This window comes from Spirosoma spitsbergense DSM 19989 (genome assembly GCF_000374085.1).
GTDB lineage: Bacteria > Bacteroidota > Bacteroidia > Cytophagales > Spirosomataceae > Spirosoma > Spirosoma spitsbergense.
In genome coordinates, this window is sequence record NZ_KB893542.1 from 1 (window position 1) to 57075 (window position 57075).

General features: G+C 48.1%; 58 protein-coding genes (1 of these 58 only partly in view). 10 read left to right on the plus strand and 48 right to left on the minus strand.

Translation table 11 applies throughout. The annotated features are described in order from the left end of the window. Positions 1 to 342: 342 nt before the first annotated feature. Complete coding sequence (locus B157_RS0114070; protein WP_026308694.1) at positions 343 to 2772, minus strand: penicillin acylase family protein; 2430 nt, start codon at positions 2770 to 2772, stop codon at positions 343 to 345. A 262-nt stretch (positions 2773 to 3034) separates the two neighbouring features. Here B157_RS0114070 and B157_RS0114075 point away from each other — a divergent pair, with 262 nt between their 5' ends. Both B157_RS0114075 and B157_RS0114080 read left to right on the plus strand, forming a co-directional pair. Further along, complete coding sequence (locus B157_RS0114075) at positions 3035 to 3898, plus strand: glycerophosphodiester phosphodiesterase family protein (RefSeq protein ID WP_020603949.1); 864 nt, start codon at positions 3035 to 3037, stop codon at positions 3896 to 3898. 70 nt (positions 3899 to 3968) lie between these two features. Further along, positions 3969 to 5501, plus strand: a complete 1533-nt coding sequence (locus B157_RS0114080) for a GH3 auxin-responsive promoter family protein (RefSeq protein ID WP_020603950.1) — start codon at positions 3969 to 3971, stop codon at positions 5499 to 5501. 6 nt (positions 5502 to 5507) lie between these two features. Here B157_RS0114080 and B157_RS39750 read toward each other — a convergent pair whose 3' ends face one another. The 3 genes from B157_RS39750 to B157_RS0114090 form a co-directional block, all read right to left on the minus strand. After that, positions 5508 to 6107 (minus strand): hypothetical protein, encoded by a 600-nt coding sequence (locus B157_RS39750; protein ID WP_245565085.1) that lies wholly within the window; start codon positions 6105 to 6107, stop codon positions 5508 to 5510. Positions 6108 to 6172: 65 nt separating this feature from the next. After that, positions 6173 to 6793 carry a hypothetical protein gene (locus tag B157_RS39755; protein WP_020603952.1) on the minus strand — a complete coding sequence of 207 codons (621 nt, stop codon included), beginning with the start codon at positions 6791 to 6793 and terminating at the stop codon, positions 6173 to 6175. Positions 6794 to 6852: 59 nt separating this feature from the next. Beyond that, positions 6853 to 7344 carry a flavin reductase family protein gene (locus B157_RS0114090; protein ID WP_020603953.1) on the minus strand — a complete coding sequence of 164 codons (492 nt, stop codon included), beginning with the start codon at positions 7342 to 7344 and terminating at the stop codon, positions 6853 to 6855. 134 nt (positions 7345 to 7478) lie between these two features. On the opposite strand from B157_RS0114090, the gene B157_RS0114095 reads away from it, so the two are divergent. Continuing rightward, complete coding sequence (locus B157_RS0114095) at positions 7479 to 8726, plus strand: 4-hydroxy-3-methylbut-2-enyl diphosphate reductase (protein ID WP_020603954.1); 1248 nt, start codon at positions 7479 to 7481, stop codon at positions 8724 to 8726. Here B157_RS0114095 and B157_RS0114100 read toward each other — a convergent pair. Beyond that, positions 8723 to 10444: a glycoside hydrolase family 10-like protein gene (locus B157_RS0114100; RefSeq protein ID WP_020603955.1), complete on the minus strand. Its 1722-nt coding sequence runs from the start codon at positions 10442 to 10444 to the stop codon at positions 8723 to 8725. The two genes, B157_RS0114095 and B157_RS0114100, sit on opposite strands and share 4 nt — an antisense overlap. A gap of 292 nt (positions 10445 to 10736) precedes the next feature. Between B157_RS0114100 and B157_RS0114105 the strand changes: the two genes are divergently transcribed. Together B157_RS0114105 and odhB are read left to right on the plus strand one after the other, a co-directional pair. Beyond that, positions 10737 to 13520, plus strand: coding sequence for a 2-oxoglutarate dehydrogenase E1 component (locus B157_RS0114105; RefSeq protein ID WP_020603956.1), 2784 nt, complete (start codon positions 10737 to 10739; stop codon positions 13518 to 13520). 94 nt (positions 13521 to 13614) lie between these two features. Then, positions 13615 to 15261, plus strand: coding sequence for a 2-oxoglutarate dehydrogenase complex dihydrolipoyllysine-residue succinyltransferase (gene odhB / locus B157_RS0114110; RefSeq protein WP_020603957.1), 1647 nt, complete (start codon positions 13615 to 13617; stop codon positions 15259 to 15261). An 84-nt stretch (positions 15262 to 15345) separates the two neighbouring features. Here odhB and B157_RS0114115 read toward each other — a convergent pair whose 3' ends face one another. From B157_RS0114115 to eno, 8 genes are all read right to left on the minus strand, one after another. Beyond that, complete coding sequence (locus tag B157_RS0114115) at positions 15346 to 16650, minus strand: Gfo/Idh/MocA family oxidoreductase (RefSeq protein ID WP_020603958.1); 1305 nt, start codon at positions 16648 to 16650, stop codon at positions 15346 to 15348. A gap of 70 nt (positions 16651 to 16720) precedes the next feature. Beyond that, positions 16721 to 17506 (minus strand): 3-ketoacyl-ACP reductase, encoded by a 786-nt coding sequence (locus B157_RS0114120; protein ID WP_020603959.1) that lies wholly within the window; start codon positions 17504 to 17506, stop codon positions 16721 to 16723. Beyond that, entirely contained in the window at positions 17503 to 18948 is a 1446-nt protein-coding gene (locus B157_RS0114125; RefSeq protein ID WP_020603960.1) for an oxidoreductase, read from the minus strand. The genes B157_RS0114120 and B157_RS0114125 overlap by 4 nt, the downstream gene beginning before the upstream one ends. Before the next feature lie 14 nt (positions 18949 to 18962). After that, positions 18963 to 20402, minus strand: coding sequence for a glycosyl hydrolase (locus B157_RS0114130; RefSeq protein ID WP_020603961.1), 1440 nt, complete (start codon positions 20400 to 20402; stop codon positions 18963 to 18965). Between the two features lie 126 nt (positions 20403 to 20528). Continuing rightward, complete coding sequence (gene gpmI, locus B157_RS0114135; RefSeq protein ID WP_020603962.1) at positions 20529 to 22106, minus strand: 2,3-bisphosphoglycerate-independent phosphoglycerate mutase; 1578 nt, start codon at positions 22104 to 22106, stop codon at positions 20529 to 20531. Positions 22107 to 22191: 85 nt separating this feature from the next. Next, positions 22192 to 22686 carry a low molecular weight protein-tyrosine-phosphatase gene (locus tag B157_RS0114140; protein WP_020603963.1) on the minus strand — a complete coding sequence of 165 codons (495 nt, stop codon included), beginning with the start codon at positions 22684 to 22686 and terminating at the stop codon, positions 22192 to 22194. A gap of 50 nt (positions 22687 to 22736) precedes the next feature. Continuing rightward, a complete protein-coding gene (locus B157_RS0114145; RefSeq protein WP_020603964.1) occupies positions 22737 to 23051 on the minus strand; it encodes a septum formation initiator in 315 nt (104 codons plus the stop codon). Between the two features lie 92 nt (positions 23052 to 23143). After that, positions 23144 to 24424 (minus strand): phosphopyruvate hydratase, encoded by a 1281-nt coding sequence (gene eno / locus B157_RS0114150; RefSeq protein ID WP_026308696.1) that lies wholly within the window; start codon positions 24422 to 24424, stop codon positions 23144 to 23146. 264 nt (positions 24425 to 24688) lie between these two features. Here eno and B157_RS0114155 point away from each other — a divergent pair, with 264 nt between their 5' ends. Continuing rightward, positions 24689 to 25198: a hypothetical protein gene (locus B157_RS0114155; RefSeq protein WP_020603966.1), complete on the plus strand. Its 510-nt coding sequence runs from the start codon at positions 24689 to 24691 to the stop codon at positions 25196 to 25198. Positions 25199 to 25371: 173 nt separating this feature from the next. After that, complete coding sequence (gene recA / locus B157_RS0114160) at positions 25372 to 26466, plus strand: recombinase RecA (RefSeq protein ID WP_020603967.1); 1095 nt, start codon at positions 25372 to 25374, stop codon at positions 26464 to 26466. A gap of 128 nt (positions 26467 to 26594) precedes the next feature. On the opposite strand, the gene B157_RS0114165 is transcribed toward recA, so the two are convergent. Both B157_RS0114165 and B157_RS0114170 read right to left on the minus strand, forming a co-directional pair. After that, positions 26595 to 27872: a citrate synthase gene (locus tag B157_RS0114165; protein ID WP_020603968.1), complete on the minus strand. Its 1278-nt coding sequence runs from the start codon at positions 27870 to 27872 to the stop codon at positions 26595 to 26597. 175 nt (positions 27873 to 28047) lie between these two features. Then, a complete protein-coding gene (locus tag B157_RS0114170; protein WP_020603969.1) occupies positions 28048 to 29310 on the minus strand; it encodes a metal-dependent hydrolase family protein in 1263 nt (420 codons plus the stop codon). A gap of 308 nt (positions 29311 to 29618) precedes the next feature. Here B157_RS0114170 and lpdA point away from each other — a divergent pair, with 308 nt between their 5' ends. Further along, the gene (gene lpdA, locus B157_RS0114175; protein WP_020603970.1) at positions 29619 to 31019 is read left to right on the plus strand and encodes a dihydrolipoyl dehydrogenase; all 1401 of its coding nucleotides are present in this window, start codon (positions 29619 to 29621) and stop codon (positions 31017 to 31019) included. Positions 31020 to 31089: 70 nt separating this feature from the next. Here the strand turns inward: lpdA and B157_RS0114180 are convergent, their stop codons facing one another. Then, positions 31090 to 31830 (minus strand): glycosyltransferase family 2 protein, encoded by a 741-nt coding sequence (locus B157_RS0114180; protein WP_020603971.1) that lies wholly within the window; start codon positions 31828 to 31830, stop codon positions 31090 to 31092. Between the two features lie 143 nt (positions 31831 to 31973). Here B157_RS0114180 and B157_RS0114185 point away from each other — a divergent pair, with 143 nt between their 5' ends. Together B157_RS0114185 and B157_RS0114190 are read left to right on the plus strand one after the other, a co-directional pair. After that, complete coding sequence (locus tag B157_RS0114185) at positions 31974 to 33029, plus strand: TerC/Alx family metal homeostasis membrane protein (RefSeq protein ID WP_020603972.1); 1056 nt, start codon at positions 31974 to 31976, stop codon at positions 33027 to 33029. Positions 33030 to 33212: 183 nt separating this feature from the next. Continuing rightward, positions 33213 to 37085 carry an AAA domain-containing protein gene (locus B157_RS0114190; RefSeq protein WP_020603973.1) on the plus strand — a complete coding sequence of 1291 codons (3873 nt, stop codon included), beginning with the start codon at positions 33213 to 33215 and terminating at the stop codon, positions 37083 to 37085. Between the two features lie 61 nt (positions 37086 to 37146). Here B157_RS0114190 and carA read toward each other — a convergent pair whose 3' ends face one another. The 32 genes from carA to B157_RS0114350 all read right to left on the minus strand — a co-directional run. Beyond that, positions 37147 to 38250 carry a glutamine-hydrolyzing carbamoyl-phosphate synthase small subunit gene (carA, locus tag B157_RS0114195; protein ID WP_020603974.1) on the minus strand — a complete coding sequence of 368 codons (1104 nt, stop codon included), beginning with the start codon at positions 38248 to 38250 and terminating at the stop codon, positions 37147 to 37149. 89 nt (positions 38251 to 38339) lie between these two features. Next, a complete protein-coding gene (gene rplQ, locus B157_RS0114200) occupies positions 38340 to 39158 on the minus strand; it encodes a 50S ribosomal protein L17 (protein WP_026308697.1) in 819 nt (272 codons plus the stop codon). Between the two features lie 92 nt (positions 39159 to 39250). Beyond that, a complete protein-coding gene (locus tag B157_RS0114205) occupies positions 39251 to 40240 on the minus strand; it encodes a DNA-directed RNA polymerase subunit alpha (RefSeq protein ID WP_026308698.1) in 990 nt (329 codons plus the stop codon). A gap of 185 nt (positions 40241 to 40425) precedes the next feature. Further along, positions 40426 to 41031 carry a 30S ribosomal protein S4 gene (gene rpsD / locus B157_RS0114210; RefSeq protein WP_020603977.1) on the minus strand — a complete coding sequence of 202 codons (606 nt, stop codon included), beginning with the start codon at positions 41029 to 41031 and terminating at the stop codon, positions 40426 to 40428. A gap of 78 nt (positions 41032 to 41109) precedes the next feature. Then, positions 41110 to 41505 carry a 30S ribosomal protein S11 gene (gene rpsK, locus B157_RS0114215; RefSeq protein WP_018618721.1) on the minus strand — a complete coding sequence of 132 codons (396 nt, stop codon included), beginning with the start codon at positions 41503 to 41505 and terminating at the stop codon, positions 41110 to 41112. Positions 41506 to 41605: 100 nt separating this feature from the next. Next, positions 41606 to 41983 carry a 30S ribosomal protein S13 gene (gene rpsM / locus B157_RS0114220; RefSeq protein WP_020603978.1) on the minus strand — a complete coding sequence of 126 codons (378 nt, stop codon included), beginning with the start codon at positions 41981 to 41983 and terminating at the stop codon, positions 41606 to 41608. A gap of 2 nt (positions 41984 to 41985) precedes the next feature. Further along, positions 41986 to 42102: a type B 50S ribosomal protein L36 gene (gene ykgO, locus B157_RS0114225; protein WP_018618719.1), complete on the minus strand. Its 117-nt coding sequence runs from the start codon at positions 42100 to 42102 to the stop codon at positions 41986 to 41988. An 86-nt stretch (positions 42103 to 42188) separates the two neighbouring features. Further along, the gene (gene infA / locus B157_RS0114230) at positions 42189 to 42407 is read right to left on the minus strand and encodes a translation initiation factor IF-1 (protein ID WP_018618718.1); all 219 of its coding nucleotides are present in this window, start codon (positions 42405 to 42407) and stop codon (positions 42189 to 42191) included. Between the two features lie 7 nt (positions 42408 to 42414). Next, on the minus strand, positions 42415 to 43254 hold the full coding sequence (map, locus tag B157_RS0114235; RefSeq protein WP_020603979.1) for a type I methionyl aminopeptidase: 840 nt from the start codon (positions 43252 to 43254) through the stop codon (positions 42415 to 42417). 5 nt (positions 43255 to 43259) lie between these two features. Further along, entirely contained in the window at positions 43260 to 44579 is a 1320-nt protein-coding gene (gene secY, locus B157_RS0114240; protein ID WP_020603980.1) for a preprotein translocase subunit SecY, read from the minus strand. 32 nt (positions 44580 to 44611) lie between these two features. Beyond that, positions 44612 to 45088, minus strand: a complete 477-nt coding sequence (gene rplO, locus B157_RS0114245; RefSeq protein ID WP_020603981.1) for a 50S ribosomal protein L15 — start codon at positions 45086 to 45088, stop codon at positions 44612 to 44614. Positions 45089 to 45183: 95 nt separating this feature from the next. Next, on the minus strand, positions 45184 to 45363 hold the full coding sequence (gene rpmD, locus B157_RS0114250) for a 50S ribosomal protein L30 (RefSeq protein ID WP_018618714.1): 180 nt from the start codon (positions 45361 to 45363) through the stop codon (positions 45184 to 45186). Positions 45364 to 45380: 17 nt separating this feature from the next. Continuing rightward, complete coding sequence (rpsE, locus tag B157_RS0114255; protein ID WP_020603982.1) at positions 45381 to 45899, minus strand: 30S ribosomal protein S5; 519 nt, start codon at positions 45897 to 45899, stop codon at positions 45381 to 45383. Positions 45900 to 45916: 17 nt separating this feature from the next. After that, positions 45917 to 46270 carry a 50S ribosomal protein L18 gene (gene rplR / locus B157_RS0114260; RefSeq protein WP_020603983.1) on the minus strand — a complete coding sequence of 118 codons (354 nt, stop codon included), beginning with the start codon at positions 46268 to 46270 and terminating at the stop codon, positions 45917 to 45919. Between the two features lie 101 nt (positions 46271 to 46371). Next, the gene (rplF, locus tag B157_RS0114265) at positions 46372 to 46929 is read right to left on the minus strand and encodes a 50S ribosomal protein L6 (RefSeq protein ID WP_018618711.1); all 558 of its coding nucleotides are present in this window, start codon (positions 46927 to 46929) and stop codon (positions 46372 to 46374) included. Positions 46930 to 46942: 13 nt separating this feature from the next. Next, the gene (gene rpsH, locus B157_RS0114270; RefSeq protein WP_018618710.1) at positions 46943 to 47341 is read right to left on the minus strand and encodes a 30S ribosomal protein S8; all 399 of its coding nucleotides are present in this window, start codon (positions 47339 to 47341) and stop codon (positions 46943 to 46945) included. Between the two features lie 90 nt (positions 47342 to 47431). Beyond that, positions 47432 to 47701, minus strand: coding sequence for a 30S ribosomal protein S14 (rpsN, locus tag B157_RS0114275; protein WP_018618709.1), 270 nt, complete (start codon positions 47699 to 47701; stop codon positions 47432 to 47434). Between the two features lie 23 nt (positions 47702 to 47724). Further along, positions 47725 to 48279 (minus strand): 50S ribosomal protein L5, encoded by a 555-nt coding sequence (rplE, locus tag B157_RS0114280; RefSeq protein ID WP_020603984.1) that lies wholly within the window; start codon positions 48277 to 48279, stop codon positions 47725 to 47727. A gap of 15 nt (positions 48280 to 48294) precedes the next feature. Continuing rightward, the gene (rplX, locus tag B157_RS0114285) at positions 48295 to 48666 is read right to left on the minus strand and encodes a 50S ribosomal protein L24 (RefSeq protein WP_020603985.1); all 372 of its coding nucleotides are present in this window, start codon (positions 48664 to 48666) and stop codon (positions 48295 to 48297) included. Between the two features lie 3 nt (positions 48667 to 48669). Continuing rightward, the gene (gene rplN / locus B157_RS0114290) at positions 48670 to 49038 is read right to left on the minus strand and encodes a 50S ribosomal protein L14 (protein ID WP_018618706.1); all 369 of its coding nucleotides are present in this window, start codon (positions 49036 to 49038) and stop codon (positions 48670 to 48672) included. Between the two features lie 3 nt (positions 49039 to 49041). Next, positions 49042 to 49269, minus strand: a complete 228-nt coding sequence (rpsQ, locus tag B157_RS0114295; protein WP_281168467.1) for a 30S ribosomal protein S17 — start codon at positions 49267 to 49269, stop codon at positions 49042 to 49044. Between the two features lie 192 nt (positions 49270 to 49461). Next, positions 49462 to 49656, minus strand: a complete 195-nt coding sequence (gene rpmC / locus B157_RS0114300) for a 50S ribosomal protein L29 (protein ID WP_020603987.1) — start codon at positions 49654 to 49656, stop codon at positions 49462 to 49464. Positions 49657 to 49677: 21 nt separating this feature from the next. Next, complete coding sequence (gene rplP / locus B157_RS0114305; protein ID WP_018618703.1) at positions 49678 to 50109, minus strand: 50S ribosomal protein L16; 432 nt, start codon at positions 50107 to 50109, stop codon at positions 49678 to 49680. A 115-nt stretch (positions 50110 to 50224) separates the two neighbouring features. Further along, positions 50225 to 51103 (minus strand): 30S ribosomal protein S3, encoded by an 879-nt coding sequence (rpsC, locus tag B157_RS0114310; RefSeq protein ID WP_020603989.1) that lies wholly within the window; start codon positions 51101 to 51103, stop codon positions 50225 to 50227. Between the two features lie 3 nt (positions 51104 to 51106). Then, positions 51107 to 51499 (minus strand): 50S ribosomal protein L22, encoded by a 393-nt coding sequence (gene rplV, locus B157_RS0114315; protein ID WP_018618701.1) that lies wholly within the window; start codon positions 51497 to 51499, stop codon positions 51107 to 51109. A gap of 70 nt (positions 51500 to 51569) precedes the next feature. Continuing rightward, entirely contained in the window at positions 51570 to 51848 is a 279-nt protein-coding gene (rpsS, locus tag B157_RS0114320; RefSeq protein ID WP_018618700.1) for a 30S ribosomal protein S19, read from the minus strand. 9 nt (positions 51849 to 51857) lie between these two features. Further along, positions 51858 to 52682: a 50S ribosomal protein L2 gene (gene rplB, locus B157_RS0114325; protein WP_026308700.1), complete on the minus strand. Its 825-nt coding sequence runs from the start codon at positions 52680 to 52682 to the stop codon at positions 51858 to 51860. Positions 52683 to 52712: 30 nt separating this feature from the next. Beyond that, on the minus strand, positions 52713 to 53000 hold the full coding sequence (rplW, locus tag B157_RS0114330; protein WP_018618698.1) for a 50S ribosomal protein L23: 288 nt from the start codon (positions 52998 to 53000) through the stop codon (positions 52713 to 52715). 3 nt (positions 53001 to 53003) lie between these two features. Beyond that, positions 53004 to 53633: a 50S ribosomal protein L4 gene (gene rplD / locus B157_RS0114335; RefSeq protein ID WP_020603991.1), complete on the minus strand. Its 630-nt coding sequence runs from the start codon at positions 53631 to 53633 to the stop codon at positions 53004 to 53006. 3 nt (positions 53634 to 53636) lie between these two features. Next, complete coding sequence (gene rplC, locus B157_RS0114340) at positions 53637 to 54257, minus strand: 50S ribosomal protein L3 (protein WP_020603992.1); 621 nt, start codon at positions 54255 to 54257, stop codon at positions 53637 to 53639. A gap of 466 nt (positions 54258 to 54723) precedes the next feature. Then, positions 54724 to 55482 (minus strand): succinate dehydrogenase/fumarate reductase iron-sulfur subunit, encoded by a 759-nt coding sequence (locus tag B157_RS0114345; RefSeq protein WP_020603993.1) that lies wholly within the window; start codon positions 55480 to 55482, stop codon positions 54724 to 54726. Positions 55483 to 55577: 95 nt separating this feature from the next. Further along, positions 55578 to 57075 carry the 3' portion of a fumarate reductase/succinate dehydrogenase flavoprotein subunit gene (locus tag B157_RS0114350; RefSeq protein ID WP_020603994.1) on the minus strand. It continues 440 nt past the right edge of the window, so only the last 1498 of its 1938 coding nucleotides appear in the window; the start codon falls outside the window, past its right edge; its stop codon occupies positions 55578 to 55580.

Here is a 57075-nt window from a genome sequence, read left to right on the forward strand (position 1 = left end):
GGGTGGGATTTGGTTCATTAATTCGGGTTGACTGAGTTCGTGATAAGCTTTTCTGAGGGTTCTTTGGGAAATACTCAACAGAAAGCCGATGTATCGTTTGCCGCCATAGCCTATTTTTTGGGCTTCCAGGGCAGCATAATGGCGTTTATCTTTTTCGGCCAGACGGGCATAAAAGTCACGAATGGCTTGTTCGATGGAGGCAGAGNAGTGAGCCATGAGCGGAAATAGAAGCTGCGAGCAAAACTACAAAATTTGTGTCACCTTATTTTATCAGCATTCCTTATAATTTATTACTGGGTACGTAATATCGCGGAGAAATAACACTGAATTAAAAAGTCTGCATCACTTTTTAATGGTGATACGCCGTTTAATAGCCGGGTTTTTATCCTGGGCCGATTGCAGATACAGCAACTCATTTAGTTGCCCGGTTCGCCAGGTTTCCAGCATATTCAGATAGTATGGACTACCCGGATTGCCCGACTGCCCGCCGGGATATACACCATACGCTTTCGGTTGCGGGCCGAGAGCAACGACCATGCGCCAGGAAGGTCCCGTTCGCTCGGTGGTGGCGTTTACAATGCCCGCTCCTCCGCCAATCTGGACGTTGAGGGCACTGAGTGCATCAAGTCGGGCCAGGTGGGCAATACGGGTAGCTTTATGTTTCCCCCATTGCCACGATTCGCCAATGGCCCCGTGCTGTCGGGCGAGTGAATCAACTGCCAGTTGTAGGGTCTGGGTCAATACGTCGCCAATTGTTTCGCGGGCAGGGGTGGTTACGTTATCGAACCAATGGGCAGTGGGGTCCTGCTCGGCCATCTGGAGCGTCCGGTCAAAACTGGGATACCGCAACGTCGTGCTATCGGTAGTGGGAAAATCGTCCCGCCAAACACCATCCATATACTGCCGCATCCATTCGGTAAACAGGGTCGGGCCTATTTCAGCAATGTCGTGGTTGTAATGCCATTTTTTCAGGATATCAACCGCTTTTTTCTGTTCGGCGGTAAGCTTCTGTGTTCGCACATAGGGTAAAAAAACGGGTAGGGCTTGCTGGGCACGCAAATTCAGGTTGTCATTCTGCAACATGCGCAGGCTGTCAGGAGTCGCTTGTTGCATCGCTGTCAGCCGCTGGTTGATGCGCGTGCCACGCTCGGCGGGAGCAAACTGCCAGTTGATATAGTACGGATAAGTTGTATCGGTAGAAGACTGATTGGCCGAACTGACAAACCCCCGGGGTGGATTTTTAACGTGTGGATTTTGTTCGGCCGGAATCCACCCCTGCCAGTCGTGGGCGGGATTTGTGCCATCCAGCAAAAACTTGCCCTGGTCTTTCCACTTCAGCGGAAAACGACCATTTGGCGAGATAGCGATGTCTTTAGCCGCATCGGCAAACACAAAATTTTGTGCCGGGGCACCATAATAGCTCAGGGCCTTACGATAATCGGCGTGGTTAGCGGCCCGGTCGAGCAGGTAGTAGGTTAGGAAATCGTTCGATTCTTCATGACCAATCCAGCGGGCAGCGTACCCCACCGGCACGTTTTTAGCGAAAGGTTTCTGCCCTTCCATGTACATGACCGGCCCATGGTGGGTGTATAATATGGTATCGACTTTGTCTGGTTGCCCTTTAATTTTTATCCGCTCTATCCGGCGGGTAACGGGCTTCCAGCGGTTGTCGTGCCAGTACTCCAGATGGCGGTTGTCCCGAAACTGAATCTGATAAAAATCTAGTACGTCGGCACCGACATTGGTAACACCCCAGGCTACCTGCTTATTGAAGCCGATAATAACGCCCGGTGCGCCCGGCATCGTAGCGCCGTACACGTTCATGGTTGGCGTTACCAACTGCATTTGATACCAGATGGAGGGTAAACTCAGGGTCAAATGCGGGTCATTGGCCAGAATAGGATAGCCAGTGGCTGATTTCTGCGGCCCAACAGCCCAGTTGTTACTACCAATGGCCGGGTCATGCTCTGCCCAGTTCATACTTATCGAGCCAACAGCCGACACCGAAGCGGGTGGAATAGCGGGGATGTGAACCGGCTTGAAATCCCACTTCGTACCAACGGGAATGATTGGGTCTTCCCGAAAGGGATAATCGGGAAACAGGTCGGCCGTTACAATGGGCCCAGCTTTTTGAAGAACATTGCTCATGTTGAGGTCATCGGCCCCAAGCGCCAACACCCCCGACATATATTTCAGGAAGTACGCGCACTTGATGGGTTGCCAGGGTTCCGGAGCGTAACCGAGTAGTTTATACTCTAGTGGGTATTGCGCCGGTTTTAGCTGACTAATCCAGGCGTTGACACCGGCCGTGTACGCTTCAACTGACTCGCGCGAGCGAGGGTCCTGCATCATCGCCTTTACGGATTTCTCCGCCCCGAATCCCATGCCGAGACGTCGGTTGTAACGGTCCAGCTCCAGTGCCCGCTCTCCCACCAGTTCCGACACCCGCCCGGCTGCGGCATGAGTCTGAAACTCCATCTGCCAGAGCCGGTCGCGGGCAGTCAGGTAACCCTGCGCGAAATAGACATCATGGTCATTCTGCGCGAACACGTGTGGAACGGCTTTATCATCAATAATGACTGTAACGGGTGCTTTTGTGCCACTCAGGCTTATTTCTTCGTCCGATGTGTTAACAGACTCCGCATTTTGCCAGAAACCAACGAACGGACTCAGTAGAGGCCCAAAAGCGGGAACGCTGCCCCAGGAGCGGTTTAGTGCCCAAATAAGTAAAAGCGTGAAAACGGGAAGGACAATAGCTTTTGCGTAACGCATAAGGAAATAAAGGGAAGCAGATTTTTCGGTATGCAAGTTTACCATTGCATTCAGCAAATAAAAAGTATTCTTATACCGCCAGAGTAATTCTTTTTGCAAAGTGAATTACTACCGTAGCATTGGATGATAAGCCGTTTATACTGGTTACAATGGATTGTACATTGACGAACAAGCCCGGAGGTAAGCTGAACTTAAAAAGAAAGTGTATTTTTAGGCCCCAATTCCAGTAAGGTATATGCGCTTCAGTCTACTATTACTTTGCATGATTGCTACTGCCTTTGTTTCTTCTGCACCCGTACCGTTCGATATTGAAGGTCACCGGGGGTGCCGGGGGCTGATGCCCGAAAATACCATTCCAGCCTTCCTGAAAGCGTTGGATCTGGGCGTAACAACGCTTGAGATGGATGTGGTTATCAGTAAAGACCGGCAGGTAGTTGTTTCGCATGAGCCGTACTTCAACGCGGCTTTCAGTATCAAACCCGATGGAACGCCAGTCGACAAAAAAGAGCAGAAAGACCTGGTGCTCTACCAGATGAATTATGTCGATATCAAACAATATGATACAGGTTCTAATGGTAACCCAGCCTATCCTGAACAGCAAAAACTAAAAACCTACAAACCACTCCTCGTTGACGTGATTGCACAGGCAGAAGCCTACCGAAAAGCTAAAAACCTGCCTGCCTTTTCGTATAACATCGAGTTGAAAAGTGAACCGTCTGAATACAACAAAAGCCAGCCGGAACCAGCACCTTTCTGTGACCTGGTACGGGCAATCATTGCCAAACAGCTACCGCCCGAGCGGGTAGTGATTCAAAGTTTTGACTTCGCCGTATTAAAACAGTGGAAGAAAGGCGTTCAGGAGGGGAAATACCCCGATGTGCGGCTGTCGGCTCTGGTCGAAAATCTGCGTAGCCCGGAAAAGAACCTGGAGGAGCTGGGTTTCAAACCCGACATCTATAGCCCTTATTTTAAACTGCTTAGTCAGGACAAGATAAACCGGCTACACGAAAAAAACATCAGGGTTATCCCCTGGACGGTGAATCAGCGGGATGATATGATCCGATTGAAGGAGTGGGGTGTTGATGGCCTGATTACTGATTATCCCAACCGGGCCGTTGGATTATAAACCTAAACCATTGGATTGAGTTTTAACAGGTAACCACTTTAATTTAGTTGGTTTATTGTATTTTAGCCCCATGACTGTCCTCAACACCACGCTCAAATGGCTTCTGCAACGGCGACTGCCGCGCATTGAGGCTATGATGCAAAACCCTGGTGCCATACAGCATACCGTTTTTAAACAGCTTATCCGGTCGGGCCGACAGACGGAGTGGGGGAAAAAATATCATTACAAATCCATCCGGTCTATCCACGATTTTCAGCAACAGGTTCCCGTATCGAGTTACGAAGACCTGTTTCCGTATATTGAGCGGGTCATGAAGGGGGAAAATAACCTGCTGTGGCCATCGCCCGTTCGCTGGTTCTCTAAATCTTCCGGGACAACGAACGCCCGCAGTAAATTCATTCCCATTACCACTGAATCACTGGACGAAAGCCATTTCAAAGGGGGTAAGGATATGATGGCCCTCTACATCGCCAATAATCCTGAAAGCCGGGCCTTTGAAGGCAAAGGGCTTTCCATTGGCGGGAGTCTCCACCAAAATCCCTATGGTACAAATAGTGCGGCCGGCGATGTATCGGCCGTGGTAATGAAAAATCTACCCAGTTGGGCCCAGTACATCCGTACACCATCCATCGATATTGCCCTGATGGATGAATGGGAAGCTAAACTGGAACGGATGGCGGAAATCACCTCCCAGGAAAATGTGACCAGTATGTTGGGCACACCTACCTGGGGCATGGTGCTTATTGATAAAATCCTGGCCTACACCGGCAAATCGAATATTCTGGAGGTGTGGCCTAATTTTGAAGTTATGATGCACGGGGCCGTCAATTTTCAGCCCTATCGGGAGTTGTTTCAGCAACAGGTTTTTCCATCGGCAGCGGTTCGATATCAGGAAGTGTATAATGCCTCAGAAGGGTTCTTTGCCATTCAGGACGATCTGAGCCGCGTGGGAGAAATGTTGCTCATGCTCGACTACGGCATCTTTTACGAATTTGTTCCTTTGAAGGATGCGGAACAACCTTTTCCAAAAGCGTACACCATTGATGAAGTTGAGCTGGACAAAAACTATGCGCTGGTTGTCTCAACCAACGGTGGTCTTTGGCGGTATAGAGTGGGTGATACGGTTCGGTTTACGTCATTATACCCGCACCGGCTAAAAGTAAGCGGACGAACCAAACATTTTATCAATGCCTTTGGTGAGGAAGTGATCGTGGAAAATGCCGAAACAGCCATTACCCGCGCCTGTGAAGCAACCGGTGCCATCATTTCAGATTATACGGCTGGTCCGGTCTATATGAGCAATGGAGCAAACGGTTCCCACGAATGGGTGATTGAGTTTACTCAGGAACCTGATGACCAGCAACGATTCAACCGGATTCTGGACGAAACACTCCGGCAAATCAACTCCGATTACGATGCCAAAAGGTACAACGATATAGTGTTAAAACGCCCCCGCATCCACGTTGTGCGGCCTGGAACGTTTTATGCCTGGATGAAGCATCGGGGTAAAATTGGTGGTCAGCACAAAGTACCCCGCTTAGCCAATTCGCGCGAGTATCTGGATGATATTCTCGCCCGATTCTCTGTCGGCAAGTGGTTGTAATTCAGGCTACCGATTAGCTTCCGACAACCAGTGAAACTGCCGTTCAGCCAATTGGAAATGGCGTTTCTGCCGTTTAAGGGCAATCATCGCCGAATTACCACGAATTTTTCCATTCAATACAATGTGATTGGTATCCGGCATAGTATAGTTCAGGGTAAACAGCGGAATTGAATCACGACTAAATTTTTTGAACGCGATCGTGTGCTTCGCAGAATCCAGCGTATAGGCGAAATAACCCCGGCGATAGCGTTGCTGCAGCAGTGTATCGCTGGTTTGAATACTACCTGTTCTGCTGGTCTCGAAAATCACATCTTTCCAGCGCAGACTGTCTACTACGGGAGCCTCGAAATGCTCAACCTCAAATATACCCGTAGTGAGGATTTGGGATTTCATGACTGCCCGAACCTCAGGGCTGTCCAGGCTTTCATAAATCTGGTAGCCCGGTAATACCCCGAACAGAAAGATGAAGGCTGTTTTCAGCGCTATTCGTGTGTGCCGCATCCATCGGGTTGGCAGCGTAATGCGGGCAGCTGGTTGCGTTGGTTTATTCAACAGGAAGAAGTTGATCAACCGTTGCGCATCGCCCAGCAACAGTAGATTGCTCATCAGGAATAGGTGAATAGAAAACAATTTTACAGGAATATCATAACACAAATTCATCATCACTACATTCAGAAAACGCTGGTGGCTACGAATGCACCCAGCGTACTGGTTCGTCGAAAAAACAGCAACAACCCTGCAATGACTTCTACAGACCCCGAAAAAAACTGGTAAGGTGCTGAGTAGCCGATGAAAAACCAGGAGAAGCGCATCGGCAGAAAATCGCCTAGCGGGGTAGCTAACGCACTAAGCGTCGGAAAAATCATTTGCTGTCCAAACAATTTGACGATACCATAACTCAGCGCATAAAGTGCCACATAATAACGGACTCCCAGCAGTAGCCAATAGTAGCCGACAGCATAGTTTCGGCGTTTGTCCAGTATCGTCCAGATTATAGTTCCTACACCGGCGATAGTCAAAAACAGGCATAGTTGCGCATAACCGTATGATGTATCTCCACTTCCGTTGAGCGGTACCAATACCTCCTTGATATGAAAAAGGTATTGGTTTCCCAGATTGACCAGCCAGTTTTCGCCCAGCGCGTAGTATTCGGCAATGGTACCAAACACGGGTAAGCTGCCCAGCCACAACCAGGGCGACATATACAGGACGAGGTAAATGAAGAAGAAGCGAAACAGGAGTTTACGCCACAAAGGCCAATTGGCAACGGCCTGGTTTGGAACGGTTTGCATAGTGTAGTAGAAGGAAGACTGGTGATTATGCAAGATAACAAATGGCCATTATTCGCCAGTTAGCCCCGTACTATTTTTCGGTCGATCAAAAACTGGTTCGTCAGTACGGTTTTATCAGGATTTAAAACAACCTGCTTCAGTACTTTGCAGATAAATAACTCATGGTCGCCGGCATCGGTGGTGTGTAATACCTGACACTGAGCGTAGCCAACGGCTTCGGTCAGGTAAGGACAACCCCGCTCATCCAGTTCATAGGGCAGGTTTTTAAATTTATCCTTCGTCTGGCCCAGTTCAGGGCGGCCCGACTGACGCCCCAACTTCCGAATCAGGCTAGTCTGGTCTGTTGTCAGCAGGTTAACGTTTAGGAGGCCACTTTCCCGAGCAAGTTCAATGGTATAGTCCGGTTTGTACAGAGCCACTACGAGATGAGTACCGCCCATTGCCGTTTGCATCACCCAGGTAGCAATATTGGCATTTTGCCGACAATCAGTCGTTCGGGTGGTGATGCTGTGAACATCGTAATTTTTGTACTTTAACAGTTTCTTGGGCATAACAGTACAGCTGGTCAGTCAGGGAGTCATTGAGTTGGTGGATACGGGATAGTAGCAGTGAACAAAGGTAAAAAAGACATTGTTGCTTATCTGACTGATAAACTCACCGACTAGCCGACTCACCAACTTTATCTATGAAATCGTTCGATATCCCCGAATATTACCGTAGTAGCATCATTACCCCACTGAAAGAGTTTCGCCGGAAGCGGGATAAACTTAAGCGTGACTTTACGCCCACACTGCTTGATTTCGGCCCAATCCGGATATTGATTGCCCGGCACTTCGGTTTTTGCTATGGGGTTGAAAATGCCGTTGAGATTGCGTACAAAGCCATTGCCGAAAATCCTGGCAAGCAAATCTATTTGCTTAGTGAGATGATTCATAATCCCGATGTTAATGCCGATTTACAGGAACGGGGGGTACATTTTATTATGGACACAAAGGGAAACCAACTCATTCCCTGGTCGGTACTGACGGCGGATGATGTTGTGATTATCCCGGCTTTCGGCACAACACTGGAAACTCAGAGTCAACTGTCGGAGCTGGGACTTGATGTGGCCCGGTACGATACTACCTGCCCATTTGTGGAGAAGGTTTGGAATAAAGCCAGCCAGATTGGTCAGAAAAATTACACGGTTATCGTTCACGGAAAGCCCAGTCACGAAGAGACCCGCGCTACCTTCTCGCATAGCAAAGAAGCCGCCCCAACGGTTGTGGTGCGCGACATGGCCCAAACCCAGCGATTAGCCAAATACATCACGGGTGAGCTGCCTGCCACTGATTTTTACACGGAGTTTGCCGGGCAATATTCCGTTGGATTTGACCCGACTCGTGATTTGAAACGGATTGGTGTAGTCAATCAGACAACCATGCTGGCCTCGGATACGCAGGGTATTGCCGATTATTTGAAACAGGTGATGGTCAACAAATACGGTTCAACCGGAGAGATGGACGAAACGCATTTCGCCAATACCCGCGACACTCTTTGCTACGCCACCAACGATAACCAGGACGCTACCTACGCCCTGCTAAAACATCCGGCCGATTTTGCCATTGTAGCGGGTGGGTATAACTCCTCCAATACGTCGCACATTGTTGAACTTTGCGAAGAAAAGCTACCAACCTATTTTATAGAATCAGAACAGAAGATCTTGTCTGATACACTAATTCGCCACTTTGATAGCCACAAGAAGCAGGAAATTGTTACGGAGAACTTCATACCAGCTATCCGGCCCGTTATAATGCTTCTTACCTGTGGTGCTTCTTGTCCTGATATCGTTATTGAGGGTATTCTGCTGAAATTGATTCAGTTTTTTCCTGATGCAGAATCAATAGAGACGGCTATGGGGAAAGTGATGGAGCAAGCTGAATCTCCGGGTTAGCGTTGCGCGTTTACCTTCACTACAACCTCCCGGCTCTCGTTATTCAACCGGTCTAACGCCGTTATCGCGTACACATATTTCTTGGCAGGATCGGCCGTTTTGTCTATGTACCGGGTTGTTTCTTCCCCAATGCAGTGCGCTACAATGCAACGTGGATCATCCAGGCGCAGGCGTGGCCGCTGCCCCTCAAACCGATAGACAAGGTAACCATTTGCCACATCGCCGTCGAGTGCTTCAGCCGCTTGTTGCCAGAACAACTCTATACCTTCGGGGGTCATGGCTGCTTTAAGATCGTGGGGCGGCAGGGGAGGAATACTGTCGAGCCAGGGCATGGTAGGTACCAGGGCTAAGTGGCGGTAGAAATTAGTTTGTAGTGAGTCCCGAATGGCCAGAGGATTGAGTTTTAAATGCCGGGCACTAAACAAAACACTCCCCTGAACAAGCTGCTGATCCCGATTGTAACGAATCTGATTCGGGAACTCCGTCTGTCGCCACCAACCGGGGTCACGTTCAGAACCTCGCCCAACCCGGTAAGCTCCATGCCCAATGTACAACTGGCAGTTGCTATTGGTGCAATTCCGCGTCCACCATTCTACGAGCGATTTGTAGGGTGCCCTGCCAAACTCCGAACTGAAGTAGACCTGGGGAACAATGTAGTCGATCAAACTATCGCGCACCCATTTCCGGGTGTCGGCATAGTTGTCGTAATAGGCCTGCCCGCCATTAGTGGCCGAACCTTCGGGATCATTGCTCTTGTTTTTCCAGATACCGAATGGACTGATGCCGAATTTGACCCAGGGCTTGTTGGCCCGGATAGAGTCCCGGAGTTCGGCAACGAGTCGGTTCACGTTATCCCGTCGCCAGTCGCCTTTGGTCATTCCGGGCAGGAGATTGGGACTTGACTTATACGTGTCATCGTCTTTCAGTGTCTGGCCGGGTTCGGCGTAGGGGTAAAAATAATCGTCGAAATGAATACCATCTACATCGTATTCGCGCACTACGTTGGCCACGATGCCGGCAATGTAGGAGCGAACAGCGGGCACGCCCAGATTGAATAACTTGCGTCCACCGTAGGTCAGTATCCATTCCGGCTTCCGATAAATAATATTGGTGGGTGCTATGCTTGACGATCTGCCAAACGTAGCCCGGTCCAGATTAAACCAGGCGTGAAATTCGAGTCCGCGCTGGTGAGCCTGATCGATCATGAACTCCATTGGGTCGTAAAATGGCTCCGGTGCCAGCCCTTGCTGACCCGTTAACCACTCTGACCAGGGCTCTGAGCTTTTCGCATAAAAAGCATCGGCCGCCGAACGAATCTGAAAAATGACCGCATTGAGCCCCATTCGCTGGTGCATATCGAACATCTCGATAAGCTCGCGCTGCTGGTCGGCAACCGGTAAGCCTTTTTTACTGGGCCAGTCCATATTTTCGACCGTAGCAATCCAGACAGCCCGGAATTCACGCTTGGGCGGAGGTGGTGTAAGGTCGGTTACTTCATCAAACTCAACCGGTTCTACGGGCGTTTCAACGACGGGCGGCACCGGCTTTGGTGGTGGGCGTTTGACAACTACTGGTTTTTGAGGAACCGGTTTGGTGGCGGCAATCGCCGGACGGGCAGGACTAACCGGCGGCCTCTTGGTGGCAACCGGCTTTGCCTGACGACAACCAGCCCATCCTAAAATGAAAATCAGAAGAAAGAGGTAAGTACTTGACCGCATCAATGAAGGAAAGTTAATGGGCAAAAGTAGTGATAGTCTACTACTATACCGGTTTGGAGGGCATTTTTAGCCGCTATTGAGCTGTTTAGGAAACTAACGATGGGTTGGGTGATAACTGTCCGTAGTGAACGAAATTTATCTGACCTAAGTAAATCGAAACGGCCACGTTTTTTGTTATTTCATACAAAAGTGTGCCAACGTAGATTATAGGTTGGATAAAAACAATAATTTTTGGGCTAACTCTGTCAGTGATAAGTTAACTTTGCGGGTCAAAACAACGACGCGCCCCGTCATGGATCAGTACTCATATATTGCCAACTCCGATGCCGCTTACGTAGATCAACTCTATCAGTCTTTTAAGCGAGACCCTCAGACAGTTGACGAAAGCTGGCAACAGTTTTTTAAAGGATTTGAGTTTTCACTCGCTTACGGTGAAAAAACCAATGAAAAAACCAATGAAAAAACGGCTTCAACGGCTCAGAATGGCGTTTCTGCCAACGGAAATGGGCAGGCTACGAAACCGGTAGATGCCACTCATGCAGAGAAGGAAGTATCGGTTGCCAGTTTAATCAAGGCATATCGTTCCCGTGGTCACCTGTTGGCAAAAACTAACCCGCTCAGAGCGCGTAAAGATCGGCAACCTCGCGTCGACCTGCCTGATTACGCGCTGTCAGATGCGGATTTAGATACCGTTTTCGAATCCGGCAAATTACTGGGCATCGGGTCTGCCACGCTCCGTGTTATCATGGAGTCACTACGTAAGATTTACGCGGGCAATATTGGGTTCGAGTACATGTACATCCGCGAACTGGACGTTAAAAACTGGCTTCGGAATAAAATTGAAAAAGAAGCATTGGTTTTCATGCCGTCGCTGGATGAAAAAAAGCGCATTTTTGAGAAACTCAATGAAGCCACCGTTTTCGAAAACTTCCTGGCTACAAAATTCCTGGGGCAAAAACGGTTCTCGCTCGAAGGGGGTGAAGTAACTATTCCTGCACTCGATACCATCATTAGTCAGGCGGCCGATATGGGCGTGGAGGAAGTGATGATCGGTATGGCACACCGGGGGCGACTGAACGTACTGGCCAATATTTTGGGAAAATCCTACGAGTCCATCTTTGATGGATTTGAAGGAAACGTGCCCGATCAGGTTCAGGGCGACGGTGACGTAAAATACCACCTCGGCTATTCAAGCCTGACAAAAACGAAATCGGGTAAAAAGATTAGCGTAAAACTGGCCCCTAACCCTTCCCACCTCGAAGCGGTGAATCCGGTAGTGGAAGGGTTCGTTCGGGCGCAGGCCGATGAAGAATATAAAGGTGATTTCACCAAGATTATGCCCATCCTGATTCATGGCGACGCAGCCGTAGCAGGGCAGGGCATTGTATATGAAGTAACGCAAATGGCGAAACTGGCGGGCTATCAAACCGGTGGCACCGTTCACTTTGTGATTAATAACCAGATTGGCTTCACCACCGATTTTGATGACGCCCGGTCGTCCATCTACTGTTCAGACATTGCTAAGATCATTGACGCGCCAATTTTCCACGTCAACGGCGATGATCCAGAAGCCGTAATTTTCTGTGCTAAACTAGCCGTTGAGTTTCGCGAGAAGTTCAACCGGGATGTGTTTATCGACATGGTTTGTTACCGTCGGTACGGCCACAACGAAGCCGATGAGCCGAAGTTCACGCAGCCAACGATGTACAACATCATCGACAGGCATAAGAACCCCCGCGAAATTTATAAGGAGATTCTAATCAAGCGTGGCGATGTAGACGCTGAGTTGGCGCAGCGCATGGATACGGAATTTAAGCAGCAGTTGCAGGACCGGCTCGACCGGGTGAAGCAAAAGGCTGAAATTCCATACAAACCACTTCGATTGGACCTCGGCTGGGCCGAGCTTCGATTCAGCGAGCCGAAGGATTTTGACCAGTCGCCCGAAACAGGGGTTCCTGCCGAGGTGCTGGAAACGATTGGCAAGGCGCTGGTGAAAATACCGGAAGGGTTTAAGCCGTTAAAGCAGATCGACAAGTTGCTGAAAGACCGGCAAGCCATGCTCACCGATACCAAAATGGTGAACTGGGGTATGGCTGAACTATTGTCATACGGTTCCCTACTGATTGAGGGAAAACCTGTTCGGTTGAGTGGTCAGGATGTACAGCGAGGCACGTTTTCGCACCGCCATTCTGTATTGCACGATTCCGAAACCAATGAATCCTATTCTTCCCTCGATTATATTCAGGAAGGGCAGGAAAAATTTCAGGTGTATAACTCGTTGCTGTCGGAATATGGCGTACTGGGTTTTGAGTACGGGTACGCGATGGCTACACCTAATGCTCTGGTAATCTGGGAAGCGCAGTTTGGCGATTTCTCAAACGGTGCCCAGTTGATTATCGACCAGTTTATCGCTGCTGGCGAATCGAAGTGGGGTATCGGGAATGGGGTTACGATGCTATTGCCGCACGGGTACGAGGGGCAGGGTCCTGAACACTCAAATGCCCGGCCGGAGCGCTATCTGCAACTGTACGCAGAATACAACATGGTGGTAGCGAACATAACCACCCCCGCCAACCTATTCCATATTATGCGTCGGCAGTTGGCCTGGCAATTCCGCAAGCCACTGATCATTATGTCGCCAAAGTCGCTGTTGCGTCATCCAAAATGCGTTTCTCCGCTGGAAGACCTCACAAAAGGCTCTTTTCAGGAAGTATTGGATGATACGTATGCACAAGCGAAAAAGGTGAAGAAAGTCCTGCTGTGTACGGGCAAAATCTATTACGACTTGCTGGAAAAACAGCAGGCTGACAAGCGGGACGATGTTGCCATTGTTCGGCTGGAACAGATTGCGCCGTTGCCCAAGAAACAACTGGATGCGATACTAGCACAATACAAGAAAGCCGAAGTTTTCTGGGTTCAGGAAGAACCGGAGAACATGGGCGCCTGGACGTACCTACTGCGTGTTGGGATGATTTTGCCAATTATTTCCCGTAAGGCTGCGGCTTCACCCGCTACTGGATATCCAAAAATACACGCTCAGGAGCAAGCCGAAATTGTTCGAAGAGCATTTGAATAAAAACAGTTCGACGTTTGTTATTTGACTTTTGTTGTTCCTTAAACGGGGACTAAGAACCTCAAACGACGAACGACAAACCACAAACTATAGCGAAATGGCCGTTGATATGAAAATTCCTCCCGTGGGGGAATCCATTACTGAAGTAACTGTTGGTACCTGGAATAAGCAAGAGGGTGACCACGTAAAGATGGATGACGTTCTGTGTGGACTCGATTCCGATAAAGCAACCTTTGAGTTAACAGCTGAAGCCGACGGCATTCTGCACATTCTGGCGCAGGAAGGCGATGTATTGCCCATTGGAGCCAGCATTTGCACAATTGACGATAATGGTAGTGCGCCTGTTGCTACACCCGCTTCTGAACCGGAAAAGGCAGAAGCACCCAAAGCCAAAGCACTGCAATCAGCCCCGGCTTCGCAACCTGCACCTGCCATGCAGTCCGTTGCTGAGCCAGTACAGGCACCCGTTGCCGCATCGGCTGCCAGCGTCGTTGAGATGAAAGTTCCAGCGGTGGGTGAATCCGTTACTGAAGTAACCATCGCGTCATGGAGTAAGAAAGATGGCGATCAGGTTGCCCTGGATGAGGTACTTTGCGAGCTGGAATCAGATAAAGCAACCTTTGAACTACCAGCCGAAGCCGCCGGAATACTCCGTATCATGGCTCAGGATGGCGAAACACTGCCCATTGGTGCCCTGATTGCTAAAATTGAAACGGGTACTGCCGCATCGGCTCCGACAACACCATCGGCTCCCCAATCGGCAACGTCGGTACCAGACGCCGAGGTGTCGGCTAACGGGCAGAACGGCAGTAGTTATGCCGCACACTACCCGTCACCCGCAGCCGCCAAGATACTGGACGAGAAAGGCGTTGATGCCCAGCAGGTTCAGGGTTCTGGCGTTGGCGGTCGCGTAACGAAAGAGGATGCGATGAAAGCATCGCCCGCCCCGGCTCAGCCTGCTGCCCCGGCCCAGCCAGCTCCAGCACCTAAACCGACTGCTCCAACTGCATCTGCTCCGGCAACGGATGGCCCCGCACCGGGAAGTCGCAACCAGCGCCGGGAGAAAATGACCTCACTGCGCCGGACCATTGCCCGTCGACTGGTAGCCGTGAAAAATGAAACGGCCATGCTGACTACCTTCAACGAGGTAGATATGAAGCCGGTAATGGATTTGCGGAATAAATTCAAAGACAAATTCAAGGAGAAAAACGGTGTAGGGCTTGGTTTCATGTCCTTCTTTACGAAAGCCGTTTGCATTGCGCTCAAGGATTTTCCGGCGGTGAATGGCCAGATTGATGGTGACCAGATGATTTTCAATGACTTCTGCGATATCTCCATTGCTGTTTCAACGGAGCGTGGTCTTGTCGTCCCGGTTATTCGGAATGCCGAGCAACTCAGCTTTGCCGGTATTGAAAAGGAAATTGTCCGGCTGGCTGGTCTTGCCCGCGACAATAAGCTGACCATCGACCAGATGACGGGCGGAACCTTCACGATTACGAATGGCGGTACGTTCGGTTCGATGCTTTCGACTCCTATCATCAACGCTCCTCAATCGGCCATTCTGGGTATGCACAACATCGTTGAGCGGGCCGTCGTCATTAACGGTGAGATTGTGGTTCGGCCTATAATGTATCTGGCTCTGTCCTACGATCACCGTATCATCGACGGGAAAGAATCAGTTAGCTTCCTGGTACGCGTGAAGCAGATTCTGGAAGACCCCACCCGGATTCTTTTCGATATGTAACGGCTATAAAAGGGTATAAAAAGACGGAAGGGACTGTTATTGCAACAGTCCCTTCCGTCTTTTTATACCTTCCAAAAATAAAATCTACACCTTTTCCGGTACTACGAAAGGAGCGCGGTACTTACGGGTAAGCATCTGGTTCGCTTCTTTATCACCTACGAATACTTCATTCTTTGGGTCAAAGTGCAGCGTACGACCCAGCCGGTAAGCAATGTTGCCCAGGTGTGCGATACCTGACGAAAGGTGCGCTGTTTCGACTGGCCCATTTTGCTTCGACTTGTCTCTGGACCGAACGGCTTCGATAAAATTCGCGTAGTGGTCGCCCCCTTCATTGCGGGCCGGACCGGGTGCCCGTTCTTTTCCCAGATAGGTTTTATAATCGGAGTAGCCATTGATAACCATGTAGCCTTTGTCGCCGTAGAAAATATTGCCAATCTCAACGCCATCTTCCTTGTTGGTCATCCAGGGCCGAACCTCAAATTGTATTACCTTACCCTGAGACGGATACTTGTATACAGATGACAACGTTTCTGGCGTTTCCTTGCAGTCTTTCCACAGGAATTTACCACCGGCCGACGTGATTTCTTCAGGAAATCCTACATCAAGTCCCCACATGCACAGGTCCGTTTCGTGAATGCCCTGGTTCCCAATATCACCATTGCCGTAATCCCAGAACCAGTGCCAGTTATAGTGTACGTAATTTTTGCTGAATTCTTTTTCCTGCGCCGGTCCCTGCCACATATTCCAGTTCAGTTCCGTTGGTACGGGCGATGTGCCTTTGTTGCCAATATCGGGCCGCCATTTGTAGACCAGTCCACGGGCCATGTACACGTTGCCAATCAGCCCATCGCGCAGGTGCTTGATGGCTTCCTGGATGGCTACTGAACTCCGTAACTGTACACCATGCTGGACAATGCGATTGTAACGGGTAGCGGCCTCAATCAGTTTACGCCCCTCGTGCAGGTTATGGGCACCGGGTTTCTCAACATAGACATCCTTGCCCGCCTGACAGGCCCAGATAGCTGCCAGTGCATGCCAGTGGTTCGGCGTGGCAATACTTACGGCATCAATATTTTTATCGTCGTAGACCTGCCGAAGGTCGGTCATCGTCAGTACTTTTCGGTTGTATTTCTTCTCGAAGTCTGCCGCCCCTTTTTGTAAAACATCGCTGTCGACATCGCACAGGGTAACTACTTCCACGTCTTTTTGCTTTGAAAGCCCCTGAATATGGTCTTTACCGCGACCATTAATTCCAATGACAGCCATCCGCACGCGGTCGTTAGCGCCAAACGCATGCGCCGGAATGTAGGTGGGCAGGCCAATGGCTGCCAATGAGCCGACAGCACCTGCCTTGAGGACATCGCGCCGGGAAACTTGTTTTAAGTCCATGAGTGTAACTGATTTAGGAACTGCTTGAGGGTTAACGTAATAGTAAAACCAAAAATCCCGACTGAACTACTTATAGCCTGGGTAGGGTCAGGCCGCCATCGACCATAATAACCTGTCCGGTCGAGTAGGGAAAGTCGCCCTTTGCCAGCGATGCTACGGCTTTCCCCACGTCGCTTGGGAAACCCCAGCGTTTTTGTACGCAAAGACCATTTTCGATAAGCGAATCGTATTTAGACGTCACACCAGCTGTCATATCCGTTTTAATTACGCCCGGCCGCACTTCATAAACCGGTATATCATATTCGCCTAACCGAACCGCGAATAGCTGGGTAGCCATGCTCAGACCTGCCTTTGCTACGCAGTATTCGCCCCGGTTCACCGAAGCAACCGTTGCCGAAATTGATGATACATTGATAATGCAACCCCAAAAATCGGCTTGCTCCGCCCGTTGACTAATCATCCAGTTGGCGGCTGCCTGCGTCAGGAAATACGCCCCATGCAGGTTGGTGGATAGCACATATTGAAAACTTTCTTCGGTCGCTTCCAGAATATCTTTTCGCTCTTTGGGAGCTACTCCGGCATTATTCACTAACACATTTAATCGCCCGAAATGAGTCCTGATGGCGGTTACCATGTCATTCCGAGCCGTTGCCAGTGCAATATCACCAGGGCAATACAGCACGTTGCTACCACGATTCCTGAGGGTATCCAATGCCTCCCGAACGGTTTCCTCTGGTCGAACACCGTTGATGGCCAGGTCAAAACCGGCATCTGCTAACTGCTCAGCAATCCCGTACCCAATACCCCGGCTACCGCCCGTTATGAAGGCGACGGGGCGTTCCTCGCCATTTTTCATAAGCTGGTTTTTAATTCTTTAAGCTGCTCAGCTTCGGGTCTTTTCTTGTAAAGCGGGTCTAACGGATAGCAACCCGAAATCAGCCCATTCCGGGGAGCCGTTGTGCAATCGGAAAACGTTCGGCAAATCTGGTTTCGGACTAGTGCCCGACCGGCAATCATATCGGCTGGCATGGTTGGGTACGATAATACCATACGCCCAAAGCCTACACTATTGGCCATGCCTTTCCGCAACACATACTGCGCAACGTTGGGTAGCCATTCCTGCAGATATGAGTAGCCTGACCCAATGATTACCAGTTCAGGGAAAGCCTGTTTCAACTCGTTTGTTACGTCGATTTGCCGCTTTACACCCAGAAGCGGGTCTTCGGGGGGCAGGTAACCATCGGAAGGAGGGAACAGGGCCGGCCGCATCAGGTGTGGATTGTAATAGGGGCTACCGCCGGTAATACATATTAATTGTATGCCGAGCGATTCGGCCAGCGAAAGTAACGCCTTTGTCTCCGTCAGGTCAATACCCAATCCAGTAGAGTTGCCCCCAAAGGCAAAGGGATATTGCTCCGCATTTTCGGGGATACCCGTGCCCGTGGCTCCTTTTTTGAAGGGTAACATATCAAACGCACTCAGGCGAATACCAATTTCCAGCCCTGGTGCTGCCTGCCGGATACCGGCCACGATGTTCCGCAGATACCGGGTTCGATTCTCGAACGAACCTCCGTAGCGTCCCTCCCGATTAATCGCACTCAAAAACTCGTGCCCCAGATAGCCGTGGCAATGTTTTACATCCACAAAATCAAAACCCGCTTTTTGAGCCAGCACAGCCGCATCAACGTACTGTTGAATAATATGGTCAATATCAGCATCCGTAAGCAGCGGGTAGTCGGCAGCCATGCCGAACTTGCTATTCAGAAATGGATGGCTGTACAGAATCTTCGACTCAAAGATCTTATGACTATTGGGCTTGCAAAAACGCCCGGAATGTGTAAGCTGGAGGCCAATTAATAAATCATCCGTTTGCCCAAATGCTTCTTCATGATCGCGTAGAAGCGACTGGCGTAACTCGACAAAATCAGGAAACGTTTCGGTATTTAATACCAACTGGTTTGGGTTGGCTTTGCCCGAATGGCAAACGGCTACCGCTTCACAACCAAACAGGAGCTTGGCTCCGCTGATGGCGAATTTCTTCCAGCGGCTCTTTGTGAACTCACTTGGCCGACCATCGGTAGTACCATCCCATCCTTCCATCGGCAAAATACAAAGGCTATTGCCAATTGTTTTACCTGATTTAAGCGGGATAGGTTGATTAAATGGGCTTTCAGCAGGAGGAAGTAGGGTATCGTCAAACAGCAGGTCAATGTCGTTCTTATCCAGGTATGTTCGCAGGTCAGCAGCCGTTTTTAACTGGGCCATGCGGGGAAATTGGGGCTTATATTTCTCGCTCATTAAGGTAGTTACGGTCAGACGATCGGCGATTCAGTAATTTTTGGTTCGGCAATCCGTGGTGCGGCAATCCGATTGAAGAAGGTGTAATAGGGTTCGTTACGGATAATTCGCTGGAGGTATAGTGCTACCTCACGGGCATGGTAATCACCCCACATGCTCGATTCTCCATTGGCAATTTTGCTACCGGGCGGCACATAATCCCAGCCATTAGGCTGGTGATAAATGGAGTGTAAAATCAGCCCCTGATGTGTTGGATTTGTGCTTAGATACGGTTCGGTGAACAATGTTTTGAGTACCGTCAAGCCTGCCTGCCAGTACCGTTGGCCCTGTTCCGTATTGCCTTTTCCGGTCAGGTAGTGGCCTAATCGCAACAATCCCTGTGCGCCAATGGCCGCTGCCGAACTATCCACGGGTTCAAAATCATTGTATGGGTCGGCGGGGTGGTTTAGGTAATCGCCTAAACGGTACAGATTCGGTGCGCCCGTGTCCCAGTAGGGAATACCGTCTGTTGGTGTATGGTCAATATAAAAATCGCAGGTGGCGGTAGCCGCTTTCAGCATAAAGGCTTCGGTAGAATCGCGCCCACCAAAAGCTTGTAAGTCAGTTTCATCACAAGTCGCAAGCCATTCCAGTTCTTCGGCGAAGCCGCACATGGCCCAGGCCAAACCCCGTGTCCAGGTCGTAAAGCCTGAGTATCCCTGTTGAGAGTTGGGACAGCGAAAATTGCCATCCTTTACGTTAAATACGCTCTCGTGGGCGGTACGGCCCCACAAGTCGTAGGCGTCGCGTCCTTCTCCGTAGAAGACTGAGTAATCGGCGGTGGCTTTCATGTGTTGTAAGGCACGTTCCAACAGACTGATTTTTACGTCGCCCTCTCCCTGAAACACATGCCCCAGCGCATGACTCAGTACTAATGCCCGGCAGGAACGAATCGTGTCGACAAACAGGGAATGTTGCCCATTGAATGAACTGATGAAGCCCGCGCCGGCGTCCCGGCCCTCTTTGATTGAGGTCCACCGGTTGGCCTGTACTGCCCCGGATATTTTAAGGGCCAACTCATAAAAATTAGCTTCCCAGTCATTCTGCGCAATTCGCCCCTCCCGCATCAGGCGGAGTAAGTTGCCGTACGTACTGACATTATTGAATCCGTGGTCGTGTACACCGATATGGCTAATATGCGGAGCCATAACCGACAGCGTCTTCTGGCGACCCATTTCCAGAAACTTGGTATCGCCGGTAGCATCGAACTGTAAAATAGCGGAGCCGAACTGAAAGCCCTGTGTCCATTCCGTCCAGCCGCGAGTCGAATAGTTTCCTGCTACTGTAAAAACGGGAGAGCCTTTCGATCCATCGTATTCTTTATCAATCAGATGAATTTTCTGGCCCGAGACTTCCCAGAAGCGGGCAAGTTTTGATGTAAGGTCGGTGGGTTGTAGGGAGGTGTCAATCTGCATATTGCGAAAAGCGCGCGCCTGTATTAGTTCTCCTCCCTAAAGAACAAGTAGTACTGTCTACTACTGAATGGACACAAAAAAGCCGTACACGACAGAATCGGTACGGCCCTTTTTGGTTTGTTCTTCTTATTCTTTAATTAAACTCACTCCCCCCATTTCTGGTGGCTGTGGAATACCCATCAGTTGTAGAATGGTTGGGGCTATATCTGCCAGTTTACCTTCACTCAGAACTGGATGGTAATCCTTATCGACCAGGATGCAGGGTACCAGATTCGTGGTGTGCGCCGTGTTTGGGGTTCCGTCGTCATTTTTCATGAATTCGGCATTGCCGTGGTCAGCGATGATAATGGTTGCATATCCGTGAGCAAGGGCGGCTTCCGTAACGGCTTTAGCGCAGGCGTCGGCGGTTTCAGCGGCTTTGACGACAGCCTCAAATACGCCCGTATGGCCTACCATATCGGTATTGGCGAAGTTCAGGCAAATAAAATCCGTTTCTTCATTCTCTAGTTCAGGAATAATTTTGTCCCGAATCTCAAAGGCAGACATTTCGGGTTTCTGGTCGTACGTCTTTACGGGAACAACGGTTGGTTCGCCTTTCTCATCATAGATGGTCATTTCCTTGGGCGAGGGGCAGAGCAGTCGTTTTTCGCCTGGAAACGGTTCTTCACGACCACCCGAAAAGAAGAACGTGACGTGCGGATATTTCTCCGTTTCGGCAATCCGTATCTGTTTGTGACCTGCTTCGGAAATGACTTCGCCCAGGGTTTTTTCGAGATTATCCTTATTAAAAATAACCTTCACGCCAGCAAATTCACTGTCATAGTTAGTCATCGTGATGTAGTCAAGAGCAAGCTTTTTCATACCCTGCTCTGGGAAGTCTTTTTGGGTAAGTGCCTGTGTAATTTCCCGACCCCGGTCGGTGCGGAAGTTAAAGCACAGCACTACATCTCCATCCTCAATCATAGCTACGGGCGAACCATCGGCTTTGGTGACAATGAGGGGTTTGATAAACTCATCCGTTACATTGGCATCATACGACTCCTGAAGTGCTTTTGTTACATTGTCAGGCGCTATTTTTTCTCCTACCCCTTTCACCATAGCATCGTAAGCCACTTTAACGCGTTCCCAGCGATTATCCCGATCCATAGCATAATAACGACCCACCACCGAAGCTATCTGCCCGGTTGTAGTTGCCATGTGTGCCTGAAGATCAGACAGGTAACCGATGCCACCTTTTGGATCTGTGTCACGGCCATCCGTAAAAGCATGAACAAATACGTCAGTTAAGGCATGCGCATGAGCAATAGAAAGCAGCCCTTTCACATGCTCAATATGTGCATGAACGCCACCGTCTGACACTAGACCGATAAGATGGACTTTTTTGCCACTGGTTTTGGCATAGGTCAGTGCATCGACCAAAATAGGTTCGGTATCGAGTGTATGCTCTTCTACGGCTTTGTTGACTTTTACTAAATCCTGATACACGACCCGGCCGGCGCCTAGATTCATGTGGCCTACCTCGGAGTTCCCCATCTGACCCGCTGGCAAACCAACGGCCAGGCCTGACGCTTCGAGTTTACTGTTGGGGTATTTTGGATACAGTGAGTTCATGAACGGCGTATGGGCCGATTCAATGGCCGATACTTCAGGCTTAAGCGGAATACCCCAGCCGTCCAGGATAATGAGAATGACTTTTTTATTCATAATTTCTAAAGAATGAAAGGGTGAAAGAGTGACAGAGCGAACCGGGACGCCCAACCGGAGTGAAAGAGTGGTTTCTCAGCTACTTTCACTCCGGTTGGACGTCCCGGTTCATTATATAAGCTAGCAATTGTCGGCAGCATCGGAGGGCTATCTGGTACACTTCTTCAAAAACTTCCGTGCCTTCGTAATAAGGATCTGGCACGTTAGGCTGATCGCTCACATCCGGATCGAATTCGCGCAAAAGGAATATCGTATCATTGGAGTACAGCCCTGTACTGCGATAATTTAACTTTTCGATGGCTTCGAGGTTTGTTTCATCCATAGCCACGAAATAATCAAACTGAGCCAGATCATCGCCGGTAAGCCGCCGGGCGCGGTGCGTCAGCGTTAACCCATGTTCGAGAGCATTTTCGCGGGTGCGTCTGTCGGGTAATTGCCCAATATGGAACGAAGCCGTTCCCGCCGAATCGCAGCTTATCTGTTCTTCTAGACCTGCTTCGGCCACCAGTTGCCGGAAAATTCCCTCCGCTACCGGCGACCGACAAATATTACCATAACAAACGAAGAGAATATTGAGCATGGGGTTTTGGGGGCGAGGTGTGGATTATACCCCATGTCCTAAGCCCCGCGCTATTTTTCTAACGGATCATTGTGTTCGTCGACGATCACGAATACGTCTTCACCTTCTTTTTTCATCAGGTATTTTTCCCGGGCGAATTTCTCCCGTAGCTGGTCATTACCCAGCACTTCTCTGCGTTCGTCCTGAACTGCTTTAATTTTTTCCTGATAAAACCTGGCCTCTTCATCCAGTTCATACAGTTTCCACCGGTTCCGGATTTGAGTAGGTAGGTCATTTGCATCAAAAAACGTCATCCATACCAAAAGCCCCAGGCCGGTAGCGACATAGAAATTACGAAGGTAGCGCAGAAGACGACGGTAGAGCATAGCAAATAGTGAATAGTGTAGCGTGAGCAGTGAAGAAGAACAATTCAATGATTTTTTTTATTCTTAACTGTCCACGCTACACTATTCATTCATCAAAATTTAAGTCCTGGAAAATAGGCAGTTTCGCCTAATTCCTCTTCAATCCGAAGTAGTTGGTTGTATTTTGCCATCCGGTCGGAGCGGGACGCAGAACCCGTTTTGATTTGACCGGTGTTGAGGGCTACGGCCAGGTCGGCGATGGTAGCATCTTCGGTTTCGCCGGAACGGTGTGACATGATGTTTTTGTATGAATTACGTTTTGCCAGATTGACCGTGTCAATCGTCTCGGTTAACGAGCCAATCTGATTCACTTTCACCAGAATAGCGTTGGCAATGCCTTTGTCGATGCCTTCCTGCAAACGGGTTACGTTGGTTACGAACAGGTCGTCGCCTACAAGTTGGGTGTTGGTTCCTTTCAGTTCGTCGGTATGCGCCTTCCAACCCGCCCAATCGTCTTCGGCCATACCATCTTCAATAGACATAATAGGGTACTTACTAACCCAATCCTTCCAGAAACCAGCCATTTCCGACGACGTCAGTTTATCACCCGTCGATTTTTTGAAATGATAAACGCCTGCTTCTGCGTCGTAGAACTCGGAGGAGGCAGCATCCATAGCAATCCAGACATCTTCGCCGGGGCGATACCCTGCTTTCTCGATGGCCTGCATGATGGTTTGAATCGCTTCTTCGTTCGATTTGATGTTTGGCGCAAAACCACCTTCATCACCCACGTTGGTTGCCAGGCCCATCTTTTTCAGAACGCCTTTCAGCGTATGAAAAATTTCAGTACCCATCCGCAGTGCTTCCGAAAAGCTTGCTGCGTTAGCTGGCATCACCATAAATTCCTGGAAATCGATGGAATTGTCGGCGTGTGAACCACCGTTCAGAATATTCATCATCGGTACGGGCAGGGTATTGGCATTTACACCCCCAATGTAACGATATAGTGGTAAACCGGCTTCCTGTGCGGCTGCTTTAGCAGCTGCCAGCGACACTCCCAGGATGGCATTTGCTCCCAGACGACCTTTGTTGGGTGTGCCATCCAGTTCCAGCATGATTTTGTCGATCATACTTTGTTCAAAAACAGGAATGCCTACCAACTCCGGGAAAATCAGTTCGTTAACGTTAGAAACTGCTTTCAAAACGCCTTTTCCCATATACACAGTTTTGTCATCATCGCGAAGTTCGACGGCTTCATGGGTACCGGTCGATGCGCCTGATGGAACGGCAGCACGGCCCAGATACCCATTTTCGGTACGCACGTCTACTTCCACCGTTGGGTTGCCGCGTGAATCCAGAATTTGTCGGGCATGAATGCTTTGAATGGTACTCATCGTAAAGAAATAAGAAAGATTAACAATGAAAAATTTATCGCTCCGGCGTACCGGTTTTTCAGGTTTGACTACCAGGCCATTGCATGGAATAGCCAACCTCGTTGCAAAGTAACGAAATACAGGCTAAAACGTAAGAGAGGGAACGGGAATGGTATAAGACTTCATGAATTATTCATGGACTTTATAGTCCCGAAACGGAAGTTATCAGAAAATTTTGTCTATTTGTAGACTTATAAATCGCAGTCAAACTAACCAACCCTATCTATGCGCGGGCTACTGTATTTTCTATTGTTTTTACTAATTGTCTTTGGTGTTCTCTATGCCTTAACTGGCTGGAGCTATAGCGATGGTGAACGGGCCGGCACAGTATCTAAATTTAGCCGACGTGGTTTTGTCTTCAAAACCTACGAAGGTGTCCTAAATGTGGGCGGCTTTTCGGGTGAAACCGGTTCGTTGACGCCCCAGTATTTTGATTTTTCGGTGAAGGATGAAGCGGTAGCCAAACAAATTACGGATGCTGTTAAAACCGGACAGCGGGTAACGCTCCATTACGAAGAGAAAATAATGAAGCTTCCCTGGAATGGGGAAACAAAATACTACATTACAGGGGTAGAAATAGTAGGCCCGCCTACGCGTCCATATGGTGATTCATCCGCCTACCCTGGCTATCAGCCGGGGCAACCGCAGCCCGTTCAGCCTCAGCCACAAACGGCACAGCCTGAAATGCCGCAACCTGCCCCTGCACAGCAGCCGGAACGCGTTGATACGTTGTAGTTTGGGTTATTTTAAATCCTGTCAATTGACTCGTTTTTAGGTCATTGACAGGGTTTTTTCGTGCCTTTTTGTAGCTAAACATTACGGATAAAATCCCGTTTTCTATTTTCAAAAATAGCTAGGAAATCTGGCCATTTTTGGGTAATTTTAACTGTTTAAACAACCATCCTAACATGGCGAAATCAGATACGGCGCAAGCCACAGCATCTGCTAATGACAGTAAATTAAAAGCCCTTCAAACAACCATCGAGAAACTTGACAAAGCATTCGGTAAGGGTACCGTTATGCGCTTGAGCGAAACGAAAGTTTCCGATGTTCCCGTTATTTCGACTGGCTCTCTTGGGCTTGATATAGCCCTCGGCATCGGTGGTCTGCCCCGTGGTCGCGTCGTTGAAATCTATGGACCGGAATCGTCCGGTAAAACAACGCTTACGATGCACTGCATCGCCGAGGCACAGAGAGCGGGTGGTCTGGCTGCCTTCATTGATGCCGAACACGCTTTTGACCGTGTGTACGCTGAAAAGCTGGGCATCGACACGAAAAACTTGTTGATTTCACAGCCCGATAATGGGGAACAGGCACTCGAAATTGCCGAACACCTGATCAGCTCCGGCGCTATCGACATTATCGTTATTGACTCCGTTGCTGCCCTCGTACCCAAAGCCGAAATCGAAGGCGAAATGGGCGAGAGTAAAATGGGTTTGCAGGCCCGTTTGATGTCGCAGGCTTTACGGAAGCTAACGGGTACCATTAACAAAACAGGTTGCTGCTGTATTTTTATCAACCAGTTGCGTGAGAAGATTGGCGTGATGTTTGGTAACCCCGAAACAACAACCGGTGGTAATGCCCTCAAATTCTACGCATCGGTTCGGCTTGATATCCGCCGTATTGGCCAAATTAAAGAAGGAACTGATAACGTAGTGGGCAACCGCACGAAAGTTAAGGTGGTGAAGAACAAAATGGCCGCTCCCTTCAAAGTCGTTGAATTTGATATCATGTACGGTCTGGGTATCTCTAAAGTAGGAGAAATTCTTGACCTGGGTGTCGAGATGGAGATTGTCAAGAAGTCAGGTTCGTGGTTTTCCTATGGTACCAGCCGTCTGGCGCAGGGCCGTGATGCCGTAAAGGAGCTGTTACTCGACAATCCCGAACTGATGAACGAAATTGAAGGGAAAATCCGGGCAAAAATCGCTACAGATGACGATGCTCTGGTTGATCCCGTACTTGCCGCCACCGAAGACGACGACGAGGGCGAAATTGATGATTAGTTAAGCGTACATATTCGAGAAAGGAAGGCGTCAGTGCTCATACTTTTTTGCATAAAGTCTATCGAAAACGAAAGCGGCAACTTGTGAGAGTTGCCGCTTTTGTTTTCGATAGATGTCTGTTCTCAAAACTATCGTTTCTCAACCGGTACAAAATCCCGGTGAGTAGGACCGGTGTATATTTGGCGGGGACGACCAATAGGTTCTTTATTCTCCCGCATTTCTTTCCACTGTGCAATCCAGCCAGGTAAGCGGCCAATGGCGAACATGACCGTGAACATGTTTGTCGGGATGCCAAGCGCACGGTAGATGATACCCGAATAGAAATCAACATTCGGATACAGCTTGCGCGATACGAAATACTCATCGTTCAGCGCTGCTTCTTCCAGGCCTTTGGCTATGTCCAGTATGGGATCGTTGACACCCAGTTTACTTAGTACATCATCGGCGGCCTTTTTAATGATTTTGGCCCGTGGGTCGAAGTTTTTATAAACACGGTGCCCAAAACCAAATAACCGGAAACCAGTCGACTTGGCGTTTTTGGCCATCTCTATATACTTACTAACATCACCACCGTCGGCCTTAATGTTTTCGAGCATTTCAATTACTTCCTGATTGGCTCCGCCGTGAAGTGGTCCCCATAAAGCGCTTATACCCGCCGAAATAGACGAATAAATATTTGCCTGCGATGAACCCACCAGCCGTACCGTAGAGGTAGAGCAGTTTTGTTCGTGATCAGCGTGCAGAATAAGCAGTACATTCAGGGCTTCAACCACTACCGGATCAACGGTGTAGTCTTCAACCGGCAATGCAAACATCATATTCAGAAAGTTCTGTATATAATCGAGCTTATTTTGTGGATAGTTCATTGGGTGCCCCTTCGAACGCTTGTAAGACCAGGTAGCGATGGTTGGCAATTTCGCCAGTAACCGGATAATGTGAAGGTCCGTATTGTCTTCATCATTTGAATCCGGATAAAAGGCACTCATGGCACTTACCAGTGAGGACAAAACGCCCATCGGGTGAGCATCAACCGGAAAGCCATCGAAGATTTTCCGCATGTCCTCATTCACCATTGTGTGGTGCCGAATATCGCTTTCAAATTTATCGTATTGAGTCTGCGTGGGCAGTTCACCATAAATAAGCAGGTAAGCGACGCCCAGGAAAGATGCTTTAGCGGCCAGATCTTCAATTGAGTAACCCCGGTACTGAAGAATACCTTTCTCGCCATCTAAAAAGGTGATGGCGCTTTTAGTGGCACCAGTATTTTTGTAGCCACGATCCAGGGTAACATAACCAGTTTGATCGCGTAGGTTAGAAATGTCGAAGGCTTTTTCATTTTCAGTTCCCTCCAATGTTGGAAATGAATAGGTTTTACCATCGACGGTTAAATCAGCAGAGTTTGCCATATAAGAAGATAGGGTAGAATGAATCTGGGGTAATAAATACTGACTTTGCTTCGCAACAAGACCATCCGGGCGAAATTAGACTAAAAATCCAAACGACAGTTGATTTTGTCGCAAAAAAGCCGTGTTACGTTTGTATTAAGAGGTAACGGGTGATTTAGGCAATAAGTTTTTTCGGTTATTTCCTGTAGAAAATCCCTCCCTTCATGACAACCCGAATCTGTTTGAGACTGGCGATTGCTTTCAGCGGATCACCGTCTACTAATATCAAGTCGGCTAGTAAGCCGGGTTTTATACGGCCCCTGTCTGCAAGGTGAAACACATCGGCGTTAACGGAGGTTGCTGAACGTAACACGTCAAGCGGCTTCATACCGTAATCGACCATCATTATTAACTCGCGGGCATTATCACCGTGGCTGAACACACCTACATCTCCACCGGCGCAGATAGTTACGCCCGCATCCAGTGCTTGCCTGAATGTAGCCCGCTTTTGTTTGATACGTTCTGGTTCAGGCTCCTGTCCCTTTTTCCAGCCGCGATACTGACTCACGGCATCACCTGCCGCGAGCGTCGGACATAAGGCTGTTCCCTGTTTTTTCATTAGGGCAAAGATTTCGGGCGTTCCGGCATCACCATGTTCAAGCGTTTCACAACCACCCAGAATGGCGCGACGCATCCCTTCGGCAGTGCTGGCATGAGCGATAACTGGCCGACCGCTGCTTTTAGCGACTTCCACAATTAGTTTTATCTCATCCAGCGTGTACGTTGGTCGGGCTTCGGCCATCAATCCCCACCGGTAATCGGCGTATATTTTTATAGCATCTGCCCCTTTGCCGATCTGTCTTCTTACTGCTTTTATAAGAGCGTCGTGTCCGTCGGCTTCTTCGGCACCCTGTGGCACGTCAATATCAGGACTGAATCCTTTGGGCGCGTAACTGCCCGTAGCAATGAGTGCTCGTGTTACAACAATCATGCGCGGGCCAGGAATTATACCCTCATTAATGGCTTGTTTCAAGCCTACATCGTCATAATCTGCTCCTTCGGTGCCGAGGTCACGGATGGTGGTGAAACCGGCCAATAGTGTTTTTTCGGCATGGACTGTGGCCCGTGCCACCCGCAACGAGCGCGCTTCTTTCAATACCTGTTCATCCCATGGGGTTTCATTGTAGGGGTGCAGTAATAAATGAGAATGGCCTTCGATGAGGCCGGGCATTAACGTTGTTCCCGGCAGTTCCATTACCGAAGCATCGGATGAGTTGGCGCCGTTTGCAGGAAAAGAGTTCGCAGGACCAACGGCGTCAATTTTATCGCCCTTTATGCGAACGACCCAGCCTTCGTGCATGGTTTCACCATCAAAAACACGGTCTGGTTTGAGAACAACGATTGTCTGGGCAAAAAGCGAGAAGGGTAAAAATACTAACAGGAAGCAGAATTTGTTCATGAGCTAATGAAGGCAGATACCTCAAAAATACGCAAAAAGTAACCAAAAGGTGCAGTAATTTCAGTTAAACTATATCGTAAACCACGACTGGATAGTCATAAAAGGAGATTCGTGTAAGTGCTGTTAAATTGGGTTAAACCTGAGTATGGTAGATTTAGTCATGGCCGGTACTTGTCAACTTTTCAGTCTACCTTTGCGTTCTTTACAGAGGGAGTAAGTGTAACATACAGGCGAAAGGATGAATGACTGCTTAACTCACCTCAGGTTGCCCTTATCGCCGGATTGACAAAAATCAACTAAACAGAAAAATGGCTTCACAGTACGATGTAATCGTTGTGGGTAGCGGGCCAGGCGGTTATGTAGCTGCTATCCGGGCCTCGCAATTGGGTTTGAAAACCGCCGTTGTTGAACGCGAAAGTCTCGGTGGTATTTGTTTGAACTGGGGGTGTATCCCCACCAAAGCACTACTAAAATCAGCGCAGGTTTTTGAATACATCAAGCACTCGGCTGATTATGGTATTACTATTTCGGGCGAATCGAAAGCTGATTTTAGTGCCGTTATCAAGCGAAGCCGGGGCGTAGCCGACAGCATGAGCAAAGGCGTTCAGTTCCTGATGAAAAAGAATAAAATCGACATCATCAACGGTTTTGCCAAACTGAAGCCCGGCAAAAAAATTGACGTGACCGATGCGGAAGGTAAAGCCACCGAATATGCTGCTAAGCATATTATTGTCGCCACTGGGGGGCGCGCCCGCGAATTGCCCAGCGTACCCATCGACGGAAAGAAAGTAATCGAATACCGAAAAGCCATGACGCTGGAAAAGCGGCCGGATACGATGCTGATCATTGGTTCTGGGGCTATCGGGGTCGAATTCGCCTACGTATATGCCAGCATGGGTACTAAAGTAACCATCATTGAATTTTTGCCAAACGTGGTGCCCGTCGAAGACGAAGACATATCCAAAGAGCTGGCCAAGCAGTACAAGAAACTGGGCATCGACATCTACACAAAGTCGGAGGTGACTAAGGTAGATACCAGCGGTGCGGGTTGTAAAGTATTTGTAAAAACGCCCGATGGCGAAAAAACCTTCGACGTTGACATTGTACTTTCTGCCGCCGGTGTGGTTGCTAACATCGAAAAAATTGGCCTGGAAGAAACGGGTATTGCCGTTGATCGGGGCAAAATTGTTACGGACGATTTTTACCGTACTAACGTAGAGGGTTACTACGCCATTGGCGATTGTACCAAAGGGCAGGCGCTGGCGCACGTAGCCTCAGCCGAAGGCATTATCTGTGTAGAGAAGATTGCTGGCCAACCGCACGTTGAGCCACTGAACTATAACAACATTCCGGGCTGTACGTATTGCACGCCCGAGATAGCATCGGTGGGCTACACCGAAAAAGCAGCTCGTGAAGCTGGTTACGAATTAAAAGTAGGTAAGTACCCGTTCTCGGCATCGGGCAAAGCTAAAGCAGCCGGTGCGCCGGAAGGCTTTGTAAAAGTGATTTTTGATGCCAAATATGGTGAGTTCCTGGGGGCGCATTTTATCGGTACTAACGTGACCGAAATGATTGCCGAGGTAGTAGCTGTTCGCAAACTGGAAACAACGGGCGAAGAAATCCTAAAAACTGTTCACCCGCACCCAACAATGTCGGAGGCCATCAAGGACGCTACTGAAGCCGCCTATGGTGAGGCTATTCACTTGTAAAAGAGGGGTTTCGTAACGGAAGTAGCCCGGCCAAAATATTTTGGCTGGGCTACTTCCGTTACTACGTTACTTATTTTAAAATCTTCCAGTGCATCAGACCCAGTTTTGTAAAGAAGTAAAGTACTGAGGTCCGTAGAACGCCAAGGCCATAAATGGAGCTACGCCGGAAATTGATGGATGATGCTTCGTCAAAATACTTGGTTGGACAAGTGACTTCGCCGATTTCGTACCCTTTGTAGAAAATCTGGGCAATCATTTCGTTATCGAAAATGAAATCGTCGGAGTTATGGGTGAAGTCCAGACTACGAAGTACCTCGCCTGAGAAAGCCCGATAACCGGTATGGTACTCAGATAGTTTCTGATTCATGAGTACATTTTGCGTTAGTGTCAGAAAGCGGTTTGCCACGTATTTATACATGGGCATTCCTCCTTTCAATGCTCCTTTCCCCAGAATACGAGAGGCAAACACCACCGGATATAACCCATTGCCAATGATAGAAATCATAGCAGGCAGTAATAACGGCGTATACTGATAATCAGGATGCAGCATAACGACGATGTCGGCACCAAGTTCGACTGCTTTAGCGTAGCAGGTTTTCTGATTGCCACCGTATCCTTTATTCTTATCATGCCGGATAACGTGCCGGATTCCCAGATTTCGGGCTATTTCTACGGTATTATCCGGACTAGCATCGTCAACCAGAATGATATCATCGACTAAATCAAGCGGAATTTCACGGTAGGTTCGCTCCAGCGTTAGTGCTGCCCGGTAGGCTGGCATCACCACAATTACTTTCTTGTCGTTAAACATGGGGTAAAATTAAGCGGTCGATAGCAGTCTGCCAATAATTTTAGTAATCTCAGCCAATTCCTTGGTCATATTGGGCGTAGATTTGTTTCATAATTTGCAGCACTGTCGATTTCAGGCCTTAAATGGCTCTACATTTTTCAATTATGTTTTCAAGCGAAACGGTATTTTTTCTTGCTTTTGCAACCTTTGTTCTTCTTATTATGGCCGTCGACCTGGGCCTTTTTTCGAAGCAAAAAAGTCATGTTGTCAAATTTAAAGAGGCTGCTATATGGAGTGCTATCTGGGTCGCTTTATCTATTTGCTTTTATTTCTTCCTTAAGGATTTCGGGTATCTGGTTCATGGAATCGACACGTTTGCCCGATTAAAGGAAGTGCGCGATATGTATGCCGACCACGTCCAGTTTGTAGCAGGTAATTTTCCGGCAAGTCTCGCTCGTTTTCAGAATAATATGGCCCTCGAATACATAACAGGCTACCTGGTTGAGTATTCACTTTCGGCGGATAATATTTTTGTATTTATTCTTATTTTCAACTCATTCGGTGTTCAGGAACGGTTTTACAAAAAGATTCTGGTGTATGGTATTCTTGGTGCCATTATCCTGCGCTTTATCTTCATCTTCGTGGGTTCGGCACTGATTCAGGAGTTTGAATGGGTTATGTATTTGTTTGGTGCTTTTCTGGTCTACACAGGTATTCAGCTATTTTTTCAAAAAGAAGAAGATGAAAAAATTGATCCAAATGAGCATCCTGTCGTTCGGTTTGTCAGTAAATACTTGAACGTATACCAGCGTAACGTAACCGATAATTTCTTCGTCCGGCGGAAGTCTGACCGGAAAGTATTTGTAACGCCCCTGTTCATTATTGTTATCGTCGTTGCCGTAACGGATTTGGTTTTTGCTGTTGACTCTATACCTGCCATTTTTTCCATCACGAAGGACCCGTACATCGTCTTTTTCTCGAATGTATTCGCCATCATGGGCTTACGCTCCATGTTTTTCTTCCTGTCGAGTATTATGAGTCAATTCCGTTTCCTGAAGATAGGATTGGCGGTGTTGTTAACATTCATTGGTGTCAAGATGCTGGCCGAACACTGGCTGGCTGATCAGGGCTTTAAACCCGTTTATTCGTTGTACATTATCGTTGGTATTTTGAGTGTTAGTATTCTTGCCTCGTGGTTGATTCCCGAAAAAAAGGCCTAAGTGGGATGGTAAACCAATGGGATTTCTACTATTTAGACGATTTTCTGGGTTTTACGTTATAATGCTGTAAGTCCTTAAAATTCCGTGAAAACTTCGCAAGGTCGCCCGGCAATTTCTACGTCTGTTCTTAAAACGTTTCGCCGACGGCTAACTAACTTGAGCAGTCGCAATCGTTCGCTTTTGTTGACTAGCCTGCCTGCCCGTCAGTTTCTGGATCTCCACGAAACGGATTTTCTGCTTAACAAACCGTCGTTTACGCTGATTGCAGATCTGATAAGTCAGAAACTATCGGTCACGTTGTGCGAAGTACTGGATGCCCGGCAGGGGCGTAGCAATGAGGTGAGCCGTAAACTTCGTCAAATTAACCGTACGGCCCGGTTTATTGAAGAGGAGCGCGGCACAGAGGATTTGTATGTTGGCTGGCCGTTTGTGAAAGGTAAATTCATGGATGATACCGTCGTTCACGGGCCGTTGCTGTTTTTTCCGGTTCAGCTTTCACACCAGGGGAAATTCTGGAAACTTACGCGCCGGGGTGATGAGATGGCTTTTTTGAACCCCACCTTAGCACTGGCTTATGGCCAGTTCAATCAGGTAAAACTGCCCGATGAAATAGTGGAGAAAGCAATGGATGACTTTGATCGCGATCCATTGACTTTCCGCACACAATTGTACGAGTGGCTCAAAACTACCCCGCTCGAAATCAACTTCAACCAGGACTTGTTTACTGACAAGCTCCAGTATTTTACCAAACAAACAGCTAAAGACCTCGCACAACTGGAGCGTACCGGTGAGCTGAAACTCTATCCGGAAGCCGTATTGGGCATATTTCCCCAGGCTGGCTCCTTTTTGGTACCGGACTATGATGAGTTGATAGCTAGGCAGGAAGGGGAGGAGCAGGGAGAAGAAACCGATACCATCTCCCACCCTATCACTTTTCCCTTCCTACCGGAAAAAAATATCCACACGCCCCTGCCAATGGATGCATCGCAGGAGGCAGCCGTACGAGCCGTAAAAGCCGGTCAGTCATTAGTCGTTCAGGGACCTCCCGGAACGGGAAAATCACAGCTAATTGCTAACCTTATGGCCGATGCCGCTGCGTCGGGAAAACGAGTGCTGCTCGTATGCCAGAAACGGGCTGCGCTCGATGTAGTACAGGAACGACTACGGCAGGTAGGAATGGCTCCATTTCTGGCTCTGATACATGATTTCCAGGATGATCGTCGGGTATTATACGCTCAAATTGCTGCCCAGATAAGCCAGATAGATGTTTATCGGCAACTGAATAATAGCCTGAATGCGGTATTGCTTGAGCGGGATTTTGATGTTGAGAGCCGCCGGATTGACGAAACGGTAGCTGAGTTACAGGTATTTAAAACGGCTTTATTCGATACGAATGAGTGCGGTCTTTCTGCTAAAGAACTATACCTGACCACTACGGCTAATCATACGCCATTACTATTGAATGAAGTATATCAGCAGTTTAATCTGGCAGAAATGGATGATTTTGCTGGTCGACTGAGCGATTACGCAGCGTATCAGCAACGGGTAGGCGCTGGACATCATTGGGCCAAACGAGTGTGTTTTTCTCAGTTCACGAATGGTGATTTAGGGGAAATTGACCAGCGTATTGTTAGTTGGGACGAATTGCGAAGGAATACTAATGAGCGGTGTAAAATAGTATTGGGTAAAACCCTTTCGTTTAGTGAATTAGCTAACTGGCAGGCTCACGATTGTGAAATCACTTCGATTATAACGTTGATAGATGCCGGATCGCCAGATACACTAGCAGTATGGAAAGTTATCAATCAGCTACGAGACAATCCCAGCCATTCTGTCTTAACGACTGCCGAAGCTAGAATAGAGCAGTTGGCCAACGCTTGGGAACAAACGCTGGCCTTGCCTGGTCCAGAAAACTCATTATCTACTACCGATCTCCGCGCATTTCGCGATCTGTTGGCGGGGGCGTTAGCTGTACGTTCTTCCTGGATACAGTGGAACTGGTGGCAGCTCCGGAATTCGGGTAAAGCTCAACTACAGGAGGTACTAGCGTCCAATGGGCTTTCTACTTCGGAACAGGATTTAAAAACCCTGATGATCAGGGTTAATCAGCGAATTAAGCTGGAAGCGATACGCTACGAAGTGCAACCGCTGTTGGCTGATTTATCACTCGCAGAATCGCCCGAAGGAATGCGGTTACTCCGGCGTGCCCAGCACCTGACTGAACGCATAAATACCCTGGAATCGTTTTGTCAACTCCCTGCTTCTATATGGAAAAAAAGCCAGATGGCCTTTGTTGACGATGTTTCAACGATTCTGACCCTGTCCACTACTATAACCCGGCAACAAACAGATGCGCAAGCATACCTGACTACAAATCAACTGCTTAAACTGTGGGAAGAAAACGATTGTGTTGAACCGCTTCGGCAATCGCTTAGGAACGATTTTGACCTAATAGTCGAGTCTGACCGGTTGTATGATGGGTTTTCGGAAGTTGAAAAAACAGTAATTCAGCGACTTGCTGATCAATCTCCAGAAAGCTGGACAGTGTTATTTCAAAAAAATATCCGTTGTGCCTGGCTTGACCATCTCGAAATGTTACATCCGGAATTGCGAAGTGTATCTTCACTCAAAATGGGTCAGTGGGAGCAGCAATTGCAGGAGAGTATTGTACGGAAACAATCGCTGAGCCGGGATATTTTGTTAGTTAAACTTCGCGAACAGACGTATCGAAACTTAACGCTCAATCGACTGAACAACGTAGTTTCATACCGCGATCTGTTACATCAAACGACCAAAAAACGTAATGTCTGGCCAGTACGTAAGCTAATGGACATGTTTGCCGACGAGGTATTTAAATTGGTACCCTGTTGGTTAGCCTCGCCTGAGTCGGTTTCGGCCATGTTTCCCCTCCGTGAGGATCTGTTCGATCTGGTTATTTTTGACGAAGCTTCTCAGTGCTTTGCTGAAAACGGTATTCCGGCCATGGCTCGGGGCAGCCATGTTGTTATTACGGGCGACAATCAGCAACTTCGCCCTAGTGATTTATACCGTATTCGTCTGGACGATACAGAGCCAGACGAAGAAATACCAGCCGCTCTGGAGGTAGAGTCTTTGCTGGAACTGGCGGCTCAGAATCTGCCACAACTATCATTGACTGAACACTACCGCAGTCGCTCACTGGATCTGATTACCTTTTCAAATGAGCATTTTTATCAAAGTAAACTCACGCTATTACCCCACTTTGATGAAATCAACCAACACCAGCCTGCTATTCGCTACCACAACGTCAAAGGTGTGTGGCAACAGAACACGAATCCGATTGAAGGGGAAGCTGTCCTTCAGATATTAGACCAGATAGGTACCGAATTACCAGGCCGATCGGTTGGCATTGTAACGTTCAATTACCAGCAACAGCAATTAATTCAGGATATGCTGGAAAGTATAGCAGGGGTAGAATTGGCAAAGAATAAGAAGGAATTGCCACCCGGACTTTTTGTCAAAAATATTGAAAACGTACAGGGTGATGAACGTGACATCATTATTTTTTCTGTTGGTTATGCAGCTGATGAACGTGGCCGGTTATCGATGCAGTTCGGGAGTCTGAATATGCGTGGGGGCGAAAATCGACTAAATGTGGCGATTACGCGCGCGCGGGAACGGGTGTATGTTGTCACGAGTTTGTGGCCAGAACAACTTAACGTAGCTAATACAGCGAATGAAGGGCCTAAACTCCTCAAATCCTACCTAATGTATGCCTTCAATGTAGCGCAGGGGCAGTTTGAGCCGATTCCCCAACCACAACAGACACTGATCGCCACTACATTATTAAAAACTAAACTGGCCGCTAACCATTCTAACTGGCAATCGGAACTCCCTTTCGCCGATTTGACCATTAAATCGCATGAAGCCTATGAATCACTAATCCTTACGGACGATGACGCGTATTATCAGCAAACAGGTAAACAGGCACATGCTTATTTACCCATCGCGCTTCGAGCACGAAACTGGCCTTTTGAACGCATCTGGAGCCGACAGTTCTGGCGAAAGGAGATTTAGCGTGTAACGAATCTATCGTTTGTATAAAAAAGAAGCCTGAGTTTCCCCAAGCCTCATTTTTTTACTCCTGCATCATTCCGATGAACTGGTCAAATAGATAATGCGAATCATGGGGACCAGGAGATGATTCGGGGTGGTACTGTACCGAAAAAGCGGGTTTATCTTTCAGCCGTATACCCTCGATTGTTTTGTCATTAAGGTTAATGTGCGTGAGTTCCACATTGTCCATGTCCATTACTTCGTTGGCTTTAACGGCAAAACCATGATTTTGTGAAGTCACCTCACAATGACCGGTAATCAGGTTTTTAACCGGGTGGTTCAGGCCCCGGTGCCCATTATGCATTTTGTAAGTCGAGATACCACTAGCCAATGAAAGAATCTGATGTCCCAGACAAATACCGAATAATGGTTTATCCGTATCTAATGCCTGTTTGACAGTTTCTACGGCGTAAGGCATAGCGGCCGGGTCGCCGGGGCCATTAGCGATGAAGTAGCCATTGGGTTTCCAGGCTGCTAAATCAGCATGCGATGTACGGGCAGGAAATACTTTGCAGAATACACCCCGCTGATTAAAGTTACTCAGAATGCTCCGCTTAACGCCTAAATCCAGCACAGCCACACGAAGTTTTGCTTCCGGGTCTCCCTGTTCATAGGCTTCCTGTGTACAAACCTCCGATGAAAGTTCAAGGCCATCCATATCCGGAACTTTCTGTAATTCGGCAAGCAGTATGGCTGGGTCAAGTATCTCCGACGAAATAATGCAGTTCATTACGCCCTTCGAGCGGATATAACGCACTAACTGACGTGTATCGACTCCGTGGATACCAACAATATTGGCCTGCTCAAAGTAATCCTGCAATGACCCGTCGGCTGTATAGCGAGAGTGGATATTAGAAAAGAAATTACAGACCATAGCCCGTATTTTTACTCCACCGGACTCTTGTTCTGCCGTATTTAATACCCCATAATTACCAATATGTGAGGTTGTATTTATAATTACCTGGCCATAATAGGAGGGGTCTGTATAAATTTCCTGGTAGCCGGTCATGCCGGTATTAAAACAGATTTCGCCACCGGCTGTACCAATTTTACCAAGAGCCAGACCCCGGTAAACTGTTCCATCCTGTAAAACCAGTAGTGCTTCAGGTTGCTGCGTATGTTTCATGTATACTTTCTTCGGCTTTAAAGACTAAAAAAAAAGGCTAACCATTGCGGTTAACCCATTTCAATATGACGCTTTTATAAGTCAATTCGTTATTCTTCTTTACCACCTTTTAAACGATCCTGCAACGCCTGCAACTCATCCCATTTGCCATCGCGGGCCAGGGCTGCCTGTTCATTCCAGGTTGTTGCATCGTGTACGTTAAACCGTGGACCTGCATCAACCAAAACCTGTTGTACGGTTTCGTCTTCTGCAGAAGCCAACTGGGCAAAGGTAGTAATGCCGGCGTTATTGAGCAACTCAGCTATTTTAGGACCGATTCCCTCAACTTTCGTTAAGTCATCGCCCTTATCTGTCGTTGCAGCAGGCGCTTGTTCGGTTTCAACAACTTCGGCAGATGGCTGCTCTTCAACCACAGGTGCTTCCGTTTCGGTAGCTTCTGCAACCGGGGTTTCTGTAGTTGTAACGGGCTTAGCAGCACTACCACCCCGACGACTCCGGCGAGTTTTGGTTGTAGCAGTCGCTTTTTCAGCGGCAGCAGCGATTAACAATTCGTTGAAATCAACTAGCTCAATCAGGCAGGTTTCGGCATTGTCGCCTAACCGGTTACCTAATTTGATGATGCGTGTGTAACCGCCTGGACGAGCAGCTATTTTATCCGCCACCATCCCAAACAGTTCTTTCATCGTTTCTTTGTCGTTCAACGACCTGAATACGATACGACGATTTTGGTAGGTGTCATCCTTAGCGCGGGTCAGAATTGGCTCTACGAATTTGCGAAGTTCCTTGGCCTTGGCTACTGTTGTCTCGATACGCTTATGCAGGATCAGCGACGAAGCCATGTTTTGCAGCATTGCCTCGCGGTGCGAGTGTGTGCGGCTGAGGTGATTATCTTTTTTACCGTGTCTCATTATAGTAAGTGTGTGCGGTTCCCCGCTGGGATTTGTAGTTTGTAGTTTGTAGTCACGAACCGTAAACCACAAACTACAAATCACAAACTAGCTTAGTCTTCGTCTAATCTGTACTTTGCAACGTCCATACCGAACGTTAAATTTTTCTCGGCAACCAATTGCTCAAGCTCCGTAAGTGACTTCTTTCCAAAGTTGCGGAACTTCATCATATCCGAAATCTCTAACCGGACAAGGTCACCCAGCGTCCGTACATCAGCTGATTTTAAACAGTTATACGCCCTTACTGACAGGTCAAGATCTGCCAATGACGTCTTCAGAAGTTTCCGCATATGCAGTACTTCTTCGTCTACTACATTTTCTTCTTCTGCTTTCGCCGTTTCAAACGTCATCGTTTGGTCCGAGAAAAGCATGAAGTGTTGAATCAGGATGTAAGCGGCTCCCTTTAAAGCTTCTTCTGGGTGAATAGACCCGTCCGTTTCAATGTCCAGCAACAAACGCTCGTAGTCCGTTTTCTGCTCAACCCGGGTGTTCTCAACACTGTATTTTACGTTTTTTATTGGCGTATAAATAGCATCGATAGGGATGTGCCCAAACGGCAACTCATTGGCACGTGGTTCATCGGCCGGAACGTATCCGCGACCTTTCTCCACGAAAATCTCCATTTCCAGATCTCTCGTATCATCAATGTGGCAGATTTCCAGTTCTGGATTCAGCACTTCGAAGGATGGAGAAAATTTGGATATATCACCCGCTTTAAGAACCGATTGTTTCTTTATGTTGACGGTGATTTTGTTGTCGACCATATCGTTGATCTTCTTAAAGCGAACCATTTTTAGGTTCAGAATGATCTCCGTTACGTCTTCAACTACGCCCTCGATAGACGAAAACTCGTGTAGAACACCCGGGAATTTTACGCTTGTGATGGCGTATCCTTCCAGGGATGATAACAGAATGCGACGAAGCGCATTACCGATTGTTACACCATATCCTTTTTCGAGGGGTTTAAATTCAAACACCCCGTGAAAGTCGTCAGCTTTCTCCACTACGACTTTGTCGGGCATTTGGAACGCTAAAATTGACATACGTTTCGTATTTTAACAGCAGTTCTCTGCCTGGCGTGAAGACTGAAATTTATTTACGGTTTTCAGTACTTCGGTTCTGGGTATTCACTTGGACTGAAGACCAGCTTTCTACCGAAAACCAATCGACTTTAAACCGTAAACTATAGAAATCCAGCAAAACCCAAAACGGGTTCTGCTGGTAAAGCTTACTTCGAATACAATTCGACGATGGCCTGCTCGTTGAAGTTCTCTGGAATCTGGTCACGCTCCGGGAAGCTGATAAATTTGCCTACCATTTGTTGACCATCCCACTCAACCCAGTTATACCGCTTCGTACTACGAGCTGATAAACTAGATGTAACAGCCTCCAGTGATTTCGATTTTTCCCGAACGCCGATCAGCTGGCCGGGCTTTAACGAATAAGAAGGAATATTTACAACCTCGCCATCTACGATGATATGCTTGTGCGATACCAATTGGCGGGCTGCCCGCCGGGAAGAAGCAATACCCATACGATAAACCGTATTATCAAGACGGGCTTCGCACAATTTGAGGAGGTTTTCCCCCGTGATTCCTTCACGAACCTGTGCCCGGTGAAATAGTGCGCGGAACTGACGTTCCAGAATACCATAGGTATACTTTACCTTTTGTTTTTCCAGAAGTTGTAACGCATATTCGGATTGTTTCCGTTTGCGACCACGGCCGTGCATACCCGGTCCGTAATTTTTCTTTTGGAGCGCTTTGCTCGGTCCCATAATGGGCTCGCCGAACTTGCGCGAAATTTTGGCTTTGGGGCCTGTGTAACGTGCCATTCTTCAATGAATGAATAAAGTGAAACATTGGACAGACACAACTAAATGTCGCCTGCCCCTATTCATGCCATCCGTAAATTATACGCGACGACGTTTTGGCGGCCGACATCCATTGTGCGGCAGCGGGGTAATATCACGAATTGTCGTTACTTCGATACCCGAGTTCTGAATGGTACGAATAGCCGACTCACGGCCTGAACCGGGACCTTTAACAAACACTTCTGCTTTGCGCATTCCCAGATCGTGGGCTACGGCAGCACAGTTAGACGCGGCAGTCTGAGCAGCATAGGGGGTATTTTTCTTAGAACCCCGGAAGCCCATTTTACCTGCTGATGCCCAGGATATAACCTGGCCATTCATGTTTGTGATCGAAATGATGATGTTATTGAACGTAGCCCGAATGTGAATCTGACCAACAGGTTCAACAACGACCACCCGCTTTTTCGCTTTGTCTTTGCGTTTTGCTTGAGCCATCTTTTGTAGGTAATCGTCAATGTGTCACGGGTTATCATTACTTGCCATTCAGCTATTAAATGACCACAAATGAACCTTGTGACGATGAGCGACCGATTAATTATTTTGTTACTTTCTTTTTGTTAGCAACAGTCTTCCGCTTCCCTTTCCGGGTGCGAGAGTTGTTCTTTGTGTGCTGACCACGAACTGGTAGACCTTTACGGTGACGCAGCCCACGATAGCAACCGATATCCATCAAGCGCTTAATGCTTAACTGAACTTCTGAACGAAGCTGACCCTCTACTTTGTACTCGTTCGATATAGCATTACGCACAGCGCTCGCTTCATCGTCCGACCACTCACTAGCTTTCTTATCGACACTGATACCAGCGTCGGTCAGGATTTTCTTAGCTCGGCTACGACCAATGCCGTAGATGTACGTCAGCGCAATTTCGCCACGCTTCTTGTCTGGAATATCAACACCTGCAATACGTGCCATACTTATCCTTGTCTTTGTTTGTAACGGGGATTCTTTTTGTTGATCACGTACAGCTTCCCTTTCCGCCGGATCACTTTGCAGTCTTCGCTGCGTTTCTTAATTGACGCTTTAACTTTCATGATTTTGGTTTCGTTTGATATCCAAATCTCCGAAGTTTAACGCTTGACTTTGTCAGGTCAAACTTCAAATTGTACATGCCAAACTGTTACTTGTACCGATAAACAATTCTTGCCTTACTCAAGTCATAAGGCGACATCTCTAACTTTACGCGGTCTCCTGGCAAAATCTTGATGTAATTCATCCGCATTTTGCCCGAGATGTGAGCAATTACCTCATGTTTGTTAGCCAACTCGACCCGAAACATTGCATTTGACAATGCTTCCAAAATTATACCGTCCTGTTCTATAGAATTCTGCTTTGCCATATTCGCTTTAAGCTGCCATCAGTTCATTTTTATCGACCATCAGGCTTGTATTGGCGGTAACTTCTTCGATATATTCAAAGGTTGTCAGGATTTCCGGTTTCCCTTTCCGCACGGCCACCGTATGTTCAAAGTGCGCTGAAGGTTTGTGGTCTACCGTTCTAATTGTCCAGCCATCACGTTCCTGAACAACTCCTTTCTTTCCAAAATTGATCATCGGTTCAATTGCCAGAATCATTCCCTCATGCAATCGCGGTCCCTGACCTCTTTTACCGTAGTTAGGAACTTCAGGAGCTTCGTGCAAATCCTGCCCAACCCCATGACCCACTAGCTCACGAACAACTGAATAACCAAATTTCTCCGTATAGGTCTGAATAGCATATCCAATATCACCAACTCGATTTCCTTCTACAGCCTTTTCAAGACCAACGTAAAGGGATTGCTTTGTTCGGCTAAGCAATCGGCGCACAGCAGGACTTACTTCGCCAATCGGATACGTATAAGCACTATCACTATGGTATCCGTTTAACTTAACGCCACAATCAATCGATACAATGTCACCATCACGAAGCTCATAACGGCTTGGGAATCCGTGAACCACTACGTCATTCACGGAAATACAAAGCGAGGCTGGGAATTTGTTGTAACCTAAGAATGAAGGGGTTCCACCATTATCCTTAATAAACGTTTCAGCCACTATGTCCAGTTCCTTCGTTGTTATACCAGGCCGGATAATCTTAGCCACTTCGGCATGCGCTTTCCCAAGTACCTGAGAACTGATTTTTATCAGAGCGATTTCTTCATCGCTTCTGAAATAAATCATTTTATCTTTTTTGTCAGAACCAGCCATTTCGTTTAAGCTGCTACCGTTTCGCTACTCGTACGTCCCTGAAGACGGCCTGATTTCATAAGGCCTTCATACCGACGCATCAGTAGATAGCTTTCAATCTGCTGAAGCGTATCAAGCACTACACCAACCATAATAAGGAGTGATGTACCGCCAAAAAACTGGGCGAACCCACTGGTCATCCCAAATATGTTAGCGATGGCTGGTAGTATAGCCACAATGGCCAGCATGATAGCACCTGGTAATGTGATTCGGTCGAGAACAGTACCAATGTATTCGGATGTTTGAAATCCTGGTTTTACACCCGGAATAAATCCACCACTCCGCTTCATGTCATCAGCAATCTGAACCGGGTTAACCGATATAGCTGTGTAGAAGAACGTGAAAACGATAATCAGTAGAGCAAACAGCACATTGTATTGCCACGTTGTATAGCTCTGAAAAGCGTTTTGTATACCAGCCGCAAAATCGCTTTTCTCCGAAAACAGCCCAGCTACGTACGTAGGGATAAACATCAGCGCCTGAGCGAAGATAATTGGCATCACACCCGCAGCGTTGAGTTTCAGTGGCAGATATTGACGCTGTCCACCTACTACTTTATTCCCAATAACCTGTTTGGCATACTGAATCGGAATTCGACGAACGGCCTGGGTGAGTACAACTGCTCCCATAACCACAAAGTACAGGGCTACCAGTTCCAGAACGAAGATCAGAATACCGCCTGACCCTCTCGACTGTTGTTCGCCGATCAACGCACCCGGAAGCCGGGAAACTATTCCAATCATGATAATCATTGAAATACCGTTTCCGATTCCTTTATCCGTAATTCGTTCTCCCAGCCACATACAAAATATGGTACCTGCTGTAAGAATGAATAGGGAAGAAATGGTAAACAGCCCCTGATCAATCAGTAACGCTTCTTTCGGAATTGTTGTACGGACGTAAGTCAGAGCCTGCACCGCAGTAACTACAATAGTTAGTATCCGCGTAATTTGATTCAGCCGCTTCCGCCCCGACTCACCTTCTTTTTGCATCTTCTGAAAATAAGGAAGTGCAAGTGTGAGTAGCTGAATGGCAATCGATGCCGAAATATACGGCATGATACCCAGTGCGAAAATTGACGCTTTACTGAATGCTCCACCCAAAAAAGTGTCTAACAAACCAAGTAACCCCTGAGGATTCAAATTTAGTTTGTTAGGATCGACACCCGGCAACACAATAGCTGAACCAAGACGGAAGGCCGTGATGAACAGTAGCGTGTTGAGGATTCGACTCCGCAACTCGTCAATCGCAAAAATATTCTTAAACGTGGTGATGAGTCGGTTCATAAAAGTAGGTCGGTCGTTACTACAATCACAACTTAGTTAGCTGCTTCTTCTTTCGCTTCTTTTGTAGGCACTATTGCCTTCCCACCTGCTTTTTCGATAGCTTCGATGGCACTGGCCGAAAACGCGTGAGCGTGAATTTCAACAGCAGTTTTCAACTCACCGCGACTTAAAACCTTGACAAGATCTTTTTTGCCTACCAGTCCATGCTGGAGCATAAAATTCATATCAATTACAGTTGCGTTGGTTTCATCAATCAACGTTTGGATGGAATCCAGATTGAGAGGCTTGTATTCGACGCGGTTAATATTCTTGAAACCGAACTTCGGCACCCGACGTTGTAGCGGCATTTGGCCACCTTCGAAGTGCGTTTTACGGCTATAACCTGAGCGCGATTGCGCTCCTTTGTGACCACGCGTAGACGTCCCGCCCATGCCTGATCCTTGCCCGCGTCCGACTCGCTTGCGCTCTGTGACGGAACCTTTTGCCGGTCTAAGGTTGCTTAAATTCATGTCTATATTATTAAAAAGATGATTCTTTCAGTCTTTCAAAACGTCTCTGACAGATAGTTAGAACGGTCTGAAAACCAAAAGAATCGCAAAGATACTTAAATTTCTTCAACCTTCACTAAGTGCTGCACCTTATTGATCGCACCTTTCAGCGAGTCATTGTATTCCAATTCGACACTGTGGTTGATTTTGCCCAAGCCTAACGACTTAATGGCATTTTTCTGAGATAACGGCCGCTTAATAGTGCTGCTAACCTGCGTAATGCGTACTTGTGCCATGTCTGTTGCTCCGTTTGTTAACCGTTAAATACTTTTGCCAAACTTACCTGACGCTGAAATGCTACCTGGTGTGGCAAACGCATTTTCAATAACGCATCAAGCGTAGCTTTTACCACGTTGTGTGGGTTTGATGATCCCTTTGATTTCGCCAGGATATCATGCACACCGGCAGATTCCAGGACGGCGCGCATAGCACCACCGGCAATTACACCCGTACCCGGAGCGGCTGGTTTCAGCAGGACAAAACCACCGCTGAACTTACCTTCCATTTCATGAGGTACTGTGCGCTTTAAGAGGGGAATCTGTACCAAGTTCTTCTTGGCATCTTCTACTCCTTTGGCAATTGCATCTGTTACTTCGTTGGCCTTACCCAATCCATAACCTACAACACCGTTACCATCGCCGACGACGACAATTGCCGAGAAACTAAACCGGCGACCACCTTTTACTACTTTCGCGACACGATTAATAGCTACGACCTTTTCCTTGAGGTCAGCTTCGTTAAACTTTGTCGGTCTTGCTGAATTGATATTCATCTTTTCGCAGTTAATGCTTAGAACTTAAGGCCACCCTCACGGGCTGCATCGGCCAATGCTTTTACTTTACCGTGATACAGGTAACCATTGCGATCAAACACGGCTGCGCTGATATTTTGCGCAACTGCTTTTTCGGCCAGACGCTGACCAACTTTCTTCGCTGTTTCTATCGTGTTGCCTTCTGCTTCGCTTTTCAACTCTACTGACGAGGCTGCTGCCAATGTACGACCGGCTATGTCGTCAATCAGTTGGGCGTAGATCGCTTTGTTTGAGCGAAAAACCGATAAGCGGGGGCGCTCAGCCGTACCTGACAATTTTGCACGGATGCTGTATTTAATCCGTTGTCTTCTTTCTTGCTTGTTCGTTGCCATCTTATTTGATTCCGACCAAATAGGCGTTTAAGTAATTTGATGCTTGTTGTTTGAAACCTGATCGTAGCGTTTTTGCACGATCAAGTTTCAAACAATAAACTTTATTTTTTAGACGAGGACTTACCCGCTTTACGGCGAACTTGCTCACCAACAAAACGAATACCTTTGCCTTTGTAAGGTTCTACTTTACGCAGTGAGCGGATTTTAGCCGCTACGTCGCCAAGAAGTTGCTTGTCCGAACCTTCCAGATATACCTTGGGGTTCTGTCCTTTCTCTGTTACAGCAGTTACTTTAATCTCCCCCGGTACTGCTACATACACATTGTGCGAATAGCCAAGTTGTAACTCGAGGATGTTGTTTGTAACGGAAGCTTTATAACCAACCCCGATAACTTCAAGATCAAGTTTATAGCCTTCGCTTACGCCCTGTACCATGTTACTTACCAGGGAGCGATACAGGCCGTGCAATGCTTTGTGGCGTTTCTGCTCTGTGGGGCGGGATACTTGTATCTGACCTTCTTCGATTGCTACCGAAATGTCCGGATCAACCGACTGGGTCAGGGTGCCTTTAGGCCCTGTCACCGTAACTACGTTCTGCGCGTCAACAGACAGCGTAACGTTGCTTGGGAGGGCGATGGGTTTCTTACCTATGCGTGACATCGTTCAGTTCGAATTAATATACGTAACACAATACCTCTCCGCCGACATTCAATGTCTTCGCTTCTTTATCCGTCATCACACCTTTAGAAGTTGAGATGATAGCTACACCTAATCCATTCAGGATACGCGGCAGGTTGTCGGCACCCCGATACTGGCGTAATCCTGGACGGCTGATGCGTTGGAGGTCAACGATAGCGGGTTGCTTCGTCGTTGGATTGTACTTCAGCGCAATTTTGATGATGCCCTGTGGCGTACTATCGTCGAACTTATAGTTCTGGATAAACCCCTTGTCGTACAAAACCTTGGTAATCTCTTTCTTTATATTCGAAGCAGGGATTTCGACAACCCGATGCTTGGCCCGGATGGCATTTCTAACACGAGTTAGGAAATCTGCTATTGGATCTGTATTCATTCTTAGCGTTGCGTTACTTACAAACCCCTGTTTTTGAGAGAGTTCGCAAAATTACGGAAACTGAATTGCAAATAGAAATGGAAACTGGAATTACCAGCTCGCCTTTGTTACACCTGGAATTTTACCCGCTGATGCCATTTCCCGGAATGTTACCCGGGAGATACCAAATTTGCGCATATAACCCCGGGGACGACCCGTTAATTTACAACGGTTATGCAGCCGGACAGGCGATGCATTTTTAGGTAGCTTGTCAAGACCGATATAGTCACCGGCGGCTTTCAGAGCTGCCCGCTTCACGGCATATTTGGCTACTAACGCTTCACGTTTCCGCTCTCGTGCTTTGATTGATTCTTTTGCCATTATTTTAGCCTTTGTGTCGGTTATTATTTACCACTCTTAGCAAACGGCATTCCCATTGCCTTCAGCAGCTCATAGCTTTCGTTATCGGTATTAGCAGTTGTCACAAACGTGATATCCATGCCCGAAATCCGTGCTACTTTATCGATGCTGATTTCCGGGAAGATGATCTGCTCCTGCACGCCAAACGTATAGTTGCCACGGCCATCAAATCCCTTATCGCTAATGCCTTTGAAGTCACGAACCCGTGGCAACGCTACCGTTGTCAACCGGTCAAGGAATTCATACATCTTCACACCACGCAGCGTAACTTTCGCACCAATGGGCATTTTCTCCCGCAGTTTGAAGTTAGAAACGGCTTTCTTCGACATTGTCGGAACAGCCTTCTGGCCTGTGATAGTCGTCAGTTCATCTACACCGACGTCAACCAACTTTTTGTCGGCAACAGCGGCTCCGATGCCCTTATTGATGACAATTTTGTTCAGACGCGGCACTTGCATAACCGACTTATACTGAAACTTGTCTTTCAATTGAGGTACAATCTCACTTAGGTACTTTTCTTTCAGTCTTGGCGTTGCCATCTTTTTCGACCTTTATTATTTACGACCCGCATCGGCGGACCGATCAGGAATGAAGTTGCCCGTCTTCTTGGAGAAGCGCTGCAGTTTGCCTTTGTCGTTCAGTTTGCGACCAGTGCGGGTGGGTTCGCCTGTAGCGGGATCAACCAGTTTCAAATTACTGATATGAACTGAACCTTCCGTTTTCTCCAGGCTTCCCTGCGGGTTAGACGCGGTAGGTTTCAGGTGTTTAGTAATCATGGCTACACCCTCTACGCGGGCACGGTCCTTTTCTACAATAACTTCCTGCACTACTCCACGCTGTCCTTTCGAGTTTCCACCAATAACGACGACTGTGTCGCCCGTCTTTACGTGGAATTTATGTTTCGGTAGCGTTATTTTCTTCTCCATGGCTTACAATACTTCCGGGGCTAACGATACAATTTTCATAAACTGCTTCTCGCGCAATTCGCGGGCTACGGGTCCAAAAATGCGGGTACCACGTGGCTCGTCATTGTTGTTGAGCAACACCGCTGCGTTATCTTCAAAACGAATATACGATCCATCTTTCCGACGTACTTCTTTCTTTGTCCGAACAACAACAGCTTTCGACACTGTACCTTTCTTCATGCTGCTGGACGACAGGGCTTGCTTCACCGTCACGACAATCTTGTCACCGACTGATGCATACCGCTTACCCGTACCGCCCAGGACGCGGATAACAAGCACTTCTTTAGCGCCACTGTTATCGGCTACTCCTAATCTTGATTCTTGCTGTACCATGGCTTACTTCGCTTTTTCGATGATTTCGATTAAACGCCAACGCTTATTTTTGCTCAGGGGACGGGTTTCCATCACACGAACAGTATCACCGATACCACACTCATTTTTCTCGTCATGAACAGTCAGTTTTTTCGTCTTGTTCATGAACTTGCCATACATTGGGTGCTTTACCTTACGATCAATGGCAACAGTGATCGTCTTTTGCATCTTATTGCTTGTCACCCGTCCGATACGCTCTTTCCGGGCGTTCCGTTCAGATACCGACTTTGCTTCTCCACTTGTTGGAGTGGCTGCTTTCGGTTCTTCTTTTGCTGCTTCCACAGGAGCTTCTGCTTCCTCGGGTAGTGCTGTTTCTGCTACCACTGGTGTAGTTACTTCTTCCTGCGGTTCTGGTGCTTGTTGCTCTTCCATCGTCGTTTCTTATTAGGCTTGCTGCGATTTAACTGTCAGTTCCGTGTGCAGGCGAGCAATCCGTTTGCGGCTTTCGCGGATGCGCATTGGGTTCTCAATGGGAGATACTGCATGCGCAAACTTTAGTTTCAGCAGGCGATCCTGTTCCGTACCTATTTCAGTTCGTAACTCATCAGCCGATAACCCTTTCAAATCTTCTTTTTTCATCTTGTTCGTCGCTTAAGGATACTATTCTTCGCCTTGCTCCTGATAATCGCGCCGGACTACAAACTTTGTCCGAACGGGCAACTTTTGTGCGGCCAGACGCAGGGCTTCCATTCCCGTTGCCAGATCAACACCTGTCGCTTCGAACATAATCGTTCCGGGTTTAACTACGGCTACCCAATACTCAGGGGCACCTTTACCCTTACCCATCCGTACTTCAGCCGGTTTCTTGGTAATTGGCTTATCGGGGAAAATCCGAATCCAAACCTGACCTTCGCGTTTCATTGCTCTGGTTACGGAAATACGGGCAGCTTCAATTTGACGGGCGGTTATCCGGCCAGGCTCAAGCGATTTGATACCGAATGTACCGAAAGCAATTTCATGGCCGCGTGACGCAATGCCTGGAATCCTTCCTTTGTGCTGTTTGCGAAATCTTGTTCTTTTTGGCTGTAACATAGCTCAATATCAGTTAATCAGTTAGCCAGTAGTTGAGTCAGTCAGTTATTAAGTCGGGGAACAAATTTTTTCTATTAATTTCCGACTGACAGACTGATTGACTACCTGACTGAATTTATCGTCTTGGTCCTCCACCGCCACGGTTACCACCGCCCTGGCCTCCGCCACCACGGTTACCACCGCCCTGGCCTCCACCACCACGGTTGCCACCACGGTCATTTGCACCACGCTCACCCCGGCCACGACCACCGCGGTCATTGCCATCACGGTCACCACGAGGGCCACGGCGATCTCCACGATCATTTGATGATGTAGAGCGCTCACCTGCCTGTGCCTGACTCATCATTGCTGCTGGGGATAAATCACGTTTTCCGTACACTTCACCTTTAAAAATCCACACCTTAATGCCGATTTTACCATATACAGTTTGTGCTTCAGAAATAGCGTAATCAATATCAGCACGAAGCGTGTGCAGAGGGACACGTCCTTCCTTATATTGCTCCGAGCGGGCAATTTCTGCTCCACCTAAACGGCCTGATACTTTTACTTTGATACCTTGTGCACCTACCCGAAGAGCTGATTGAATAGCCTGCTTCATGGCACGACGGAACGAAATACGAGCCTGTAACTGCTGAGCAATTGCTTCGCCAACCAGTTTCGCATCAACTTCCGGGCGCTTGATCTCGAATATATTGATCTGGACATCTTTGCCCGTGATCTTTTTTAATTCTTCTTTGATCTTATCTACTTCGCCCCCTCCCTTACCAATAACAATGCCCGGACGTGCCGTATGAATGGTAAGAGTAACACGTTTGAGGGTGCGTTCGATTACAACCCGTGCAATGGCACCCTTAGGGATACGGGCGGCTACATATTTACGGATCTTCTCGTCTTCAACGAGTTTCTCTGCAAATTCTTTACCTCCGTACCAGCTTGACTCCCAGCCACGAACTATACCAAGTCGCAGGCCAATTGGATTTATCTTTTGTCCCATCTCTTAATTCTCGTTTTCAGGGGTTTCTGCTTCTGCTGATTCCAACAGGGGTTGCGCTGCGCTGTCAACCACGATGGTGATGTGATTGGAACGCTTCCGAATCCGATGACCACGACCCTGGGGGGCCGGGCGCAAACGCTTCAGCATGGGACCACCATCAACAAAAATAGTTTTTACATAAAGGTCAGCGTCTTCAATCCGCTCATCTTCATTTTTCTGCTGCCAGTTGGCAACGGCCGACAAAAGCACTTTCTGCAACACGTCGGCACCAGCCTGAGGCTGATATTTCAACAGGCCCAACGCCCGGCTAACGCGTTGACCACGAATCAGATCGGCGATTAACCGCATCTTACGGGGCGACGTGGGCACATCTTTAAGTTTTGCTACTGCTTCCATTTTTTTGGTTTTCGGTTTTGGTTCACGGTTTACAGTTCGCTAAAACCGTAAATCGAATACCGTAAACTACTTATCGTTTGCCCTTGTCTTTTTTTGCGGTGTGTCCACGGAAGTTACGCGTTGGTGAGAACTCACCAAGTTTGTGACCAACCATGTTCTCCGTTACGTAAACCGGAATAAACTTGTTGCCGTTGTGAACAGCGAAGGTGTGGCCTACAAAATCCGGCGAAATCATCGAACGACGCGACCAGGTTTTGATGACCGATTTCTTGCCCGAGTCATTCTGTGTCTGAACTTTATTATCCAGACGGAAATCAATATAGGGGCCTTTTTTGAGTGAACGTGCCATTTTTATCTGTTACTTTTTGCGTCGGCTAATAATCATGCTTTCAGATGCCTTGTTCTTGCTACGGGTTTTCTGACCTTTGGCAAACTGTCCATTGCGCGAACGTGGATGTCCACCGGATGCCCGGCCTTCACCACCACCCATTGGGTGATCGACTGGGTTCATAACCACGGCACGAACCCGGGGGCGACGACCTAACCAACGGCTCCGGCCAGCCTTACCCACTACTACGTTCATGTGATCCGGGTTGGATACAGAACCCACCGTTGCCATGCCTGCGCTCAGGACCCGGCGGGTTTCGCCTGAAGGCAAACGCAGGATAGCGTACTTGTCTTCACGACCAACCAACTGAGCGTATGTGCCAGCCGAACGGGCCATCGAACCGCCTTTTCCTGGTGTCAGTTCAATGTTGTGAACGATAGTACCGATAGGCATTGCAAACAGAGGCATTGCGTTACCAACATCGGGCGTAACACCTTCGCCTGACTGAATGGTCTGACCTACAGTGATACCCTGTGGTGCAATGATGTAGCGTTTCTCGCCATCGGCGTATTGCACTAAAGAAATACGCGCCGAACGGTTTGGATCGTATTCTACAGTCAAAACTTCGGCTGTCTGGCCGACTTTATCGCGCTTGAAGTCAATAATACGGTAATGCCGCTTATGACCTCCTCCAATGTAGCGCATAGTGCGGTGACCTTCGTTGTTCCGGCCACCGGTTCTCTTAATGGGCTCCAGCAGACTCTTCTCTGGCTTGGAGGCTGTTATTTCCGCAAAGTCGGGTGCCACGCGAAAACGTGTACTCGGCGTTATTGGTCTTAGTTTTTTAACTCCCATGACTGATTTATTGGTAGAGCTAGGCTCGGTTTACAGGTCTGCGTAAATATCGATTACTTCGCCCTCTGCAACCGTAACGATTGCTTTTTTCGTAGTTGGGGTCTTACCCGATACAACACGTCCATTGATATTCTTGCTGCGCTTCTTTCCGTACACACGGAAGGTGTTAACAGCTTCAACGTTTACGCCGTACATTTTCTCGATGGCTTTGCCAATTTCGAGTTTGTTGGCCTTCAATTCGACCTCAAAAGCATATTTCCCCTGCTTGTTCAGGCCCGTCATTTTCTCCGTGACGATTGGTCGTTTCAGTATGCTCATGGTTTATTTGTCGAACAAGGTTTGAATGGTTGACAAAGCTCCTTCGCTAATAAGCAGTTGATCGGCATTCATCAGGTCATAGGTGTTTACCTGCGAAGCGGTAGTTACTTTTGCCTTCTGTACGTTCCGGCTGGATAGAACAACATTCAGGTTCACATCGGGCAGGATGAGTAACGTTTTGCGGCCCGTTAGGTTCAGATCATTCAGAAACTGAATGTAATCTTTCGTGCGGGGTGCCTCAATTGTGATGTTGTCAATAACCGAAATTTTTTCTGCCTTTGCTTTCACGGCATATGCCGACTGACGGGCAAGCGATTTCACCTTTTTATTCAGTTTGAAACTATAATCACGGGGACGTGGGCCAAAAATAGTACCACCACCTATAAATACAGGGGACTTGGCACTACCTGCACGCGCACCGCCCGTACCTTTTTGTTTCTTCAGTTTGCGGGTCGAGTGAGCATTTTCAGCCCGTTCTTTCGCTTTATGCGTTCCCTGACGCTGGTTGGCCAGGTATTGTTTCACGTCGAGGTAAATCGCGTGCTGGTTCGGTTCGATTCCGAAAACCTCTTCCGGCAGAGTGACCTTTTTGCCTGTGTCCTCGCCTTTGCTGTTATATACGATTACTTCCATGACCTATTTCTCGATAATAACGTATGAATTTTTAGCTCCGGGAACCGAACCACTCACAACGAGCAAATTCTGCTCAGGCATAACCCGTAAGACACGCAGGTTCTGAACCTTTACGCGGTTACCGCCCATGCGGCCACCCATACGAATACCTTTGAACACGCGCGACGGAAAGGAGCAGGCACCAATCGAACCTGGGTGACGACCCCGGTTATGCTGACCGTGGGTTTGACCACCCACACCACCGAATCCATGACGCTTTACAACACCCTGGAAACCACGACCTTTCACTGTGCCAACAACGTCAACGAAGTCCAACTCAGTAAATACATCGGCAACCGTGAGTGTTGCTCCCAAACTTAACTCCTGCTCAAATTCTTTGAATTCGACCAGTTTACGCTTGGGGGTAGTACCAGCCTTTTTAAAGTGGCCAATCTCCGGTTTGTTACTGTGCTTCTCTTTCTTGTCGCCATAACCCAGCTGCACAGCTGTGTAGCCATCTTTCTCGATGCTACGAACTTGTGTTACGACACAGGGACCCGTCTCAATCACTGTACATGCCAGAGCCTGCCCGTCCGCATTGTACACGCTGGTCATCCCGATTTTCTTGCCAATTAAACCAGACATTTTTGTTTGTTTAAAGTAAGCAGGTAAAAAATTAGGTAAATATTCCCCGATTCAAATCGCTGAATGGGGCCGCAAATGTAGGCAAATAATCAGGAGAATCCTATATGTGCTTAACAATCAGGCCCGGAAATGACATTAAAAAAGGCCGGATGCACAGCATCTGACCTTGAATGACACATAAAGCCAAGCCGTGCATGGTTTATTTGCCGAAAAGTCAGATGTGGTTTCTGTTGTAGACCTTCATCTTCATATGTCATCAACTCGTTGTTCTGAGTTTGGGACTGCAAAAGTATAGAATTGCCGGGAGAAAAGAAAAAATATTTTAAAGAAAGTTTATCAACCAGGCTTCTGTCGGGCAATTATGTTCCATTTATCAGGACTGTGGATAATCCTTCATTCCCCCATAAATGAACAAATCCCGGTTAACACTAACCGGGATTTGTTCATTTATGGGGGCAGTACTCAATCAACCCTGTACATTTTCGGTAGTTAACTGGGCACCTAAGTACTCACGGTTCATACGGGCAATATGGTCAAGCGAAATTGATTTTGGACATTCAACAGAGCAGGCACCCGTAAACGAGCAGGCTCCAAATCCTTCAGCATCCATTTGTGCAACCATACGTTCTGCCCGCTCTTTGTGTTCGGCTTTACCTTGCGGTAAAATGGCTAACTGCGATACTTTAGCCGACACAAACAGCATTGCTGATGCATTTTTACAGGCGGCCACACAGGCACCACAACCAATACAGGCTGCGGCATCCATTGCCTCGTCGGCAATGCTACGTGGAATAAGGATTTCGTTAGCATCAGGTGCAGAACCGGTATTGACCGATACATACCCACCTGCCTGGATAACGCGGTCAAAAGCAGTCCGGTCAACCATCAAATCTTTAATGACCGGAAAAGCCCGCGCCCGCCAGGGCTCTACCACAATGGTATCGCCATCGCTAAACGACCGCATGTGTAGCTGACAGGTGGTCGCACCCGTTTGGGGGCCGTGGGGACGGCCATTAATGTACATCGAACACATACCACAGATGCCCTCCCGGCAGTCGTGGTCGAAAGTAACGGGGTCTTCTCCTTTCCGGGTCAACGAATCGTTTAATACGTCGAACATCTCCAGGAATGACATGTCTTCTGAGACATTGTCTAGCTGGTACTCCACCAGTTTTCCGGCCGCATTACTACTCTTTTGTCTCCAGACCTTTAAATTGATCTTCATTTTTGACGGATTTATGCGGTTCCCCGCCGGGATTTATGGTTTACTGCCGCCAGTCCACTAATGCGACGGGCAAGTATAAATCATAAATCCATCATTTATTTATAACTTCTTTGTGTCAGTTTTACGTTTTCAAACTCAAGCATTTCCTTGTTGAGTAATTCGGGCATATTTTCACCCTGAAACTCCCAGGCGGCTACGTAGGCATAATCGGCATCATCACGAAGTGCTTCACCGTCGGGCGTCTGGTATTCTTCCCGGAAGTGCCCGCCACAGGATTCATTCCGGTTCAGCGCATCATCGATCATCAGTTCGCCTAACTCGATAAAATCAGCTACACGCGATGCCTGCTCCAAAGCCTGATTCATCTCCTCTGGTCCGCCCAGTATCTTCACATTCGACCAGAACTCCTTCTTTAACTCCTGGATTTTCTGCTTGGCAATCTGCAATCCTTCTGCATTACGCGACATACCACAGTATTCCCACATGATATGACCCAATTCCTTGTGCAGTTCATCTACAGGTCGCTCTCCTTTAATGGATAAAAGCCGGTTGATCTGAAGATTTATTTTTTCCTCCGCTTCTTTAAAGACGGGAGAATCAACGGGAATCTTGTCCGCTGGACCGATAGTTGCCAGATAATCACCAACAGTGTAAGGAATCACGAAGTAACCATCAGCCAAGCCCTGCATAAGGGCTGAAGCACCAAGTCGGTTGGCACCGTGGTCGGAGAAATTAGCTTCGCCGAGGGCATATAGACCCGGAACGCTGGTCATCAGATTGTAATCTACCCACAAGCCACCCATCGTGTAGTGAACGGCGGGGTAAATCATCATTGGCAATTCGTACGGATTTTCGCCAGTGATCTTTTCGTACATCTCAAAGAGGTTGCCGTACTTGGCCTCAATCGTTTTCTGACCGTCACGCTTGATTGCATCGGCAAAATCCAGATAAACAGCCAGTCCCGTTTTACTTACGCCCCGGCCTTCATCGCAGACATATTTGGCATTTCGAGAAGCTACATCGCGTGGCACGAGATTACCAAAAGCAGGGTATTTGCGTTCTAGAAAATAATCCCGGTCGGCTTCAGCCAAATCGGTCGGTTTCATCTGACCTTTCTGGATTTTCTCCGCATCTTCTTTTGATTTGGGTGCCCACACTCGTCCGTCATTCCGCAACGATTCCGACATCAGGGTCAGTTTCGACTGGTAATGACCGGATACGGGAATACAGGTCGGGTGAATCTGGGTAAAGCAGGGATTGGCGAAGGCCGCTCCTTTTTTATGTGCCCGCCAGGCCGCCGTAACATTGCTACCCATTGCATTGGTTGACAGGTAAAACACGTTACCATATCCACCGGTGCAAAGTAGTACTGCATGCCCTGAATGCGATTCTATTTTGCCCGTAATAAGATTACGGGTAACGATACCCCGTGCTTTACCATCCTGAACAACCAGGTCCAGCATTTCGGTGCGAGGATACAATTTGACTTTTCCGTTAGCTACCTGGCGGCTGAGGGATGAATAGGCACCCAACAGCAATTGCTGACCTGTTTGGCCACGAGCATAAAATGTACGGGAAACCTGCGCTCCACCA

What these genes read in the sequence shown, in the direction of transcription:
- rpsM (WP_020603978.1), bottom strand. Translation starts at nt 41,983, where the DNA reads ATGGCACGTATTGCAGGTGTTGATATTCCAGACAAGAAGCGTGGCGAA.
- odhB (WP_020603957.1), top strand. Translation starts at nt 13,615, where the DNA reads ATGGCCGTTGATATGAAAATTCCTCCCGTGGGGGAATCCATTACTGAA.
- rplE (WP_020603984.1), bottom strand. Translation starts at nt 48,279, where the DNA reads ATGGCAACGCCAAGACTGAAAGAAAAGTACCTAAGTGAGATTGTACCT.
- B157_RS0114125 (WP_020603960.1), bottom strand. Translation starts at nt 18,948, where the DNA reads ATGAGCGAGAAATATAAGCCCCAATTTCCCCGCATGGCCCAGTTAAAA.
- secY (WP_020603980.1), bottom strand. Translation starts at nt 44,579, where the DNA reads ATGAACCGACTCATCACCACGTTTAAGAATATTTTTGCGATTGACGAG.
- recA (WP_020603967.1), top strand. Translation starts at nt 25,372, where the DNA reads ATGGCGAAATCAGATACGGCGCAAGCCACAGCATCTGCTAATGACAGT.
- carA (WP_020603974.1), bottom strand. Translation starts at nt 38,250, where the DNA reads ATGAAACATACGCAGCAACCTGAAGCACTACTGGTTTTACAGGATGGA.
- rplB (WP_026308700.1), bottom strand. Translation starts at nt 52,682, where the DNA reads ATGGGAGTTAAAAAACTAAGACCAATAACGCCGAGTACACGTTTTCGC.
- B157_RS0114095 (WP_020603954.1), top strand. Translation starts at nt 7,479, where the DNA reads ATGAAATCGTTCGATATCCCCGAATATTACCGTAGTAGCATCATTACC.
- eno (WP_026308696.1), bottom strand. Translation starts at nt 24,424, where the DNA reads ATGAGTACCATTCAAAGCATTCATGCCCGACAAATTCTGGATTCACGC.
- B157_RS39750 (WP_245565085.1), bottom strand. Translation starts at nt 6,107, where the DNA reads ATGAGCAATCTACTGTTGCTGGGCGATGCGCAACGGTTGATCAACTTC.
- B157_RS0114165 (WP_020603968.1), bottom strand. Translation starts at nt 27,872, where the DNA reads ATGGCAAACTCTGCTGATTTAACCGTCGATGGTAAAACCTATTCATTT.
- B157_RS0114120 (WP_020603959.1), bottom strand. Translation starts at nt 17,506, where the DNA reads ATGAAAAATGGCGAGGAACGCCCCGTCGCCTTCATAACGGGCGGTAGC.
- B157_RS0114140 (WP_020603963.1), bottom strand. Translation starts at nt 22,686, where the DNA reads ATGCTCAATATTCTCTTCGTTTGTTATGGTAATATTTGTCGGTCGCCG.
- rplD (WP_020603991.1), bottom strand. Translation starts at nt 53,633, where the DNA reads ATGGAAGTAATCGTATATAACAGCAAAGGCGAGGACACAGGCAAAAAG.
- B157_RS0114080 (WP_020603950.1), top strand. Translation starts at nt 3,969, where the DNA reads ATGACTGTCCTCAACACCACGCTCAAATGGCTTCTGCAACGGCGACTG.
- lpdA (WP_020603970.1), top strand. Translation starts at nt 29,619, where the DNA reads ATGGCTTCACAGTACGATGTAATCGTTGTGGGTAGCGGGCCAGGCGGT.
- B157_RS0114115 (WP_020603958.1), bottom strand. Translation starts at nt 16,650, where the DNA reads ATGGACTTAAAACAAGTTTCCCGGCGCGATGTCCTCAAGGCAGGTGCT.
- rplC (WP_020603992.1), bottom strand. Translation starts at nt 54,257, where the DNA reads ATGTCTGGTTTAATTGGCAAGAAAATCGGGATGACCAGCGTGTACAAT.
- rplP (WP_018618703.1), bottom strand. Translation starts at nt 50,109, where the DNA reads ATGTTACAGCCAAAAAGAACAAGATTTCGCAAACAGCACAAAGGAAGG.
- rplX (WP_020603985.1), bottom strand. Translation starts at nt 48,666, where the DNA reads ATGGAGAAGAAAATAACGCTACCGAAACATAAATTCCACGTAAAGACG.
- B157_RS0114070 (WP_026308694.1), bottom strand. Translation starts at nt 2,772, where the DNA reads ATGCGTTACGCAAAAGCTATTGTCCTTCCCGTTTTCACGCTTTTACTT.
- rplQ (WP_026308697.1), bottom strand. Translation starts at nt 39,158, where the DNA reads ATGAGACACGGTAAAAAAGATAATCACCTCAGCCGCACACACTCGCAC.
- ykgO (WP_018618719.1), bottom strand. Translation starts at nt 42,102, where the DNA reads ATGAAAGTTAAAGCGTCAATTAAGAAACGCAGCGAAGACTGCAAAGTG.
- rplF (WP_018618711.1), bottom strand. Translation starts at nt 46,929, where the DNA reads ATGTCACGCATAGGTAAGAAACCCATCGCCCTCCCAAGCAACGTTACG.
- B157_RS0114345 (WP_020603993.1), bottom strand. Translation starts at nt 55,482, where the DNA reads ATGAAGATCAATTTAAAGGTCTGGAGACAAAAGAGTAGTAATGCGGCC.
- B157_RS0114155 (WP_020603966.1), top strand. Translation starts at nt 24,689, where the DNA reads ATGCGCGGGCTACTGTATTTTCTATTGTTTTTACTAATTGTCTTTGGT.
- B157_RS39755 (WP_020603952.1), bottom strand. Translation starts at nt 6,793, where the DNA reads ATGCAAACCGTTCCAAACCAGGCCGTTGCCAATTGGCCTTTGTGGCGT.
- rplN (WP_018618706.1), bottom strand. Translation starts at nt 49,038, where the DNA reads ATGGTACAGCAAGAATCAAGATTAGGAGTAGCCGATAACAGTGGCGCT.
- rpmD (WP_018618714.1), bottom strand. Translation starts at nt 45,363, where the DNA reads ATGGCACAAGTACGCATTACGCAGGTTAGCAGCACTATTAAGCGGCCG.
- B157_RS0114075 (WP_020603949.1), top strand. Translation starts at nt 3,035, where the DNA reads ATGATTGCTACTGCCTTTGTTTCTTCTGCACCCGTACCGTTCGATATT.
- rpsC (WP_020603989.1), bottom strand. Translation starts at nt 51,103, where the DNA reads ATGGGACAAAAGATAAATCCAATTGGCCTGCGACTTGGTATAGTTCGT.
- rpsN (WP_018618709.1), bottom strand. Translation starts at nt 47,701, where the DNA reads ATGGCAAAAGAATCAATCAAAGCACGAGAGCGGAAACGTGAAGCGTTA.
- rpsH (WP_018618710.1), bottom strand. Translation starts at nt 47,341, where the DNA reads ATGAATACAGATCCAATAGCAGATTTCCTAACTCGTGTTAGAAATGCC.
- rpsD (WP_020603977.1), bottom strand. Translation starts at nt 41,031, where the DNA reads ATGGCACGTTACACAGGCCCCAAAGCCAAAATTTCGCGCAAGTTCGGC.
- gpmI (WP_020603962.1), bottom strand. Translation starts at nt 22,106, where the DNA reads ATGAATAAAAAAGTCATTCTCATTATCCTGGACGGCTGGGGTATTCCG.
- B157_RS0114185 (WP_020603972.1), top strand. Translation starts at nt 31,974, where the DNA reads ATGTTTTCAAGCGAAACGGTATTTTTTCTTGCTTTTGCAACCTTTGTT.
- B157_RS0114130 (WP_020603961.1), bottom strand. Translation starts at nt 20,402, where the DNA reads ATGCAGATTGACACCTCCCTACAACCCACCGACCTTACATCAAAACTT.
- B157_RS0114100 (WP_020603955.1), bottom strand. Translation starts at nt 10,444, where the DNA reads ATGCGGTCAAGTACTTACCTCTTTCTTCTGATTTTCATTTTAGGATGG.
- B157_RS0114145 (WP_020603964.1), bottom strand. Translation starts at nt 23,051, where the DNA reads ATGCTCTACCGTCGTCTTCTGCGCTACCTTCGTAATTTCTATGTCGCT.
- B157_RS0114090 (WP_020603953.1), bottom strand. Translation starts at nt 7,344, where the DNA reads ATGCCCAAGAAACTGTTAAAGTACAAAAATTACGATGTTCACAGCATC.
- rplV (WP_018618701.1), bottom strand. Translation starts at nt 51,499, where the DNA reads ATGGAAGCAGTAGCAAAACTTAAAGATGTGCCCACGTCGCCCCGTAAG.
- map (WP_020603979.1), bottom strand. Translation starts at nt 43,254, where the DNA reads ATGGCTGGTTCTGACAAAAAAGATAAAATGATTTATTTCAGAAGCGAT.
- B157_RS0114205 (WP_026308698.1), bottom strand. Translation starts at nt 40,240, where the DNA reads ATGTCAATTTTAGCGTTCCAAATGCCCGACAAAGTCGTAGTGGAGAAA.
- B157_RS0114105 (WP_020603956.1), top strand. Translation starts at nt 10,737, where the DNA reads ATGGATCAGTACTCATATATTGCCAACTCCGATGCCGCTTACGTAGAT.
- rplW (WP_018618698.1), bottom strand. Translation starts at nt 53,000, where the DNA reads ATGAGCATACTGAAACGACCAATCGTCACGGAGAAAATGACGGGCCTG.
- rplR (WP_020603983.1), bottom strand. Translation starts at nt 46,270, where the DNA reads ATGGCAACGAACAAGCAAGAAAGAAGACAACGGATTAAATACAGCATC.
- rpsK (WP_018618721.1), bottom strand. Translation starts at nt 41,505, where the DNA reads ATGGCTCAAGCAAAACGCAAAGACAAAGCGAAAAAGCGGGTGGTCGTT.
- infA (WP_018618718.1), bottom strand. Translation starts at nt 42,407, where the DNA reads ATGGCAAAGCAGAATTCTATAGAACAGGACGGTATAATTTTGGAAGCA.
- rpsE (WP_020603982.1), bottom strand. Translation starts at nt 45,899, where the DNA reads ATGAATATCAATTCAGCAAGACCGACAAAGTTTAACGAAGCTGACCTC.
- B157_RS0114180 (WP_020603971.1), bottom strand. Translation starts at nt 31,830, where the DNA reads ATGTTTAACGACAAGAAAGTAATTGTGGTGATGCCAGCCTACCGGGCA.
- rplO (WP_020603981.1), bottom strand. Translation starts at nt 45,088, where the DNA reads ATGAATTTAAGCAACCTTAGACCGGCAAAAGGTTCCGTCACAGAGCGC.
- rpmC (WP_020603987.1), bottom strand. Translation starts at nt 49,656, where the DNA reads ATGAAAAAAGAAGATTTGAAAGGGTTATCGGCTGATGAGTTACGAACT.
- B157_RS0114170 (WP_020603969.1), bottom strand. Translation starts at nt 29,310, where the DNA reads ATGAACAAATTCTGCTTCCTGTTAGTATTTTTACCCTTCTCGCTTTTT.
- rpsS (WP_018618700.1), bottom strand. Translation starts at nt 51,848, where the DNA reads ATGGCACGTTCACTCAAAAAAGGCCCCTATATTGATTTCCGTCTGGAT.